Raw genomic sequence first — 57671 nt, forward strand, 5'->3', positions numbered from 1 at the left:
GTGATCTTGACCGGGGTGCCGTGGTCGAGCGCGGGCTGCGCCGCGGCGATCAGGCGACGGTCGAGAACCTTGTCGATCGGATGGTTCTGGCTTTCGGTGTGGGTGATCCCCACGCCTTCCGGCGCGAACGGCTTGTGGAAGAGCTTCGAAAAATCGAGCCCCTTGGCCTTCCAGTGGTCGATGGCCTCGGTCTTGTCGAGCATCTGCATCTGCCCGACCATTTCCTCGAACCGGGTGTAGCCCATCTCGGCCATCAGCTCGCGCACTTCCTCGGCGACGAAGAACAGGTAGTTGATGACGTGCTCGGGCTTGCCGGTGAAGCGGGCGCGCAGCACTGGATCCTGGGTGGCGACGCCAACCGGGCAGGTGTTGAGATGGCACTTGCGCATCATCACGCAGCCGGCCGCGATCAGCGGTGCGGTGGCGAGACCGAACTCGTCGGCGCCGAGCAGGGCGCCGATCACCACGTCACGGCCGGTCCGCACGCCGCCATCGACCTGTACCGCGATGCGGCTGCGCAGCCGATTGCGGACCAGCGTCTGCTGGGTCTCGGCGAGGCCGATTTCCCACGGCGAGCCGGCATGCTTCAGCGAGGTCAACGGCGAAGCGCCGGTGCCACCCTCGTAGCCGGAGATGGTGACATGGTCGGCGCGCGCCTTGGCGACGCCGGCGGCAACCGTGCCGACGCCGACTTCCGAGACGAGCTTCACCGAGACCTGGCCGGTCGGGTTGACGTTCTTCAAATCGAAGATCAGCTGCGCCAGATCCTCGATCGAGTAGATGTCGTGGTGCGGCGGCGGCGAGATCAGGCCGACGCCCGGAGTCGAGTGCCGGACCTTGGCGATGGTCTCGTTCACCTTGTCGCCGGGCAGTTGGCCGCCTTCGCCGGGCTTGGCGCCCTGGGCCATCTTGATCTGCATCATGTCGGAGTTGACCAGGTATTCCGTGGTCACGCCGAAGCGGCCCGAGGCCACCTGCTTGATGGCCGAGCGCTTGCTGTCGCCGTTCGGCATCGGCTTGAAGCGATCGACTTCCTCGCCGCCCTCGCCGGTGTTCGACTTGCCGCCGATCCGGTTCATGGCGATGGCGAGTGTGGTGTGGGCTTCGAGCGAGATCGAGCCATAGCTCATGGCGCCGGTGGAGAAGCGCTTGACGATCTCGACCGCCGGCTCGACCTGATCGAGCTCGACGGGCGCCCGGCCCTCCTCATCCGCCTTCCTGATGCGGAACAGCGAACGGATGGTGACGTACTTGTCCTCGACCTCGTTCACGAGCTTCGAGAACTCGCGGTACTTGTCGCGGGCATTGCCACGGGCGGCATGCTGCAGGCTGGCGACCGTCTCCGAGCGCCAGACATGCGCCTCGCCGCGCTGACGGAAGGCATAGTCGCCGCCGACATCGAGCACATCCTCGAGTACCGGCGAATTGCCGAAGGCATCCTGGTGCCGCAGCACGGTTTCCTCGGCGATCTCCTTGAGGCCCGCACCCTCGATGGTGGTGGCGGTGCCGGTGAAGTAGGTCGAGACGAAATCGGTCGTGAGGCCCACCGCATCGAAGATCTGCGCGCCGCAATAGGACTGGTAGGTCGAGATGCCCATCTTGGCAGTGACCTTGAGGATGCCCTTACCGATCGCCTTGATGTAGCGGTAGATGATCTCGTCCGCGTCCAGCTCGCCCGGCAGGTCACCCTGCATGGCGGCCAGCGTCTCGAACGCCAGGTAGGGGTTGATCGCCTCGGCGCCATATCCGGCGAGAGCGCAGAAATGGTGGATTTCGCGCGCTTCGCCGGTTTCGACCACGAGGCCCACCGAGGTGCGCAAACCCTTGCGGATCAGGTGGTGATGGATGCCGGCGGTCGCCAGCAGCGCCGGGATCGCCACCCGCTCGCGGTTCATCGAGCGATCGGAGAGGATGATGATGTTGTCGCCCGAGTGGACGGCCATCTCGGCATCCGAGAACAGCTGATCGAGCGCCCGCTTCATCCCCTCTGCGCCTTCGGACACCGGATAGGTGATGTCGAGCGTCTTGGAACGGAACGGGTTGTCTTCCATGCCGCCGATGGCGCGAATCTTTTCCAGATCCTCGTTGGTGAGGATCGGCTGGCGCACTTCGAGCCGCTGCCGGCTGTTGCCGCCGGTCAAATCGAGCACGTTCGGCCGCGGCCCGATGAACGAGACGAGGCTCATCACCAGCTCTTCGCGGATCGAGTCGATCGGCGGGTTGGTCACCTGCGCGAAGTTCTGCTTGAAGTAGGAGTAGAGGAGCTTGGACTTGTTCGAGAGCGCCGAGATCGGGGTGTCGGTGCCCATCGATCCCACAGCTTCCTGGCCGGTGGCGGCCATTGGCGGCAGGATCATCTTCAGATCTTCCTGCGTGTAGCCGAAGGCCTGCTGGCGATCGAGCAGCGGCACATCCGAGGTCTTGGGCTCGAAATGCACCGCCGGCAGTTCCTCGAGCACGATCTGGGTGCGCCCGAGCCACTGCTTATAGGGATGTGCGTTGGCGAGCTCGGCCTTGATCTCCTCGTCGGAGACGATACGGCCCTGCTTCAGGTCGATCAGCAGCATCTTGCCCGGCTGCAGGCGCCACTTCTTCTTGATCTTCGAAGCGGGAATCGGCAGCACGCCGGCTTCCGAGCTCATCACCACTTCATCGTCTTCGGTGACGAGATAGCGCGCCGGGCGCAGGCCGTTGCGGTCGAGCGTCGCGCCGATATGGACGCCATCCGAGAAGCACATGGCGGCGGGGCCGTCCCACGGCTCCATCAGCGCAGCGTGATACTCGTAGAAGGCGCGGCGATCCTCATCCATCAGCGGGTTGCCGGCCCAGGCTTCCGGGATCAGCATCATGGCGGCGTGCGGCAGCGAGTAGCCGCCGCGCAGCAGGAATTCGAGCGCGTTGTCGAAACACGCCGTATCAGACTGACCCGGATAGGAGATCGGCCACAGCTTGTTGATGTCGCCGCCGAACAGCGGCGACGACACCGAAGCCTGGCGGGCCGCCATCCAGTTGACGTTGCCGCGGACCGTGTTGATTTCGCCGTTGTGGCAGACGAACCGGTAGGGGTGCGCCAGTCGCCAGGACGGGAAGGTGTTGGTGGAAAAACGCTGGTGGACCAGCGCCAGTGCCGACTCGAAGTCGGGATCGTGCAGATCCCGATAATAGGCGCCGAGCTGGGCGGCGAGGAACATGCCCTTGTAGACCAGGGTGCGGCAGCTCATCGACACGATGTAGAAATCGTTCGGCTTGCCTTCGAAGGCCGAGAAGATCTTGGCCGACATCACCTTGCGGATGACGTAGAGCTTGCGCTCGAACTCTTCCTCGTCGGCAATGCCGTCGCCGCGGCCGATGATCACCTGCCGATGGCAGGGCTCGGTGGCGACGATCTCGGGGTCCTTGCTGAGCGAGGCGTTGTCGGACGGCACGTCGCGCCAGCCGATGACCGTCTGGCCCTCGTCCTCGATCACCTTGCTGACGACGCGCTCCATCTTGGCGCGCAGCTCCGCATCCTGCGGCATGAAGATGAAGCCGACGGCGTACTTGCCCTGCTCGGGCAGGTGGAAGCCGAGCCGGGCGCTCTCCTTGACGAAGAACTTGTGCGGGATCTGCACCATGATGCCGGCGCCGTCGCCCATCAATGGGTCGGCGCCCACGGCGCCGCGATGCTCGAGGTTCTCGAGGATGGCGAGACCGTTCTGCACGATCTTCTGGCTGGGCTGGTTCTTCAGGTTGACGATGAAGCCCACGCCGCAGGCGTCGACCTCGCGTGAGGGATCATAGAGACCCTCGGCCTGAGGCCGCATCACGCCTACAGGCAGATCTGTTCGATAGCCGCCATTTTTGCGAATGGCGGTTTCCGTGACGGGATGTGACATCGATCCGTTCCGTGGTTCAGCCATTTGCAAAGTCCTCTGTTTTTGCAGTCGTCTTCGAGACCAGGGCGAGTGCCCTGGTGTTCAAGTTCCTTTCGACGCGCCTTCGGCCCCCAGTCGTACCTCAGTGTACGGCTCGAATCCGAGTGCGCAATCCTTTAGTGGGGAGCGGCTCTGCATCCAAATGGCCGCTCGTACGGGCTCGATAAGGCCCCACCCCTCCGTTTCCGCTATCGACAAGCGGTCCAGCCGGATCGGCGTGTGAAACGCATCCGGGGAGACCGGCCGCTCACGAAATTGGACAGACGTGCTGTCCTATCGAGGATACATTTGCATAATTCCAAACTACGAGCAAGCGCCTGAGGACACTTTTTTGCCGTGTTGTGACTGAGCCGGCGTAGGAGATCGCAGGGAGGGAATAGGAAAACAGTAGGAGTTGACGGCCATGCGCCGCCTGAGAAAGCCGCATTTCCAGCGTTTTGGCCCTGCTGCAGCTATAGGAAATCGAACGGATGCGAACTCGGCGGTACACCTGGGCCGGAGCTGCCCCATCGACATCCAGCTGTCGGGATGTACATGTTTCACCTCGCGAAATCGCTCCGAGCCACAAATGCCACCGAGACCATCGTTCATCGTCAACATCCGGGATGGCCTCAGGCCGCTCGACCATGGCGGCTTTGCCGACATGGGGGGATTCGGCTATCCGCTCGGGGGGCTGCATGGCCTCACCCATATCGGCATCAACTATGAAGTGGCGCCGCCCGGCAGCCGTTCGTCGTTTCCGCATGCCGAAAGCCAAGAGGAGGAGTTCGTCTTCGTCCTCGGCGGCAAACCCGACGTGTGGATCGACGGCAAGCTCCATCCGCTCGAGGCCGGCGACGCCGTGGCGTTTCCCGGCGGTACTGGAATCGCCCACAGCTTCCTTAATAACAGCGACGAGGACATGCAGCTGATCATCCTCGGCGAGCACGAACTGCCGGGCAACCAGCTCTACTATCCGCTCAACCCCGAGCGCATGGCCGAATTCAGCAGCTGGAACGGCGCCTGGCTCGATGCGCCGAAACGGCCGCTCGGCCCGCATGACGGCAAGGCGCGGGCCGGCAGCCGCGACGATGGCGCAGCCCGTCCCCGTCGCCCCGGCTTTATCGCCCATTACAGCAAGGGCCTCGCGCCGTTCCCCAACCCCAAGCACACCAACCATGGCGGCCAGAGCAGCCGGATGGGGGCGGCGCTGGGAATGAAGCGCATCGGCATCAATTACGACATCGTCGCCCCCGGCAACCGCACCTCGCGTCCGCATGCCGAGAGCGAAGAGGACGAGTTCGTGCTGGTGCTTAAGGGCCGTCCGGATGTGTGGATCGACGGGCACCTGCACGAGCTCGACGAAGGCGATGCGGCGGTATTTCCCGCCGGCACCGGCATTGCCCACTCGTTCCTCAACAACAGCGACGCCGACGTGCACCTGCTGGTGGTCGGCGAGCATGCCCGTGAGGGCAATCAGCTGAACTACCCGCTGAACCCCGAGCGGATGGAGGAGTTCGCAAAAGTGGGACGGGCTTGGCTCGATGCGCCGCAGCGGGAGCTCGGGCCGCACGATGGGATGGCGCGGGCGGCGACGCGGGGGATCAGATAACACTTCGGCTTCTTCAGCCTCGAGTGCCTCGATGTCTTGCCCGAAGCAGAAATGCAACTTATCGATCTGATGATGAGTGACTTGCGTCACTGAGGAGCTAGTCGTGAGACTGTTCGATCATGATTTTGAGTACCTCGACGATGAGCACCTTCAAGACATGGTGTCCCTCCAGCGCGAGGGGGCAATTTACTCGGACCAGTGGGTCGACCACTTGGACGATTTTCGGCACGTGCGCATACCATTTACTAGCGATGAGGTGATTGAGTACGTCCGTAGTATGAAGGCTCTGGACCACTTTCTCAGCAGTGGAAAGGAGTGGGCGAGGGAGGTCCCCGAAATACCTCCCGACATAGCGTCACGGGCCGATGCTTACGGAATCCACACGGTGAACGGCGAGAGCTTTGGGCCTCCGTGGCATTGTCCCGCTGCCTTCATGGGCGTTCACCTTGAGCGCATCGTCTGTGGAATGGATCAGTCCCGACGGCAGGTAATTGAAGAGCAAGGAACGGCACTGTTCCTCAGCACAATACGTCGTGCTGCGGATGCACTAACGCCGGCCATTAGGTGCTTCGCTAACCGGGAACGAGGCCTTCAGTCGTGGCCGGTAACGCGAGAGGACGACATCCGCGACCTCCTGTATGCGATGCTCAGGGCTTCGATCTCTGACATCAGGCGCGAAGAGCCAGTACCCTCCAGAGTGGGAGCTTCAAGGGTGGCCGACCTGCACAGCGGCCTGGCCAAGACCCTCATTGAGATCAAGTGGATTGGCGCCAAGGGGAGATGGCGGCGCGTACTAGACGAGATGCTCGTAGATATCCAAACCTACGGGCGGCATCCGGACTGCGACCACCTTGTCTTTATCGTCGTTGACAGCGTGCGTGGCGTTCCAGATCCATATCTCGTCGAGTCTGACCTAACCGGTGAGCAGATCATTGATGGGAAGCCGGTTCGCGTAATCACTTATGTTAGGGGAACCTAAAGGCCATCGACCACAAAGGCTCAGCTAAAGTGGCTAGTCGGCTCGTACCCACCCGTCGTCATCTCACGCGGAAGCAGGGGATCCAACGAAGCCCTTACCGGCGGATGCACGCAGGCGCTACGCTATGGTCGCGTTGAGCCCCCAACCCACCGGCTGTCATCCCTGCGGAAGCAGGGACCCATCTATCTAACTGCGCGGGCTGTGAGTTGGGTCCCTGCTTCCGCAGGGATGACACCGAGTTTGGGGTGTCGTCCGGGGGCAAGCTCACCGATAGCGCCGCATCAGAAGTGATGAGTATCCCTTAACTTTGCGCCTATCGGCAGATGCATGGGGCTCAGCTTTCGCTGGGATCGCATCAAGGGGGACAACTCTGTGTGGCGTTCACCTACTCCAAGTGGCTCTTCAGAAACCACAGGTTCTTGTCGAGACTGCGCGAGAAGGCGGTGAAGATATCCGCCGTGTCGGCATCGCCCGCTTCGTCCGCCGCATCGATCCCCTCGCGGGTGGATTTGCTCAGCGCCGCGTAGCGTTCGACCAAGGCGGCGACGTGGTCGGGGACCTTCCTGATATCGGTGGGGTAGGGGGCGAGCTTGCTGGCTTTGCCCACTGTCTGCAGCGTGCCCAGGGCGATGCCGTCGAGCTGGGCGACGCGCTCGGCGATGATGTCGACATGCTCATCGACGTCGTCGCGCAACTGGTCGAGCAGCTCATGTACGGCGATGAAGGTGGGGCCTTTGAGGTTCCAGTGCGCCTGCTTGGTGACCAGCGCCAGATCGATGGCGTCGGCGAGGCGGGCATTCAACAGGTCGATCATTTCGGCCTTGGTGTTGGACTTGAGGCCGATTTCGGGGGATTTCATCTTGGGGAACCTGTGACGCGTTGCAGGGACGCCGTGAGAACGGCGTGGGTGCGTCGGAGGTTCCTCAAAGCCAGCGTGGATGTCTTGAACGAAGCGCGCGCGATCAGTCGGGGCTGGGCAGTGATTTGTCGGCCTTGCAGACGCTGAGTGGCTTGATCTCGCCCGAGAAGACCCGGGTGATGCGCTCCTCCGCCTTGTCGACGGTGACGCTCATGCAGGCGCAGCCATAGCCGTAGCCGCTGCCCGGGTTGTTGGTCTCGACGAACTGCTTGTCATCGAAATCCGGGGTGTTCTCGACGCCCTCGGCATCGGGGCCGGTCGCCTCTGCCTGCGAGGTAATGGTCCAGGTGGCGTCCTTATCCATCAGCCAGAGGTTGCCCGGCGTGGGGTTCATGTACCAGCCGCAGCGGGTTTCGGCGGCGAGAGCTGGTGAGGCAGCAATCAAGAACACAGCAACGATGATGGCCAGGCGATGCATGGTGACGCTCCTCGAGAAGATGAGGCCGAACACCATCAGTTCTGTTGCCCGCGGGCAAGGCCTCGTTGCTGGCAAAAGTGTGTATTGTACAAACAACAAGGGCGCAGTTCTTCACGAACCACGCCCTCATTTCCATTCACCTGGCGAACAGACCGCCTGGTTGTGCCAGGTCGTTCGTGACCGGATCAGACCGGATTAGTTGACCGTCTGGTCCTCGATGGTCTTGGTCGAGGCGCTGATCGGAATCTGGCGAGCCTTCTTGCTCTCCGGAATCTCGCGCTTCAGCTCGATATGGAGCAGGCCGTTCTCGAGGTTGGCGCCGGCGACTTCAACGTAGTCGGCGAGCTGGAATCTGAGCTCGAAAGCGCGCTCGGCAATGCCGCGGTGCAGGAACTCGCGAGACTTGTCCTCGCTCTCCTGGGCCTTGGCGCCCTTTACGACCAGGTTGTTCTCCTTGCTCTCAATGGCGATGTCGCCATCGGCAAAGCCGGCGACAGCAATCGAGATGCGGTAGGCGTTCTCGCCGGTCTTCTCGATATTGTAGGGAGGATAGGATTTCGCCTCCTGACCCACGAGGGCATCGAGACGATTGAAGACGCGGTCGAAACCGACGGTCGAACGGTAGAAGGGGGAAAAATCGTAGCTAGCCATGATCACATTCTCCTTTGAGCAACGTGGCTTGTGTTCGGGTGTCCCACGCGCGCTCCCCAATTGGGCAAGCAGGCATTCCCGGGTTCCCGATCCCCGGGAGTTCCCGGCGGACAGCATTGATTTAGGGAGCATCGGCCAGGGTTCAAGACCCCGGTTCAGGTCGATGAACCGAAGATGAATGTGGCGATCAAAGGCGGTTCAGGCAGCGGCTCCTATAAGCGGGACTGTGCTTACTGTCTGCTGCAGGGCACACCGAATGAGCCGCCTTCACCCGCCCCCCGCAAGGCGGCCATCACAGGAAAGCCAGTGTCTCAACCGAGGCGCTGGCTTTTCGGTTTTCCGGGCTTGGGCATCACCCATCATTCCCGCCGGCCCGGGAATCCAGTATGCACAGGGTTATCGTCCGGAGCAGCGCATGAACGCCATCGTCGACCCCAATGGGCCAACCCTTGCGGTGGTGCCGTCCAACCCGGTGCCGGAGGGCGCGCGGGTCGGCTACTTCACTACGCCCGACAAGGTACAGCTGCGCTATGCCACCTTCCCCAAGGGGCAGGGCGCGGCCAAGGGCACGATCTGCCTGGTCCAGGGGCGCACCGAGTTCATCGAGAAATATTTCGAGACCATCGCCGACTTCCAGTCGCGCGGTTTCGCCGTCGCCACCTTCGATTGGCGCGGGCAGGGTGGCAGCCAGCGGCTGATCGGCAACAAGCGGCTCGGCTATGTCAGGCGCTTCGACGATTACTGGGAAGACCTCAAGGCCTTCCATGGCTCGATCCTGTTGCCCGATTGCCCCGCGCCCTATTACCTCGTCGGCCATTCGATGGGTGGGCTCGCCTCGCTCTATGCCGGTATCCGAGACCGCATGATGTTCGAGCGGATCTTTGTGTCGGCGCCGATGGTGGGGCTCGATCGCCAGCCGCTCAGCATGGCCGGCATGGCGCGGCTTTGCGGCACGCTCTCAAATCTCGGGCTGGCCCGACTGCCGATCGGGCGGCGTGGCGACAAGGCGCAGACCGAACAGAGCTTTGCCGGCAACCCGCTGACCTCCGATCTCGCGCGCTTCAACCGCTCGGTGGAGGTGCTGAAGGCCCGCCCCGAACTGGAGCTCGGCGCCCCGACCTTCCGCTGGGCCGCCTCCGCTTTCGAGGCGATGGCCGGCGCCGCGACCGACCAGTTCCCCGGCGCCGTCCGCATCCCGGTGCTGATGCTGGCGGCGGCGCGCGACGAGATCGTCTCGACCGCGGCCATCGAGACGCTGGGTTTGAGGATGCGCACCGGCCGCCACGTGGTGATCCCCGGGGCCCGGCACGAGATGTTCGTCGAGAACGACGCCATCCGCGCCCAGGTGTTCGCGGCGTTCGACGCGTTTATTACGGAACAGAGCGCCTGACGTCTGGTGGCCACTGCCCACTCCCCCACTCGATGTCATCCCTGCGAAAGCTGGGACCCATCCAACGCTTGGCGCAAGAGGTGAGTTGGGTCCCTGCTTTCGCAGGGATGACAACCGTGGTTGGGGTTAGCTGGAAGGCCCATTACCCCCTGAGCGCTGCCATGGCCGCTGCGTGCAGCTCAGGCGTCGCCGCGGCGACGCAGTTGCCGCCTTGTTCGGCCGGGCCGCCGTCCCAGGTGGTGATGACGCCGCCGGCATTCTCGATCAGCGGGATCAGTGGGCAGATATCGACATTCTTCAACCCGGCCTCGACCACCAGATCGATGTGGCCGGCCGACATCAGGGCATAGCCATAGCAATCGAGCCCGTAGCGGGTGGTCAGCACCTGCGAGCTGATGGCGTCCCATTGCCGCGTAAGGTCCCGTCCCGGACGCAGGAAGAGGTCGGGCGAGGTGGTGGTCAGCTTGGCTTTCGACAGTTCGGTCACCGTGCTGGTTCTAAGCGGCAGATGCTGATCACCGCGATAGTAGCCAGCCTCGCCGGGCAGGCTCAGGTAGATTTCGCCGGTGAACGGCTGCGCCATCAGGCCGGCGACCGCACGTCCTTTTAAGGTGAGCCCGACCAGCGTACCCCATACGGGTACTCCGGTGATAAAGGCGCGGGTGCCGTCAATCGGGTCGATGATCCACGAAAAGGGAGCTGAGCCGGGCTTGTCGTCCCATTCTTCGCCAACGATGGCGTGGTCTGGAAAACGCGCACCGATCAACTCGCGGATGACGCGTTCGGCCTCGCGGTCGGCCTCCGTGACCGGATCGAACCCTACGGCCCACTTGTTGTCCACGGCGATGCCTTGACGGAAGCGGGGCAAGGTGATGCTCGCGGCGATTTCGGCGGCATCGAGCAAGGTGCGGCGCACCAGGTCGGCGGTAAGGCCGCCGAGACGGTCCGCGCCAAGAGATGTATCTTCCATGTCAGCCTTCCCGGCGCGATTTTGTGAGTTGGTCCAGTGTTCTAGCCGCCGATCTCAGTCGACATGCGCGAATAGTTTGTGACGATCGTGATTCATTTTTGCAACAACGGCGCAAGTTTATCTGTTGAAGACTTCCGGCCGCCTTGTGGAGGGGCGCAAATCAGTTCACGCCAGTAACTGCATGATGGATGGGCGGCTCTTGAGCCTCTTGCCTCGACTTAGGCAACGCACTCTGGCCGTCATCGTTTCCTCCCTTGACTGGGCCGCTCCGGCGGCCCGATTTTTTGCTTCGAACGTTCGGGGCCATGCACCAGCCGTACCAAAAACTCGATGTCATCCCAGCGAAAGCTGGGACCTAACGCGCCGCTTGCGCCAGCCTGGCGGACGAGGGCGAAGCCCTCACCGCGGAGATGAATTCCAGCTTTCGCTGGGATGACATCGGGATGGGGCATCCACGTTGCCCACCCTTCACTCCGCCGCGTATTTCTCCTGCACCGGGGTGGGTGGCGCGAGCATGGCGAAATCGAGCCCCACCAGCGTCGCGACCAGCCGATCCACCAGTTGCCGCATGGCGCCGAAGCCGGCGTTTTTCTCGAGCGTCACCTCGTTCATATAGAGGTGGCGGCTGAGCTCGATCTGCAGGGCATGCACGCCGTGCTGCGGTCGGCCGTAGGTGCGGGTACAGAAACCGCCGGCATAGGGGCGGTTGCGCGCCACCCGCAGCCCGGCGCCGGCAAACACCATCTCGGCGAGGTCGGCGAGAATCGGGGCGCAGGTGGTGCCGTAGCGATCGCCCAGCACCACGTCGGGGCCGAGCCGGTCGCCGCTGCGCGACAGCCGCGGCATCGAGTGGCAGTCGATCAGCACTGCCACGCCGAAGGCGCCATAGGCCTCGGTCAGCAGCCGCTGCATGGTGGCGTGGTAAGGCTGGTAGATGCCCTCGATGCGCATGCGCGCGTCGTCGAGCGTCAGCCGCTCCTTATAGATCGGCTTGTTCTCGGCCACGACGCGCGCCAGCGTGCCGAGCCCGGCGGCGACACGCGGGCTGGTGGTGTTGAAGCGTTCGGAGAGCGGCTCGACGAACATGGTGGGGTCGAGTTCCCACGGCTCGCGATTCACATCGAGATAGGCGCGCGGAAAATGCGCCCGGATCAGCGGCGCACCCAGGTGCGGCGCCCGCTGGAACAACTCGTCGACAAAGGCATCCTCGGACTGACGGATCGACAGGTGGTCGAGCCGGGTCATCGCAAGGAAGCGCTCGGGGTAGTCGCGGCCGGAATGTGCGGAATTGAACACCAGTGGCGCCATCACCCGGCGGGGCCGGATGGTTTCGAATGCTGGCCTGTCCCAATAGTCGGACTGCACCGGGTCTCCCTTCAGCGCCGAAGCGCTGCCTTATTGCCGTACTTTGCCGCGCGCGTTGCCGAATGTCCATAAGTCCGAAGGCAGCATGTTCACACTTGCCGCGTATGGGTTCTCGATCGAGAAAACTTGCATTAAACATCACCCATTAGAGTTCCGCGGCAGAACGCCGTCGATGGGGCGCCAAGAGGACATGATGAAGCGCATTCTGCTCGCCGAAGACGATAACGACATGCGCCAGTTTCTCACCCGCGCGTTGAAGACCGCCGGCTACGAGGTGGTCTCGTTCGACAACGGCAGGTCGGCGTACGAGCGACTGCGCGAAGAGCCGTTCTCGCTGCTCTTGAGCGACATCGTGATGCCGGAGATGGACGGGATCGAACTGGCGCGCCGCGCCACCGAGCTCGATCCGGATCTCAAGGTGATGTTCATCACCGGGTTTGCCGCCGTGGCGCTCAACCCCGACTCGGAAGCCCCCAAGGATGCGTCGGTGCTGTCGAAGCCCTTCCACCTCAAGGATCTGGTGCACGAGGTCGAGCGGCTGCTGGCGGCCTGATCCCGCGGCGATGCGTTGCATCGCGTATCGCATCGCGGGCGATGCGCGTTCGAGCGGAAGCGCGGAGCGATTCCACTCACCGCCCCCCGTCTTTCTAACAGTTTCCCCAGCCCGGAATTCACGCTTGACCCGCAAGCGGGTTTTATGGTCTACCGCGCTCGCAACGACGGGCGGTGCCCGACGTGACAAGCGATGTGATGGGTGTATAGCTCAGCGGGAGAGCACTACCTTGACATGGTAGGGGTCACAGGTTCAATCCCTGTTACACCCACCATCCCTCGCTTGAAGGACTCCCGAAGTCCTTGAATATGCCGATGAAATCGGCGCCGCAGTTTGGTCGCGACGGACGACGGTCTTAACAGACCTGAGGTCGCAACCCGAACGGATGGGTGTGTAGCTCAGCGGGAGAGCATCGCCTTCACACGGCGGGGGTCACAGGTTCAATCCCTGTCACACCCACCATCCAACAAGCCCCTGGCGCCGATCGGCTGCCGGGGGTTTTGCTTTTCAGCCTCCCTCCCGGGACGTTCAAGCCTGAATCAGTCGCAAGCCGGAATCAGTCGGTGCCCGGCGATCGTTTGTTGATCGCCGCCGCATGAACAGATTCGGCTCACCGGATAGAGTCGTTGGCGTTTCGAATGCAGTTGTCTTGGCTTTGCCACAAAATTCCGGCGCCCCGCATGGCGGGGTATGCCGCTACGTGGAAATCGGTATATGGCGCTGCTAACATTATGGTATATCAAGAGAAAGTTCTTGCGAGAAGTCACCTGGGAGCCGATGCAAGGCTGCAACACTTGCTTCAAGACTCTCAATTGTCGCCCTTGAGGGGCTCGATTCCTGCCACATTCCGTGTGAGGGTATGTTGGACCTATTGGAGGGCAACCATGAAGCACATCACAACTATTCTGCTGGCCACCGTGGCCGCTGCTGGTCTGATGTCCTCGGCCTACGCCGCGGATCTGATCATTGAAGAGCCGGTTGAAGTCGGCGTCGTGGACGTCAGCGGCAGCTGGGACGGCGCATTTATCGGTGCGTTCATCGGCGCCGGCTGGGGCACTGCGGACCACACTGCGGCTGGTGGCGTCGGCCCCGTGCCGGTTGGCGGCAACGATATTGATCTGAGCGGCTGGCTGCTCGGTGTTGACGCTGGCTTCAACGCCACCGTTGGTTCGGGCCTCGTGATCGGTGTCGTCGGTGACATCGCGTGGGCGGACATCAGCGGTGAAATCGAAGGCGGCGCTTTTGATGGCACCACTCACACGATCGACTGGATGGGCTCGCTGCGTGGCCGTATCGGCTTCGACGGTGGCGCCTTCCTGCCGTACCTCACGGGCGGTCTCGCGGTCGCCCATGCTGAACGCTTCTCGCCACTGTTCGGTGGTATCGAGGCCGACGCGACACACATTGGCTGGACCGTCGGCGCTGGTGTCGAGTTTGCCGTTAGCGAAGAGCTGTCGATCGATCTGCTCTACCGCTATAGCGACTACGGCGCGCAGACCTATGACTTCTCGGCCGGTACCGATCCTGAGATCGATCTGACCGCTCACACCATTCAGGCCGGTCTGCACTGGAACTTCTAAGCCAGTCTGACTGCTGAAAGTTCAGGACCCCGCCCGGCGCGAGCCGCGGCGGGGTCTCTTTTTCCCCGAAAATTCCTCAGTTGTGCCTTGAAATCGCCATGCCGGAAACAGGTGTGGCGCGAATGGCACGACTCTCTTCTGGAGGCGCAGCGCGTGAACAGTTTGTTAGCACGTGAGGTCGCTTTTGCCCGCGACAGGGGCTACGTGAGGGCCCTCTCTCTAGGAGTTGACTAAATGAATCGTTTTGCAATCGCTCTGCTGGCCGGTGTGGCTGGCGTCTCCGTGATGTCCTCGGCCTTCGCCGCTGATCTCATCATCTCCGAGCCCGCTCCGGCGGTCGGCATCGTGTCGACCACCGGCAACTGGGACGGCGTGTTCATCGGCGCCTTCGCCGGCGCTGGCTGGGGCACCGTCACCGACGAGGACAACTATTTCCTCAATGGTATCGACGCCGAGACCGATCTTACGGGCTGGCAGCTGGGCGTGAACGCCGGCGCCAACTTCACCGTTTCGGAAGCCATCGTTGCCGGTATCGTCGGCGACATCGCCTGGACGGACCTCAATGGCGACGTCGATGCGGACAGCTCGTACAGCGTCGACTGGGCCGGTTCTATCCGTGGTCGTCTCGGCTTTGATGGTGGCGCCTTCCTGCCGTACGTGACCGCCGGTGTGGCTTTTGCCAATACCACGGTGACGGACGCCGCGTTTGAAGACACCCAGGTCCACGTCGGTTGGACCGTTGGTGCCGGTGTTGAGTTCGCCGTCGCCGACAACGTGTCGCTCGACCTGCAGTACCGCTACACCGACTATGGTTCGAAGGACTATGATCTGGGCGCCGTCGATCAGTCGTTCGGCCTGACCTCGCATGCGGTCACCGCCGGCGTGAACTTCCGCTTCTGATTTCCGCCTTCGGCCTCGAGCCGAACGGTTATCTAAATCGACCCCGCCCGGCGCAAGCCGCGGCGGGGTTTGATTTTGCGATGATGCGACGTTACCTGGTGCGGTATCGCGCAGCATCGTCCCGCGCCGCCTCATGCGTGGCGTAATTGTGTTAAAATAGAGATTTGCAACGTCATTAAGAACCCAGGCCATACCTGTGTCTTGAGGGTGACACTTTACGGCTAAGCTGTGCGTTGCTGGCGGAGTCGGGTTTTCTTTCCCCAGGACGTGCGTATCTTATAGGCGTTGCTTTTCTGGAGGCCACCCATGAATCGTCTTGCCGTTTCCCTGCTCGCCGGCGTTGCCGCTCTGAGCTTCATCTCCTCGGTCCAGGCGGCCGATCTCATCATCAGCGAACCCGCTCCCCCGGTTGGTGTCATCGACGTCGGTGGCAACTGGGACGGCGTGTATGTCGGCGCCTTTGCCGGCTACGGCTGGGGTACCGTCAATGACGACGATGGGTACTTCGTTGCTCCCGATACCGAGTACGACCTGACCGGTTGGCAGCTCGGCGTCGCGGTCGGCGCCAACTTCACCGTCTCCGAAGCCATCGTCGCCGGTATCGTTGCCGACGTCGCCTGGTCGGATCTTGGCGGCGAGAATACCGTTGATGGTATCGCCTACGACGTGAACTGGCTCGGCAGCATCCGCGGTCGTCTCGGCTTTGACGGCGGCGCCTTCCTGCCGTACCTGACGGCCGGTGTGGCCTTCGCCGGCGCCACCGCCACCGATAACACCGTCGTGCCCGGCGTCGAAGACGATGCGACTCACATCGGCTGGACCGTTGGTGCGGGCGTCGAATTTGCGGTTGCCGACAACATCTCGATCGACCTGCTGTATCGCTACAGCGACTACGGCTCGCAGACCTACACCCTCGATGCGGGCGATACCGACCTGGGCCTCACCGCCCACACCATCTCGGCGGGCGTGAACTTCAAGTTCTGATTTCCGCTTCGGCGTAAGCCGATCCGTACTCAATCGACCCCGCCCGGCGCAGCCGTGGCGGGGTCGATGCATTATGGACGCCCCACATGCGCGTGCCGGCACGTACCGGAGAACGCCGCTCAGCGGCCCGCGGAGCGTGTCCTTGCCGACCTGTCGCGGACCATCCAGGTCGACATGGACGTGCAACTGTGATCGCGGCGAGCGGACGCCGAAAGGGCTGCTTCGGTTCTCAAGGCCAAACGACAGCTGCGCGACGCGAGTTGTCACCGTTCATTCACGTCTGTTGCGCATTTGCCCTTGTCAGATCCGTAAATCGGTCCCACCTTCGCGGTCATGTTCAACCAGCAAAAGGAGGTGGTCCAAGTGTCTCATCAGAAATCGTCGGTTTCGAAGGGTCTTGGAGTCTCCGTTAGTTCGGAGCAGCCTCTGGCCTAATCGAAGGCACCACGCCCTCGGCGCGACTTCTGTCGTGTCTTGAGGGCAATGATTGCTTCGAAAGCCACGAAATCGGAAAGGGTCGCCTCAGGGCGGCCCTTTCTTTTTACCCATCAGCCATCGCGCCGTGGTGGGCAGGGGCAGGTCCAGAGCTATCTCGGGCGGGACTCGGCCTCGCAGATGTTTAAGCCCCGAAAGGCGCAGTCGGGACTCCCTTGCTCTCCCGCTTGCGGGCAGGGCTATCGCATATGACGGCGCTGGGCGCCTCTTGCCTTCTCCCACAAGGGGAGAAGGCCATCCAACTACTGTCAGCGCCCCAAATGCGATAGCCCTGCGCTTGAGGGGGAGGGGGGACCAGCCGAAAGGCTGGTGGGAGGGGGGCCACAAACTCTGTCCTGCGCCAAGTCCGCCCACATTCAGTGCGTGGGGCACCTCCCTCCCACCACGCTTTCGCGTGGTCTCCCCCTCCCCCGCAAGCGGGAGAGGGAGTCCCAACTGCGCGTTCCACGATGGGTGCAGTCGGGGCTCCGCTCAAACCATTCGTTAACCAAGTCCTGACGGTTACCGCGGCGTAAAGGAATTGTTTGCAACTTGGAGTCGATTCATGCGGGCACGTAATCCGTTCCCTTCGTGTACCTTGGAGGCACATCATGAACCGTTTTTCTCTCTCTCTGCTGGCGGGCGTTGCCGTGCTGTCCATGGCTTCGGCTGCCTCGGCCGCTGACCTCTTGGTCCAGCAGCCGTCCATGCCGGGCTTTGTCGACATGGGCAGCAGCGGCGCCTGGGATGGCGCCTATATCGGGGGCTTCGTCGGTTATGGCTGGGGTTCGGCCAATGACGATTCGGGCCTGTTCATCCTTGGCAATGACATGGACCTGTCGGGCTGGACCGCTGGTGCTACCCTCGGTGCGAACTTCACCGTCGCCCAGGGCTTCGTGCTCGGCGCCGCCGGCGATATCGCCTGGGCCGGCATCGGTGGCTTCGAGGCGCCGTCGCAGGACGTCGACATCAACTGGACTGGTTCGCTCCGCGGCAAGGCCGGTTTCGACGCCGGTGCGTTCATGCCCTACCTGACCGCGGGTCTTGCCTTTGCCGGCGCAACCGCCAGCAACGGCCCGACCGACAGCACCCAGATGCACTTCGGCTGGACCGCCGGCGCGGGTGTCGAAGTTGCCGTTGCCGACCAGATCTCGCTCGATCTGCAGTACCGCTACTCGGACTATGGCACCGCCACCTACGACCTGCCGACCAATCCGGAACTGGATATCAGCACCCATGCCGTCACGGCGGGTGTGAACTTCAAGTTCTAAGCCGCACCGGCATATCGCTTCGGAAAGGGCCGCTTCGTGCGGCCCTTTCTTATTGTGCGCCAATAGGTTCCGATGCCGCATGTGTGGCGGCAAGGTGACACCCGTGCGTCTTCCGTGGGGACGAACTCCTAATTCCTATCGCCTTGATCGAGATTTGGAGGTATCCGCCTCCGGACTTCTAGGAGACTCAGATGAATCGCTTTGTAATTGCTCTGCTTTCCGGTGTTGCCGGTCTTGCTCTCGTGTCGGGCGCCCAGGCGGCTGACCTGATCATCGACGAGCCCGCAGCTGGCGTGGTCGAAGTTGCCAGCGGCAACTGGGACGGCCTCTATGTCGGTGCGTTTGTCGGCGGCCTCGGCGGCACCTTCGAGAACACCGTCGGTACCGAGTGGGATATCAGCGGCTGGCTGGCCGGCGTGAACCTCGGCGCCAACTTCACCGTCGCCGATGGCATCGTGCTTGGCGTGGTGGGCGACGTTGCCTGGACCAACGCCGAGAACGACGGCAACCCGCTCGCCGTTGACTGGACCGCTTCGCTGCGTGGCCGTCTCGGCTTCGATGCCGGCTCGTTCCTGCCGTACCTGACCGCTGGTCTGGCGGTTGCCGGTGGCGAGATCGGTGGCGTGAACGAGACCCATGTCGGCTGGACCGCCGGCGCCGGCGTCGAGTTCGCCGTGGCCGACAACATCTCGGTCGACCTGCTGTATCGTTACTCGGACTACGGCACCGCCGAGTACCCGGGCGAGTTCGGCCTGACCTCGCACGCCGTCACCGTTGGCCTGAACTTCAAGTTCTAAGCCTCGCGTATCGGCAGAATTCTGAACGGCCGCCCTTCGGGGCGGCCGTTCTCTTTTTGCATTCGGGGCACAACCCGACTATGTAGCGGCCTTCCGAACTTCGAGCCCGTCGATGAACGCCCTGACCGCCACGGCGCCTGCCGCAAACCTGCTGCCCTACCAGTCGCGCCGGACTTTCGCGATCATCTCGCACCCGGACGCCGGCAAGACTACGCTGACCGAAAAGCTGCTGGCCTCGTCGGGCGCCATTCAGCAGGCGGGGCAGGTGCGGCACCGCGCCAACCAGCGCGCCACTCGCTCGGACTGGATGGAGATCGAGCGGCAGCGCGGCATCTCGATCACCTCCTCGGTGATGACCTTCGAGCACCTGGGGCTGACCTTCAACCTGCTCGATACCCCCGGTCACTCAGACTTCTCCGAGGATACCTACCGCACCCTCACCGCGGTCGACGCCGCCATCATGGTGATCGACGTCGCCAAGGGCATCGAAGCGCAGACGTTGAAGCTGTTCGAGGTCTGCCGGCTGCGCGACATCCCGATCATCACCTTTGCCAACAAGGTCGACCGCGAAGGCAAGGATCCGGTGGAGATTCTCGACGAGATCGCCTCGACCCTGGCGCTCGACGTCTCGCCGGTGGTCTGGCCGCTGGGTGGTGGCGTCGACTTCAAGGGCATTGTCGATCTCACGGCTGGCGTGGTGAAGCGGCCGAATGGCGAGGTCTGGAAGACCTTCACCAATGTCGAGGAGCTCGCGCGCGACAACGAGTTCGCCACGGATCCGGTGATCATGGCCAGCCTCGAGAATCTCGAGCTGGCCCGCGCCGGCTTTCCGGCCTTCGATCATGAGATCTACCTCGCCGGCCACCTGACGCCGGTGATCTTCGGTTCGGCGCTGAAGTCGGTTTCGGTGCCCGAGATGCTGGCGGCGCTTGGCGCCTGGGCGCCCGAGCCGCGGCCGCAGCCGGCCGAACCCAAGCCGATCGAGCCTGACGATCCCAAGGTTTCGGGCTTCGTGTTCAAGGTGCAGGCCAACATGGACGCCAACCACCGCGACCGTATTGCCTTCGTGCGACTGAGCTCGGGCACGTTCAAGCGCGGCATGCGGCTGAAGAACGTGCGCACCGGCAAGGACATGGCGGTATCGAACCCGATGTTCTTTTTCGGACACGATCGCGAACTGGCCGAGGAAGCGGTGGCCGGCGATATCGTCGGCATCCCCAACCATGGCGCGCTGAGCGTCGGCGACACCCTCACCGAGGGCGCCAACATCAAGGTAACGGGCATCCCGAACTTCGCGCCGGAAATCATCCGTCGCGTCCGCCTCACTGATCCGATGAAGGCCAAGCAACTGGCCAAGGCGCTGAGCGATCTCGCCGAAGAGGGGGTGGCGCAGATCTTCCGCCGCATGGTCGGCGCCGACTACATCGTCGGCGTGGTGGGGCAGCTGCAGCTCGAAGTGCTGCAGAGCCGCATCAACTCCGAATACAACGTGCCGATCAGCTTCGAGTCGATCAACTTCGAGCTGGCGCGCTGGATCGTCTCCGAGGACAAGGCCGAGCTCGCCCGCTTCATCTCCACCAACAAGCTGGAGATGGCCGAGGACAAGTATGGCGACCCGGTCTATCTCGCCCAATCCACCTGGTGGCTCGGCCGCGCCGAGCGGGATTACCCCAAGGTGCAGTTCCTGACCACGAAGGAACGGCATTAGGCGCGTCCGCCGATAGGGCCTGCACCGGCCGGTGGTTGGGCCCGATCCTAGACCCCACCCACCGACTGTCATCCCAGCGAAAGCTGGGACCCAACTCGCCCCCTGCGCCAGCTGATGGATGGGTCCCAGCTTTCGCTGGGATGACACCTGGTGTGTTGGGAAACCCCGTGCCCTCCATCATCCCTCGCAGGCTCCAGCCAAACCCTTCCACCGCCTTGTGATCTCCATGATCGAACCCTATCTCCGCCGGGCGAGCGGGGAGGGGCTGATGGCGGGCGAGTGGGCACTGATAGCGGCGCCGGTGCGCGCCATCTACGGCCGGTTCTGGCGGGAATCCCGGTTGGCGCTGGGCGGCATCACGCTGATGGTGCTGCTCGCGGCGCTCGGCCAGGTGGCAACGCCATACCTGTTTTCCCGGTTGATCGACCAGCTGAATGCCAACCTGGTGCCCGCGGGCATCGTCATGGCGTTCGTCGTCTATGCGATCCTGCGCGGCGCTTCGAGCGCGGTGTCGCAGGCCACGCAATACATGGCCTGGGGCGTGGCGCAGGGGCTCAACTTCATCGTCGGCACCAGCTTTTTCGAGCGCATCCTCAACAAGCGGGTGGCGTTCTTCATCGAGCACAATCCGGTGGAGATCCAGAAGGCGCGCTCCGAGGGCGAGCGTTCGCTGTTCATCTTCGTGCAGCTGGGGATCATCGTCTTCCTGCCGGCGCTGCTCGGCATCGTGCTCGGCGTCGGCGTCTTGGGAGCAGTGATCAATCTCGAGATCGTCGCCATCGTCCTCGTTTATGGCGCGGCCTTCATCACCTTCACCTATTTCGCCAACCGCTGGACGCGGCCGTTTCTCGATAAGGCCATCGAGGCCGACCAGGAGAATGCAGCCTTTGTCGGCAACGCCATCAACGCCATGGAAACGCTGCGCTATTTCAACGGCGACAAGTGGATCGGCGATAATTTCGCGCGGAAAGCCGGCGAAGTGCGCGGCGCCTGGCGGCAATGGACCGTCCGGCACCTGAGCTATGCCTTCGGCTTTGGCGCGGCGCTGGCGGTGCAACTGGCGGTGACCTTCCTGCTGCTCATTCCGCGCTACGAGGCCGGCCAGCTCAGCGTCGGCGATATCGTGCTGATCAATACGCTGATGATCCAGCTCAACCAGCCGTTCGAGATGATCGGCTCGGCCATCGACGATATCGTGCGCGCCTATTCCGGCTTTCTGCCGTTCGCCCGGATGTGGGCTGAACCGGAGGACCAGGACGCTGCAGGCCGCCTGGCGGTCGGGTCGGGCCGGCTGGAGTTCGCCCATGTCGGCCATCGCTATGGCGAGACGCCGGTGGTCGAGGACGTCAGCTTTGTCGCCGAGCGCGGACGGCTGACCTTCATCACCGGCCCGACCGGGGCCGGCAAGTCGACGCTGTTCAAGCTGGCGCTGAAAGCGCTGGAGCCGGAGCAGGGGACGATCACGGTCGACGGCACTGATCTCAGCACCGTCGGCCGCGCCAGCTGGTATGCGGCGATCGGTGTGGTGCCGCAGGAGGTGATGCTGCTCAACGATACGCTCGCGGCCAACATCGTCCTCGGCCGCGAGCGCGATGCTGCAAAGCTCGAGCGCGCCACTCGGCTGGCCTCGATCCACAAGTTCATCACCGGCCTGCCGGAAGGCTTCGAAACCACTGTGGGCGAGCGCGGGCTGAAGCTCTCGGGTGGCGAGCGGCAGCGCATCGCCATCGCCCGCGCGCTCTACGACAGCCCGGAGTTCCTGTTTCTCGACGAGGCCAGCTCCGCCCTCGACGAGGCGACCGAGGCGGCGATCATGGCGGAGCTGCGCACGCTCAGCGCCGACACCACCATCATCGCCATCACCCACCGCAAGTCGGTGATCACTGACGCCGATACAGTCGTCCGCCTAAAGGCGAGGAAGCCGAGAGGCGAAAGCGCTTTGCAGGGCACTATCGGCCCGGCTATCTGAGGTACGTGAACAGGGGAGTGAATGGATGAACAGGCGCAAACTCGGCAAGACCGGCTACGAGGTCTCGGAGATCGGGCTTGGCACCTGGCAACTGGGCGAGAGCTTCGGTTCGCTCAACGACGAGACCGCGGCTGAAATCCTGAAGACGGCGCGCAATGTCGAGGTGAATTTCTGGGATACCGCCGACGTCTATGGCGGCGGGCAGTCGGAGCGGCGGATCGGCGAGTTCAAGGACAAGAAGGGCGTGTTCGTTGCCACCAAGCTCGGGCGCAACGGCGAGATCTTCCCCAACAAGACCGGCTACAACAAGAAGAACATCAAGGAGAGCCTAGCCGGCTCCCTGAAGCGGCTCGGCGTCGAGACGCTCGACCTGGCGCAGCTTCACACCATCCCCACCGACGTGCTGCGTGACGGCGAAGTCTTCACCATCATGGACGACCTGCGCGATGCCGGGATGATGCGGAACTGGGGCGCCAGCGTCGAGAATGTCGAGGAGGCGCTGCTGGCGATGAAGTCGGATGGCTGCACGACGCTGCAGATCATCTTCAACCTGTTCCGGCAGGACTATATCACCGAGGTGTTCCCGACTGCCACCAAGCGCAATGTCGGCATCATCGTCCGGCTGCCGCTGGCCTCGGGCCTGCTCTCGGGCAAGTGGAACAAGGACACCAAGTTCGCCGATAGCGACCACCGCAACTTCAACGCCAACGGCGAGAAGTTCAACGTCGGCGAGACCTTCTCAGGCCTGCCGTTCGACAAGGGCGTCGGCTTTGCCGAACAGCTCAAGCAGATGGTGCCTTCGGGTATCCCGCTCAGCCAGTTCGCGCTGCGCTGGATCCTCGACCAGCCGGCAGTATCGACGATCATCGCCGGCGTGACGCGGCCGGACCAGTTGCGCGCCAATGTCGACGCGACCAAGCGCGAGCCGGTGGAACCGGCTTTGGCCGAGGAACTGGCGGGCTGGTACCAGGACAAGGTGCGACCGGAGATCCGTGGGCGGATCTAGGACGCGTTGCCAGGGGGGCTGTGCCGGTGGCTGTGGACCCCCACCCCTGTCCCCTCCCCGCAAGGGGGAGGGAGACGCCTACACCGGCCTCAGTGTTTTGGTCACCCTCCCCCTTGCGGGGAGGGGACAGGGGTGGGGGCAGCCCACACCGGTGTCTGCGCGAGCCTCCCACCTCCCCATCCGCCTAGCCCCCCTTCCATCCAGTGCCGCCGCTGCCTAAGTTAGCCGCACCCTCCCACCACCTTGAGTACCCCATGTCCGAACATCCCGCCTTCGAACTCGTCCGCGAGCAGCAGATCGGGGAGATCAGTTCGCTGGCCAAGCTCTATCGGCACAAGCGGACCGGGGCGGAGGTGCTGAGCCTCATCAATGACGATGAGAACAAGGTGTTCGGCGTGACGCTGAAGACCCCGCCGGAGGATTCGACCGGCGTCGCACATATTCTCGAGCATTCGGTGCTGTGCGGTTCCCGCAAGTACCCGGTGAAGAAGCCGTTCGTGGAGCTGCTGAAGGGCTCGCTCCACACCTTCCTCAACGCCATGACCTTCTCCGACAAGACCGCCTATCCGGTGGCGTCGCAGAACCTCAAGGATTTCTACAACCTGGTCGATGTCTATCTCGACGCGGTGTACTTCCCGCTGATCAGCGAGGACACGTTCCGGCAGGAAGGCTGGCACTACGAGCTCGATTCCACCCAGGGGCCGATGGTCTACAAGGGTGTGGTGTTCAACGAGATGAAGGGCGCCTATTCCTCCGCTGCCGCGGTGCTGGGCAAGGTCAGCCAGCTGTCGCTCTACCCCGACACCACCTACGGGGTGAATTCGGGCGGCGACCCCAAGGCCATCCCCGACCTCACCTACGAATATTTCAAGAACTTCCATTCGAAGTACTATCACCCGTCCAACTCGCGCGTCGTATTCTACGGCGATGACGATCCGGCGCAGCGCCTCGCCATCCTCGAGGAGTATTTCAGCCAGTTCGAGCGCATCGACCCCAAGGCCGAAATCGCTATCCAGCCACGCTGGAGCGCGCCGCGCTCGCTGCACGAGACCTATGCCGCGAGCGAAGCCGAGGCCGGCAAGAAGACCGCCATGGTATCGGTCAACTGGATGCTCGACGAGATCACCGACCCTGAACTGGCACTGTCGCTCAACGTGCTCGAGTCCGTGCTGGTCGGCACCTCCGCTGCACCGCTGCGGAAGGCGATGATCGATTCCGGGCTCGGCGAAGGCCTGACCGGCTCGGGCCTCGCCGATGGTATCCGCCAACCCTATTTCACCTTCGGGCTCAAGGGCATCGAGGACGATGCCGGCGATAAGGTCGAGCAGCTGATCATCTCGACGCTCGAGCAGCTCAGCGCCGAGGGGATCGACCCCAAGACCATCGAAGCGGCCATGAACACCACCGAGTTCGGGCTCAGGGAGAACAATACCGGTTCGTTCCCGCGCGGCATCGCGCTGATGTTCCGCGCCATGGGCACCTGGCTCTATGGCGGCGACCCGCTGGAGCCGCTGAGCTTCGAGGTGCCGCTCGCCGCGATCAAGGCCAGGCTCGCCGCCGGCGAGCGCGTCTTCGAGACGCTGATCAAGACCCACATCCTCGACAACAAGCACCGCTCGACCGTGCTGCTCACCGCCGACCCCAACAAGGCGGCAGCGGAAGCCGCCGAGGAGCGGGCGCGGCTCGACAGGGCGCAGCAGTCGCTCGATGCCGCCGGCATCGCTGAGGTGGCCGAGCAGACCCGCCACCTCAAGGAATTGCAGAACGAGGTCGATGCGCCGGAGGCGCTGGCCAGGATCCCGACGCTGACACTCGAGGACCTGCCGCGCGCCAACAAGGCGATCCCGATCGCCAAGGAAGAGCTCGAAGGCGTCACGCTGTTCAGCCACGACCTGCCGACCAATGGCGTGGTCTATCTCGATCTCGGCTTCAACCTCACGGCGCTGCCGGGGCGGCTGTTGCCCTACCTGCCGCTGTTCACCCGGGCGCTGACCCAGACCGGCACCGGCAGCGAAGATTTCGTCTCTCTGACCCAGCGCATCGGTCGCACCACCGGCGGCGTCGGCGCCAGCCGCTGGAACTCGACCCGTCGGGACGGGGTGGGCACCGCGGCCTGGATGTTCGTCCGCGGCAAGGCGACGCCGGATCATGTCGGCGACATGCTGTCGATCATGCGCGACGTGCTGACCGACGCGCGGCTCGACAACCGCGAGCGCATCCGCCAGATGGTGCTGGAGTCGAAGGCTGGCTTCGAAAGCTCGCTGGCCGGCATGGGCAACGGCATCGTGTCGATGCGGGTGCGCGCCGGGTTCAGCGAGGCCGACTGGCTCAACGAGAAGCTCGGCGGCGTCAGCCACTATTTCTTCCTCAAGGATCTGGCGGCACAGATCGACGGCAACTGGCCGGCGGTGCAGGCGGCGCTCGAGGAGATCCGTACGCTGCTGATCGGCCGTACCGGGATGATCGTCAACGTCACCGCCGACAGTTTTGCCATCGCGGCGCTGAAGCCGGAACTGGCGACGTTCATCGCGGCTTTGCCGGCTGGTGCTGGCCCCTCGACTGAAGGTTGGGGATTCGTCGCCGGTCCGCAATCGGAAGGCCTGACCTTCCCCGGCCAGGTCAATTACGTGGCCAAGGGCGCCAACCTCAAGGCGCTCGGGTTCGAGCCCACCGGCGGCACCGCAGTCGCCATCAAGCACCTCAACACCACATATCTGTGGGACAAGGTGCGGGTGCAGGGCGGCGCCTATGGCGGCTCGTCCGGGCTCGATCCATTCGCCGGCACCTTCGCCTTCACTTCGTATCGCGATCCGAACCTCGTCGACACCATCGATGTCTACGACAAGGCCTCGACCTTCCTCAAAGGCGGGGTAGGGGAGCAGGATCTGGTGCGCTCGGTGATCGGCGTCATCGGCTCAGTCGACACCTACCGGCTGCCCGACGCCAAAGGCTTCACCGCGCTGGTCTGGGAACTCACCGGCGACAGTGAAGACGCCCGCCAGAAGCGCCGCGAGGAAATCCTCGGCGCCTCCAGCCGAGACTTCAAGGCGCTTGGCGAGGCGCTGGATCAGGTTGCCCGCAGCGGCCAGGTGGTGGTGCTCGGGTCGGAGAAGGCGATCAAGGCGGCCAACGACGAGCGCGGGAATTTCCTCAAGGTGACGAAGGTTCTGTAGTTCGTTTGGGAGGAAGATTCGCTCCCACCCTCGATGTCATCCCAGCGAAAGCTGGGACCCAACTCGCAGCCCGCGCCAGCGGAAGAATGGGTCCCAGCTTTCGCTGGGATGACATCTGTGGGTTGGTGACATCGCGGCCTCTACGAGGCCTTCAGTCCTTGTACGCCCCGCCGGTGTCGTCAGTGCCGAACATGTCGGTGCGGGCGATAGTCCTGTAGGTGTTGTCGTCGGCCTGCAGGTGCAGGGCGGAGAGGATCTTGCCGAGCATGTTCTGCTCGGCCTTGCCGCTATGCTGCCGGCTCAGCTCCACAAGGTAGGCGGAGGTGGCATCGAGCCGGCTCGCCATCAGCCAGGCGAGGCGGAAGGTCATCGCCTGGTCCTGCTCGAGGTACTTGCGGGCATCCATGATGACGCGGACGGTGGCGTTGCCGTCGGCCCGCACCGTCGCGCTGTTGGGCGTACCGAGCACCACCGACATCTCACCGACCACCGAGTTCGGCGACGAGATGCTGGCGATGGTAACGCCGTCGCGTTCGACCAGCAGTTGTCCGCTTTCGAGCACAAATAGATCACCGCCCTCACGGCCCTGCGCGATCAGTATTTCGCCCGGCGCCAATGCGCGCGTCGGCTGGGCTGCGGCCAGTTCGAGCAGGCTCTCCATTATCGGCTCCGTTGATTGTCAGCGCAGCCTATTCGGTGAAATGCAACCGGGATAGGGTTCCGCCGTTGATTTTCCTGCGTCGTTCCGGATTGGAGGAAGTACTTTAGTCCAGATGGCTTCCCCGTTCCTCGATCGCGACCTCTACGTCCGCCCCATCGACGCCTATATCGATCCCCCGGTGCCCCGGGCCCGGGCGATCATCACCCATGGCCATGCCGATCACGCCCGCTCGGGTCACGGTGCAGTGCTGGCGACGCCCGATACCATCGCCATCATGAAAGCTCGCTATGGCGAAGACTCGGCCCAACAGTTCCAGCCACTCGAGTTCGATACGCCGTTGCAGGTCGACGACGTCACCATCACGCTGAAGCCGGCCGGCCACATCCTCGGCTCGGCGCAGGTGCTGATGCAGCACCAGGGCCAGCGCATCGTCGTCACCGGCGACTATAAGCGGCTGCCCGATCGGACGGCGCAGCCGTTCGAGCTGGTCGAATGCGACCTGCTGGTCACCGAGGCGACGTTCGGCCTGCCGGTGTTCCAGCACCCCGATCCGCTCGACGAGATCGGCCGGCTGCTGCGCTCGGCTGCCGCCTTTCCGGATCGCGCTCATGTCATCGGCTGCTACGCGCTGGGCAAGGCACAGCGCGTGATCTCGCTGCTGCGCGACGCCGGCTACGACGCGCCGATCTACCTGCACGGGGCGATGATCCGGCTCTGCGAACTCTACATCGCCCGCGGTATCCTGCTCGGCGAACTGAAGCCAACGCTCGGCACCAGCAAGGCCGAGCTCGCCGGGCAGATCGTCATCGCGCCGCCCTCCGCCATCAAGGATCGCTGGAGCCGGCGATTGCCCGATCCGGTGCTGGCCGTCGCCTCGGGCTGGATGAGCGTCAAGCAACGGGCCCGGCAATCCGGCGTCGAGCTGCCGCTGGTGATCTCCGACCATGCCGACTGGAACGAGCTGCGCCAGACCATTGCCGAAACCAAAGCCGGCAAGGTCTGGGTGACGCATGGGCGCGAGGATGCGCTGGTCTATCATTGCCGGCAGCAGGGGCTCGAGGCCGAGCCGCTCAACATCCAGGCGTTCGAGGAGGGCGAAGAGGGCGAACCGGACGCGCGGGGAGAGCTCGAAGAGTGAGGCGCTTTGCTCAACTGATGGAGCTTCTGGCGCTCACCCCGTCGCGCAACCGCAAGCTCGAGGCGCTGACCCAGTATTTTGCCGAGACGCCGGACCCAGACCGCGGTTTCGCGCTCGCCATCCTCACCGGCGCGCTGAGCTTCAAGAACGTCAAACCGGCGATCCTGCGCGATGTCGTCCTCGCCGAGGTCGACCCGCATCTGTTCGCGCTCAGCTACGACTATGTCGGCGATCTCGGCGAAACCATCGCGCTGATCTGGCCGCATCATGGTGGGACCGAGCCGCTGCCCTCGCTCTCGGACCTGGTCGAACTGTTCAACATGACCAGCAAGTCCGAACTGCCGCGGCTGATCGGTTCGCTGCTCACCCGCGCTTCCATCAACGAGCGCTGGGCGCTGGTGAAGTTCGCCACCGGCGCGCTGCGCATCGGCGTCAATGCACGGTTGGCCAAGACCGCATTGGCCGAAATGAGCGGCAAGGACCTGCAGGAGATCGAGGAGGTGTGGAACGGCCTCACCGTGCCCTACACCGACCTGTTCGACTGGCTCAGCGGCAAGGCCGAGCGGCCGGATATTGATCATACCGCGCGCTTCCACCCGCTGATGCTCAGTAACCCGATCGACGAGGGCAAGGACCTCGAAAAGCTCGACCCGGCCGACTTCGTCGCCGAGTGGAAATGGGACGGGATCCGGGTGCAGCTGATTGCGTCGAAGGGCAGGGTCTCGCTGTTCTCGCGTACCGGCGACGATATCGCCGCCGCCTTCCCCGACGTGACCGAGAGCGTCTTCGGCGACGCCGTGCTCGATGGCGAGCTGCTGGTCGGGGCGGGTTTCGAACCGTTGCCGTTCAACGACCTGCAGCAGCGGCTCAATCGCAAGGTGGCTACGGCCAAGCACCTCGCCGACTACCCGGGTTTCATCCGCGTCTACGACATGCTGTTCGACGGCAACGAGGATATTCGCGCCCTCGCGTGGAGCGAGCGGCGGCAACGTCTCGAAGCGTGGTTTCAAAACAACCCGCAGACCCGCCTCGATCTCTCGCCGGTGCTGAGTTACCGCGACTGGGAAGATCTGGCCGAGATCCGACGTCGCGGCGCGGCGGAGCAGGGGCATGAAGGGGTGATGGTGAAGCTTCGCGCCGCACCCTACCTGCCTGGCCGCCCCAAGGGTTTTTGGTACAAGTGGAAGCGCGACCCGAACGTGGTCGACGCGATCCTGATGTACGCGCAGCGCGGCCACGGCAAGCGCTCGTCGTTCTACTCGGACTACACATTCGGGGTGTGGAAGGGCAACGAGATCGTGCCGATCGGCAAAGCCTATTTCGGCTTCACCGACGAGGAGCTGAAGCAGCTCGACAAATGGGTGCGTAACAACACCGTCGCCAGCTTCGGCCCGGTGCGCGAGGTGTCGAAGGAGCTGGTGTTCGAGGTGGCGTTCGACAGTGCCCAGCAATCGGGCCGGCACAAATCCGGCATCGCGCTTCGCTTCCCCCGTATCAACCGGATAAGGTGGGACAAGCCGGCCAGCGAGGCCGCAACGCTCGACGAAATGCAGATTTTCCTAGAGCCTTTCAATTGAAGGGCTCTAGGTTATTGTTTTGACGCGCTTTCGAACCGGAAAAGTCTGCAACTTTTCCTGAAAGCGCTTTGCTCGCCAGCTGAGGCCGGACATGTCGCTCGCCGCCATCGAGAGAAAGATCATCGCGCTCGAAGGCGAAATGCTCGCCGCCGTTACCCGCGAGGATTTCGAGAAGGCGGCGCGGCTGCGCGACGAGATCGCGGCGCTCAAAGGCGGCGCGGTGCGCCAGCCGCCACCGGGCGAAATGGGTTTGGGCACGCAAGTCCCGGTGGTCGAGCCACCCCAAGGCTGGAAGCGGCCGAAAAAGCCGGACCTGATGACCAATGTGAAGCCGCGGAAGCGGTAGATTCTTCACCTCTCCCTTGGGGGCTTACGTGGGCGGTGGTCGAGCCGACGCGCTGCGATCACCCCACCTACGATGTCATCCCAGCGAAAGCTGGGACCCATCTATCCGCTGGCACAAGTGGCGAGTTGGGTCCCAGCTTTCGCTGGGATGACAGCCGGTGGGTAGGCAAAAAACGAGGCCAGCTGCTGCGGCCGAGCCGTGAAATGGCTTAGGCCCCGACCCGCTCCCCCGCCAGCTTGCGGATCTCCCTGAGTTCGCCAATCGTCGTCTCAAGATCGGCCTTCTGCCGTTCGAGCAGATGCAGCCGCTCGTCCACCTTGGCGACCAGGAGCTTGGTCTGGGCGGTCTGCGATTGCGCGTCGTAAAGGCTCAGATAGTCCGAGATGTCGCGCAGCGAGAAGCCCAGTCGCTTGCCGCGCAGGATCAGGATCAGCCGGGCGCGGTCGCGGCGGCGGAACACGCGGGTGCCGCCGACCCGTTCGGGGTTGAGCAGACCCTTGGCCTCGTAGAAGCGGATGGCGCGGGTCGAGATGCCGAACTCCTGGCTGAGGTCGGCGATGGCGAACAGATCGCGGTTTTCGGATTCAGGCCGGTTCATGCTTGTTCTTGCGCTGGGCGTATTCCTCGCGCAGCTCCTTCTTGCTCAGCTTGCCGATCAGCGTCTTGGGCAGCTGGTCCTTGAAGATGATTTCCTTGGGCATCTCGATCTTGTTGAGCGTTTCGGCAAGGAATTTCTTGAGTTCGGCTTCGCTGGCCTGCTGGTCCGGCTTCAGCTTGACGAAGGCGACCGGTGCTTCGCCGCGATACTCGTCGGGCACGCCGATGACGTTGACCTCGTCCACCGCCGGGTGGTGCAGCATCGCTTCTTCGATAGTGCGCGGATAGACGTTGAAGCCGGAGCAGATGATCAGGTCCTTGATACGGTCGACGAGGAAGACGTAGCCATCGCTGTCGACATAGCCGACGTCGCCGGTGCGCAGCCACCCGTCCATGAAGGCATCTTTGGTTGCCTCGGGGTTGTTGTAATAGCCGAGCATCACCTGCGGGCCCTTCACCTGCAGCTCGCCGCGCTCACCCAGCGGCACCGTCTCGCCGGTTTCGATGTTGACGAAACGGATGTCGGTGCCGGGCAGCGGCTGACCGATCGACAGGGGCTTGGACGGCACGCGGAGCGCCGCGCAGCACACCACCGGCGAGGCTTCGGTCAGCCCGTAACCTTCGGCGAGCAGGGAGTTCGACACCTTGCTCCAGTTGTGGCGCACTTCGTCCGACAGCGGCGCGCCGCCCGAAACGGTCACCTCGACCGAGACCAGGTGCGGCTTGGCCTTGTCGCCGGCTTTGGAGAGCGCCTGCACCAGCGTCGGTACGGCCACCAGAATGTTGGCGCCGGTGCGGCTCATCAGGTCGAGAAAGGCCTTGAGCTCGAAGCGTGGCAGCATCACCACCTGGCCACCCGCCGCCAGCGGCGTGTTGAGGCAGGCGGTCATCGAGAAGATGTGGAAGAACGGCAGCACCGCGACGGTGCGCGATGGCGCCCTGAACAAGCCCAGTGCCCAATGGTCGATCTGGCTGAGATTGGCCGCAATGTTGGCATGACTGAGCATGGCGCCCTTGGGCAGCCCGGTGGTGCCACCGGTATATTGCTGCACCGCCACGTCCTTTGCCGCATCGATCGGCACCGGCGACGGGCTCAGCTTGCGGTCGATGAGCTTGTCGAAATGCACCACCTTGGCGGCGATCCGGCTCTTGTCCGGCTTGCTCATGTCCCTGGCCTTGGCGAGGCTGTAGAGCAGCTTCTTCACGCCCGGCAGGGCATCGGGGAAATGGCAGACGATGAGTTTTTTGACGTGGCCGGCGTCGACCAGCTCCTCGGCCTTGTCGAACAAGAGCTTCAGGTCGAGCGTTACCATCAGTTCGGCGCCGGAATTGCCGACGATGTGGCTCAGTTCCTTGACCGTATAGAGCGGGTTGCAGTTGACCACGATGCCGCCGATCCGCAGCACGGCGTAATAGGCGATGACGTAGAACGGCGTGTTGGGCAAGAGCAGCGCGACGCGGGTGCCCTTCTTGACCCCCAGTTCGCTCTGCAGCGCGCCGGCAAAAGCGTTGATCAGACGAGCGAGCTCGCCGAAGCGGGTTTTCTTGCCGAGGAAATCCAGCGCATCGGCATCCGGGGTGCGGGCGCAGGTGGCGAGAATCGTCTCGTGCACCGGGGTGGTGTCGATCGGCACATCCCAGGAAATGCCCGGGGGATAGTGCTCGGTCCACGGGCGCGTGGCGCCCGCCTTGGTGTTGGCCATCTTCTTCCTCCTCAGGCTTTTGGCGCCCGTTATTGGGAAATATCCCACCAATTGACGTTAGCGTCAAACCAACGACGTAGCTCGACGAGCAATCCAGTTGAGGCGGGCAGGGAAACGTGATGGCTGTTGCGCCATACACCTAAGGTCCATTGGTTGACGTATACGTCACCCGTTGCTATTTTATGGTGATGGCGCCTGCCCGGGCGGTACAATCGGCAACAAGAATCGGACCGGGTGCGTTGTTGAGCGGGGGCTCATCTCGCTTATCGACGATGCGCCACGACTTAGAGCACTTCCCGAAGTGCTCCAGGTGTTTGACTTTTCACGCTTTCGAACCGGAAAAGTCTGCAACTTTTCCTGAAAGCGCCTAGGTCGAGGAGAGACGTGCATGGTCTGGGCTCTGCTGATCCTGTCGATTGCCCTTTTCGCGGTGCTGGCAATGCGCCGTGCGCCGCTTTGGCAATGGGCGGTGGCGACGCTGCTGATCGGGGCGCTGACCCGCATCTCGACCGATAATGGTCTCTGGTTGATGACGGACGTGCTGGGCTGGGTCTTCGCCCTGCTGCCGGCGGCGATCCTCGGTCTGTTGTCCCTCGTGCCCATCCGCAAGGCGGTGCTCTCCGGCCCGGCCTACGGCCTCGTCAAATCCATCCTGCCGCGCGTCAGCCGTACCGAGCAGGAGGCACTCGATGCCGGCACCGTCGGCTGGGACGCCGAGCTGTTCTCGGGCCGGCCGGACTGGAGCAAGCTGCTCGGGGTGCGAAAGCCCACCCTATCGACCGAAGAACAAGCCTTCCTCGATGGGCCGTGCGAAAAAGTCTGCGCCATGATCGACGACTGGGACACGCGCAACAACCGCGCCGACATGTCCCCGGCGGTCTGGACCTATCTCAAGGAACAGGGCTTTCTCGGCATGCTGATCGGCCGCGAACATGGCGGCCTCGGCTTTTCGGCGCAGGCGCAGAGCCAGGTGGTCAGTAAGATCGCCTCGCGCTCGATCGCTGCAGGGATCACCGTGATGGTGCCCAACTCGCTGGGGCCGGGCGAACTGCTCGAGAAATACGGCACCGAGGAACAGAAGAAGAAGTACCTCACCCGCCTCGCGAAGGGGCAGGAAGTGCCGTGCTTCGCGCTCACCGGCCCGCATGCGGGCTCCGACGCGGCGGGCATGCGCGATGTCGGCGTCGTCTGCTACGACATGTATGAGGGCAAGAAAACGCTCGGGGTGAAGCTCAGCTGGGACAAGCGCTACATCACGCTGGCGCCGGTCGCGACGCTGCTCGGCCTCGCCTTTCATCTCCATGACCCCGACCACCTGCTCGGTGAAGTCGACAATATCGGCATCACGCTGGCGCTGGTCCCCGCCAAGCACAAAGGCGTCAAGATCGGCCGCCGGCATTATCCGGCACGCTCCGCTTTCATGAACGGCCCGACCCAGGGCCGCAACGTCTTCATCCCGATGGATTTCCTGATCGGCGGTACCGAATATGCTGGGCAGGGCTGGCGCATGCTGATGGAGTGCCTCGCCACCGGCCGCGCCATCTCGCTGCCGGCCATCGGCACCGTCTCGATCAAGCACGCGCTGCGCGTCACCTCGGCCTATGCCCGAATCCGCCGGCAGTTCGGCATCCCGGTGGGCCTGATGGAGGGCGTCGCCGAGCCGCTGAGCCGCATGGTGCGCTTCGCCTATACCTACGAAGCGTCGCGCGGCCTCACCGCCTCGATGGTTGACGAGGGCCAGCGCCCCTCGGTGCTGTCGGCGCTGCTCAAGTACCGCACCACCGAAGCGATGCGGCTTGCCTTCAACGACGCCATGGACATCCATGGCGGCCGCGCCGTGCAGGATGGCCCGACCAACTACCTGTTCTCGGGCTACATGACGACGCCGGTGGCGATCACCGTCGAAGGCGCCAACATCCTGACCCGCACGCTGATCACCTTCGCCCAGGGGGCGCTCAGGGCGCACCCATACCTCTATGCCGAAATCTCGGCGGCGCAGTACAAGGACAGGAAGGCCGGCATCGCCGCCTTCGACACCGCCTTCGCCGGCCATGTCAGCTTCATGCTGCGCAACATGGTGGGCAGCTTCCTCCATGCCGTCAGCTTCGGCGCCTTCGCCTCGACCCCGGTCGATCACGAGATGGCGCGCTGGTACAAGCAGCTCAGCCGCTACAGCCAGAGCTTTGCGCTCTGCGGCGACTGGACCGTGGCGTTTCTCGGCGGTGACTTGAAGCGCAAACAGCGCCTCTCGGGCCGCATGGCCGATATCCTCTCCGACCTATACCTGCTCTCCTCGGTGCTCCGCCGCTATGAGGATGACGGGCGGCTCGCCGAAGACCGGCCGGTGGTCGAGGCGGTCGCTCGCGACCTCTGCTATTCGCTGGAGCAGAGCTTTGCCGCGGTGTTCGCCAACTTCCCGAACTTCGCGCTCAGGAACCTGATGCGGGTTCTGGTGTTCCCCCTCGGTCGCCACGCCAAGCCCGCCTCCGACCGCGAGACCTATCGGCTGGCGCGCTCGGTGATGGTGCCCGGCGCTTTCCGCGACCGGTTGACCAAAGGAACTTATGTCTCGATGGACCCCAAGGACCCGACCGGCGTCCTTGAAGACGCGCTGCTCAAGGTCACCGGCGCCGCCGAGATCGAAACCAAGTTCGTGCGGGCGATCAAAAAGGGCGTGGTCGAGCGCCGGCTCGATCGCGACGCGATCAGCGATGCGGTGGAGGCGGGTGTCCTGACCGAAGCCGAGGCCGCAACGCTCAGGCTCGCCGACCAGGCGACCGACCGGGTGATCAAGGTCGACGATTTCGATTTCGATGAACTCGGCTCCAAGCAGTTGCGCCGCGAGCCGGCCGCCATCGACGCCGCCGCCGAGTAGAGACCCCGAGCGTTTCGGGAAAAGTCGCAGACTTTTCCGGTTCGAAAGCGCTCTAGAGAACGAGGAGCCGGAAATGGCCCATCCGCAAATGCCGTCAAGTCGTGCCTGGAGCTTCGAGCTCGATTTCGAGGGCATCGGCTGGCTCACCATCAACACGCCGGACTCGCCGGTGAACATGCTGAGCCGGGAGGCCTTGGCAGAGTTGGTCCCCATCGTCTCGGCGATCGAAGAGTTGGTGAACAGTGGCGAGCTGAAGGGCGTGGTGCTGTTATCCGGCAAGGACTCCGGCTTCATCGCCGGCGCAGACGTCACCGAGTTCGACGACATGTCCGATCCGGGCGTCCTTAACGCGGCGCTGGTGCGCACGCATGCCCTGTTCGACCGCATCGAAGCCCTGAAAGTACCGGTGGTCGCCGGCATCCACGGCTTCTGCCTCGGCGGCGGGCTCGAGCTGGCGCTGGCCTGCCGCTACCGGATCGCTGTCAACGACGACAAGACGCGGATCGGCTTCCCCGAGGTCAATCTCGGCCTCTTCCCCGGCTTTGGCGGGGCCGGGCGCTCGATCCGGCAGGCCGGACCGGTCGATGCGATGCAGATCATGCTCACTGGCAAGCTGCTGCGCGCCGGGCAGGCCCGGCGCATGGGGCTGGTCGACAAGCTGGTCCGCCACCGCGACACGCTGCGCTGGGAAGCCCGCAAGGCGATACTGCAGAACAAAAAGAGCAGCGAGGCGCCGCTTGCCAAGCGGGCCGCCGCGTTCGGGCCGGTGCGCGGCTATATCGCCAACAAGATGCGCGAAGAGGCAAACAAGAAAGCCAACCCGGCGCATTTCCCGGCGCCCTATGCGCTGATCGACCTGTTCGAAGAGCACGGCAATGACTGGCGGGCCATGAAGCAGGGCGAGATCGCCCGTTTCGTGCCGCTGATGGATACGCCGACCTCGAAGAACCTCCGCCGGGTGTTCTTCCTCTCCGAGAGCCTGAAGAAGCAGGGTGTGCGCGGCAAGGACAAGCCGGTGTTCCGGCGGGTCCACGTGGTTGGCGCCGGCGTCATGGGCGGCGACATCGCCGCGTGGTGTGCGCTGCGCGGCATGGGCGTGACGCTGCAGGATCTCGACATGGAGCGCATCAAGCCGGCGCTCGAGCGGGCGAAGAAGCTGTTCAGCAAGCGGCTTCGTTCGAAGACCGAGATCGATAATGCTGTCGCCCGGCTCGAGGCCGATGTGACCGGCAAGGGTATCGCCCGGGCCGATGTGATCATCGAGGCGGTGGTCGAAAAGCTCGAGATCAAACACAAGGTGTTCATCGACGCCGAGCTCAAGGCCAAGCCCGGAGCGATCCTTGCCACCAACACATCCTCGATCGAGCTCGAACGCATCGCCGAAGGGCTGACCAATCCGAGCCGGTTGATCGGGCTGCATTTCTTCAACCCGGTGGCGCAGCTGCCGCTGGTCGAGGTGATCCGCTCGAGCTTCAACTCCGATGACGACATCGCCCGCGGCGCCAGCTTCGCGCTCGCCATCGGCAAATCGCCGGTGGTGGTGAAATCGGCGCGCGGCTTCCTCGTCAACCGGGTGCTGATGCCCTACATGCTCGCCGCCGTGCAGCGGGTCGAGGGTGGGGCCAGCAAGGAGCAGATCGACGCTGCGGCCGTGGCCTTCGGCATGCCGATGGGCCCGATCGAGCTGATGGACACAGTCGGGCTCGATGTCGGCAAGTTCGTCGCCGAGGAACTGGGCAGTCCGGTGTCTCCGGCCAGCGATTTCGCCCGGCTGGTCGCCGAGAACAAGCTGGGCCGCAAGACCGGGCAGGGGTTCTATACCTGGACCAACGGCAAGGCGGTGAAGGGCGAGGCGCCACCGCACCCGGACCTTGCCGGGCTCGGGCGCGAGCTGGTGCAACCGCTGGTCGATGCCACCGAGATTGCCGTGGCCGAGGGCGTCGTCGCCTCGGCCGACCTCGCCGATATCGGCGTCATCTATGGGACCGGTTTTGCGCCGTTCCTCGGAGGGCCGATGCAGGCCCGCAAAGACGGGAGAGCCTGAGATGGCCGAACTGCGTAAAGTCGCCATCGTGGGCTCGGCCCGCATTCCCTTCGCACGCGCCTATACCGGCTATGCCGAGGAGGGGAACCTCTCGATGCTCGGCGCGGCGCTGGGCGGGCTCGTCGACAAGTACAACTTGAAGGGCGAGGCGATCGGCGAAGTCATGGCTGGCGCCGTGCTGAGCCACAGCCGCGACTTCAACCTCGCCCGTGAGGCGAGCCTCGATGCGGGCCTCTCCCCCCGCACCCCCGGCACCAATGTGCAGATCGCCTGCGGTACCTCGCTGCAGGCAGCGCTCAGCCTCGGCGCCAAGATCGCCACGGGCGAGATCGACAGCGCCATCGCCGCCGGCTCCGACACGGTTTCGGATAGCCCGGTGGTGTTCGGCGACAAGTTCCAGCACCGGATGATCGAGCTCAGCCGGGCCCGCACCACCGGCGAGAAGTTCAAGGTGTTCAGAGGCTTCAATCTCGGCGAGCTGACGCCGATCGCGCCTTCGACGCAGGAGCCGCGTACCGGGTTGTCGATGGGCCAGCATTGCGAGCTGATGGCCCGGCAATGGGGGATCACCCGCGAGGAGCAGGACGCGCTGGCGCTCAAGAGCCATCAGAACGCCGCCCGCGCCTATGACGAGGGTTTCCACGATGACCTGATCGTGCCGTTCGCCGGCGTGCTGAAGGACAATAATGTCCGCGCCGATACCAGCCTCGAGAAGATGGCGACGATGAAGCCGGCCTTCGACAAGAGCTCGGGCAAGGGGACGCTCACCGCCGCCAACTCCACGCCGCTGACCGATGGCGCCGCTTCGGTGCTGCTGGCCAGCGAGGAGTGGGCCAAAGCGCGTGGCCTGCCGGTGCTCGCTTACCTTACGCTCGGCCAGGTGGCGGCCAACGATTTCGCCCACGGCGAGGGCCTGCTGATGGCGCCGACCATTGCCGCGTCGGAAATGCTGCGCCGCTCCAACCTGACGTTCGATGATATCGACCTGTTCGAAATCCATGAGGCGTTTGCCGCGCAGGTGCTGGCGACGCTCAAGGCCTGGCGCGACCCCGACTACAACCGGAACGTCCTTGGCCGCGAAACTCCGCTGGGCGAGATCGACCCGGAGAAGATCAACCAGAAGGGCTCGAGCCTCGCCTATGGCCACCCGTTCGCCGCCACCGGCGCCCGCATCCTCGGCCTCACCGCCAAGCTGCTCAACAGCACCGAAAAGCAGCGCGCCCTGATCTCGGTCTGCACGGCCGGCGGCATGGGCGTGACGGCGCTGGTCGAGCGCGCGGCATGAGAACTATCCACAGCCAAGTATAGTTTCCCACGGCTCGTGTAACACTTGACGCTTACGTCAATGTCCCGCTTGTCAGCGAAAACCTGATGCCATAGGGTCCGTACCCAATCCGGCGGTTCCGACCAGTCGGCACAAAAAGAGGCATGGCATGCTAATCGCCGTGCCCGTCAGGAAATGTCTTTCATGGAGATGGGACAAGAATGAAAATAACACAGGTCCTCAAAGCGGTGACGACCGCCGGCGCGTTAGCGCTGATGATGTCGAGCGCGGCTCTCGCCGTGACGCTCAACCTGGGCAATGGCGGCGAGCCCGGCTCGCTCGACCCGCACAAGGTTTCGGGCGACTGGGAGAATCGTATCGTTTCCGAGTATCTCGAAGGCCTCGTGACCGAGGACGCCCAGGCCAAGGCAGTCGCCGGCCAGGCGGAATCGTGGACCATCTCCGACGATGGCCTCGTCTACACTTTCAAGATCCGCGGCGATGCCGTGTGGTCCGATGCCGTGCCGGTGACGGCGCAGAACTGGGTCGACGCCTTCCAGCGCCTGTTCGACCCCAAGACCGCGTCCGAGTACGCGTATCTACAGTACCCGATCAAGAACTCGTCCAAGATCGCGGCCGGTGAGATCACCGATTTCAGCCAGCTCGGTGTGAAGGCCGTCGACGACAAGACCCTCGAGATCACGCTCGAAGCGGCGACGCCGTTCTTCCTCGACGCGCTCACGCACTACACTGCCTTCCCGATCCGCAAGGATATCATCGAGAAGTTCGGCGACCAGTGGACGCAGCCGGAGAACATCGTCGGCAACGGCCCCTACAAGATCGTCGAGTGGGTGCCGGGTTCGTACCTGCGTGGCGTCAAGTCCGACAGCTATTACGGCAAGGACACCCTGAAGATCGACGAGATCCGCTGGGACAACACCGAGGACCTGACCGCGGCGCTGAACCGCTATCGCGCCGGCGAGCTCGATATCCTCACCGACTTTCCCGCCGACCAGTACAAGTTCCTGCAGGACAACTACCCGGGCCAGGCCCACGTGGCGCCGTTCCTGGGCATCTACTACTACGTGCTGAACCAGGAAAAGCCGCCGCTGGACAACATCAACATCCGCAAGGCCCTCTCGATCTCGGTGCTGCGTGATGTGATCGGTCCGGACGTGCTGGGCACCGGCGAACTGCCGGCCTATGGCTGGGTCCCGCCGGGCACCGGCAACTACGAAGGCACCCCCTATGCGCCGGATTGGGCCGAGATGCCCTATGACCAGCGCGTCGAGGAAGCCAAGAAGCTGATGGCTGAGGCCGGTTACTCGCCGGAGAAGCCGCTGAAGCTGCAGCTGCGCTACAACACCAATGAGAACCACCAGCGCATCGCCGTGGCCATCTCCGACATGTGGAAGCAGATCGGCGTCGAAGTCGAACTGTTCAACGCCGAAACCGCCGTGCACTACGATGCGCTGCGCGCCGGTGACTACAATGTCGGCCGCGCCGGCTGGCTGCTCGACTATGATGATCCGTCCAACACCCTTGACCTGCTGAAGACCGGCACCAAGGGCAGCGACGGCACCATCAACTGGGGCAACAACTACGGCCGCTATTCGGACGCCAAGTTCGATGAGCTGATGACCGCAGCCTCCAGCGAGCTGGACCTGGTCAAGCGCGCCGGCCAGATGCACGAAGCCGAAAAGATCGCCATGGACGCCTTTGCGGCCATCCCGATCTACTGGTACGTGTCCAAGAACGTCGTCTCGCCCAAGGTTACGGGCTTCGAAGACAACGCCAAGGACATTCACCGTGTCCGCTGGATGACTAAGTCGGAATAACCGGCTCAACAGGGACCGCGGGGCTGACCCCCGCGGTCCCAGATTGCATTTTGCCGCCGGCTTACGGCGTTGCCCCGCGGGCTGGCGGGAAAGGTCACACACAACATGTTCGGTTATGCGCTCAGGCGCGTGCTTACGGCTATTCCGATCGTGCTCATCACGATTACGGTCTGCTTCTTCATTTTGCGGCTGGCGCCCGGCGGTCCCTTCGATGGTGAACGCGCGCTGCCACCCGATCAGCTGAAGAACCTGCGCGCTTACTACCATCTCGACGAACCGCTGATCATGCAGTTCTTCGGCTATATCGGCGGGGTGCTGCGCGGCGATTTCGGCCCCTCGATGGTGATGAAGGATTTCAACGTCTCGCGCCTCATCGGTATCGGGCTGCCCTTCACCCTGACGCTCGGCTTTTCCGCCTTCATCGTCGGCACCATCGGCGGCATGATCGCCGGTGCGGTCGCCGCGGTGAACCAGAACAAGTGGCCCGATTACCTCCTGGTCGCCATTGTGCTGGTCGGCATCATCATCCCGAACTTCCTGATGGCGAACCTGGTGCAGCTGTTCTTCGGGGTGTACCTGAAGTGGCTGCCGGTGGGTGGCTACCAGCCCGGCTCACTGATCCACCTGGTGCTGCCCGTCTTCATCCTGGCGCTGCCGCATGGCGGGCGCGTCGCCCGACTGGTGCGTGGCTCGATGATCGAGGTGCTGGGCACCAATTATGTGCGCACTGCCAGGTCCAAGGGCCTCGGCACCAGGCTGATCCTGGCTCGGCACGCGCTGAAGCCGGCGCTGCTGCCGGTGGTCTCCTATCTGGGGCCCGGCCTCTCCTACCTCCTCACCGGTTCGCTGGTGGTGGAGCAGGTGTTTTCGCTGCCGGGGATCGGCAAGTACTTCATTACCGCCGCGCTGAACCGTGATTACGGGCTCGTGCTCGGCACCACCATTCTCTACGTTTTCATCATCCTGGCGCTGAACCTGCTCGTCGACATCCTCTACGCCTGGCTGGATCCCAAGGTGAGGTACCGCTGATGGCCGGGATTACTGGCAAGGACGCGGCGCTGACCGCCTACGCCAACGCACTGGCGGCCGAGGCGCCCAAGGGGCGCTCGCTGACCCAGGATGCGCTGAGGCGCCTGTTCAACAACAAGGCCGCCCTGGTCTCGATCTTCGTCCTGATCGCCATCGTGCTGTTCGCACTGATCGGGCCGTACTTCCTGCCCTGGGCCTATGACAAGATCGACTGGGCCGGCATCCGCAAGCCGCCGGACTGGGCCAAGGGCCACTATTTCGGCACCGACCAGAACGGCCGCGACATGCTGGCCCGCACCCTGCAGGGCACGCAGATGTCGCTGCTGGTGGCGGCCGTCGCTACCTTCGTGTCGGTGGCGATCGGCATCCTCTATGGCGCCATTGCCGGCTATTTCGGCGGCAAGGTCGACGCCATCATGATGCGCTTCGTCGATATCATGTACGCGCTGCCCTACATCCTGTTCGTCATCATCCTGGTGGTGATCTTCGGGCGCTCGCCGGTGCTGCTGTTCGTGGGCATCGGTTGCCTCGAGTGGCTGACCATGGCGCGTATCGTGCGCGGGCAGACGCTGTCGATCAAGCAGCGCGAGTTCATCGAGGCGGCGAAGGCCGGTGGAGCAGGGCCCTTCACCATCATCTTCCGCCACATCGTGCCCAACCTCACCGGTCCGGTGGTGATCTATGCGACGCTCACCATTCCCGAGATCATCATCACCGAGAGCTTCCTGAGCTATCTCGGCCTCGGCGTACAGGAACCGCAGACCTCGCTCGGCACGCTGATCTCGTTCGGCGCGCCGGTTGCCGAGTCGCTGCCCTGGATGCTGTTCACGCCCGCCGCCATCCTCGTCGTCACGCTGCTCTGCCTGTCCTACCTGGGCGACGGCCTGCGTGACGCACTCGACCCCAAGGACCGATAGACATGGCCGATGTGCTTGTCGTCGACAATCTCGACGTAACTTTCGCGCTGCACCAATCCGAGGTGAAGGCAGTTTCCGACCTCGATTTCACCCTCGCCGAGGGTGAAACGCTCGCCGTGGTGGGTGAGAGCGGCTCCGGCAAGAGCCAGGCCTTCCTCTCCATCATGGGGCTGCTCGCCCGCAACGGCAAAGCCTCAGGCCGCGCCATGCTCGGCGATGTGAACCTCATCGGCATGTCACCCGACCGGCTGGACCGTTATCGCGGCAAGGACATCGCGATGATCTTCCAGGATCCGATGACCTCGCTGAACCCGACGCTCAAGGTCAAGACGCAGCTGGCCGAGGTGCTGGTGCGCCATCAGGGCTACACCGCCGAGAAGGCCAACCGCGCCGTGATCGAGATGCTGGAGCGGGTCGGCATCCCCGAACCGGTGAAGCGGGCCAATGCCTATCCGCACGAGCTCTCGGGCGGCATGCGGCAGCGTGTGATGATCGCCATGGCGCTGCTCTGCAAACCCAAGGTGCTGATCGCGGACGAGCCGACCACCGCGCTCGACGTGACCGTGCAGGCGCAGATGCTCGACCTGTTCAAGAACCTCACTAATGATTTCGGCACCGCGCTGGTGCTGATCACCCATGATCTGGGCGTGGTCGCCGGCGTCGCCGATCGGATGATGGTGATGTATGGCGGCCGCTGCATCGAGAAGGGACCGACCGACACGCTGTTCTACGACCCGCGCCATCCCTATACGCTGGGGCTGCTGCACTCGACGCCGCATGTGGCCAAGCGCGCCAAGCGCCTCGACCCGATCCAGGGTCTGCCGCCCAGCCTCGAGCACCTGCCCAAAGGCTGCGCCTTCCACCCACGCTGCGCTTTCCGCTTCGAGCGCTGCTTCGAAGAACGACCGCCGCTGCTGCCGGTGGAGGACGTGCGCGAAAAGGCCTGCTGGTACCAGGGCGAACTCAAGTATGAGGCGGTCGCATAATGCTTGATCGTACCGAAGACTTGCTGAAGATCGAGAACCTCTCGAAGAACTTCTCCATCTCCGCCGGCCTGTTCGCCAAGCCCTTCCAGCTGCGCGCCCTGCAGGACATCAGCTTCACCGTGAAGCGGGGCGAAACGCTTGGTATCGTGGGGGAAAGCGGTTGCGGCAAATCAACCCTCGGGCGCTGCATCCTGCAGCTGCTGGCCCCCGACGAGGGGCGCGTGTTGTGGCTGGGGCAGGACATCACCAAGCTGCCGGCCGAACAGATGCGGCAGAAGCGTCGCGACTTGCAGATCATCTTCCAGGATCCGCTGGCCTCGCTCAACCCGCGGATGACCGTGGGCGAGATCATTGCCGATCCGCTCAGGACGCTGATGCCCGAGATCGACGCCAAGGGCCGGCGCGAGCGGGTGCTGCGGACCATGGAGGCGGTCGGCCTCCTGCCGGAAATGATCAACCGCTACCCGCACGAGTTCTCGGGCGGGCAGGCGCAGCGCATCGGCATCGCCCGGGCGTTGATCAGCGAGCCCAAGCTGATCGTCTGCGACGAACCGGTGTCGGCGCTCGATGTCTCGATCCAGGCCCAAATTCTCAATCTGCTCAGCGATCTCAAAGATGAGTTCGGGCTGACGCTGATCTTCATCTCGCACAATCTGAGCGTGGTGCGGCACGTTTCCGACCGCATTCTCGTGCTCTATCTCGGCCGCATCGTCGAACTCGCCGATGGCGACGACCTCTATGACGATCCCAAGCACCCCTATACCAGGGCGCTGCTGACGGCGGTGCCGATCCCCGATCCGAAACGGGCGCGACAACGCACCATCGAGGGGCTGGTGGGCGAAATTCCGTCGCCGATCAACCAGCCCTCGGGCTGCACGTTCCGGACGCGATGCCGCTATGCGGAGGAACGTTGCGCCCAGGTCAGGCCGCCGCTCGAAACGCTCGCCAATGGGCGACGCGTCGCCTGCATCCGCTGGCAGGAGCTCGACCTCAAGCCAGGCGGTTGAGCTACTGCCCCTCAGGGGAGAAGGGCAGGAACCTAGCCTCTCGAACGGCGCTCGCCGCCCTTGTGGTCGGCGCGCTTGCGCCGGCGGTCCGGGCCGACAAAGGCCTTGGCTTCGATGAAGGCGCGGGGCGCCGCGAGGATGGCGACCAGCCGAGTTTCGATGTGCTGGGTGGCGAATGGCTTGCGCAGGAACTCGGTGACGCCGGCATCGCGCGCGGTGGCGATCTCGGCGGCATCGGGAGCGGCCGACATCATGATCACCGGGGTGTCGCGGTTCAGCCCCTCGGACGCGGCGCGCAGCGCCTTCACCACGGCGACGCCACTCATCGGCGCCAGCACGTCGTTCATCATGATGGCGCCGAAGCGGTGGGTCTGCAGCAGCATGGCTGCGCCGTCGGAGCTTTGCACCTCATCGATGCGGCGCACCTTGAGGTGGCGCAGCATCTGGCCGATCAGCGCTCCCATGTGCGGCGAGGGATCGACCACGAGCACATCGAGCTTGGAAAAGCTGGGTTTCTGCATTCGGCGAGTGTCGCACTGGCGCCTTGCCGCCCGGTTAACCGCCATAGCCCGGAAAACCGGCGGAAGGGCGTTGACAGCAAGGGTTTTTGCCCTTAATCACGGCCCCAATTCGAGGGCGCGCGGCGCCTGTTTTTATTTCAGTTCCGAGGTTCGGCATGAAAGTCACCAATTCGCTCAAGGCTCTGATGGGTCGCCATCGCGCCAACAAGCTCGTGCGCCGCCGCGGCCGCGTGTACATCATCAACAAGGTGGACAAGCGCTACAAGGCCCGCCAGGGCTGAGCTGCTGCTCACGACTGCACGTAGTTTGAAAGGCCCGCGCAAGCGGGCCTTTGTTTTTGGGTGCAGACTGAAGCAGACGGCCCCCTCCTTTGCCATTCGAGCGTAGCTCTCATGGCCTTCTCGCCTCAAATCGCTCCACTGGAGCGATTTGCCCTGCGGGACGGTTCGAAGTCCCCCATAAAGGGGGAGGTGCCCCGCCGGTGCATTCGGCACGATCGAAGACGGGCCTCGACTCTTCACCTCCCCCTTTATGGGGAGGCCGGGAGGGGGGCGTCTCTATCAGTCGGCGTGCGTCTACTCCGCAAATCCCGCGATGATGCGCAGCCAGGAGCGGATGCCCTTGTGGAAGCTCGTGAGGTTGTACTTCTCGTTGGGCGAGTGGATGCGGTCGTCGTCGAGCGCGAAGCCGATCAGCAGCGTATCGAGCCCGAGAGTCTTCTTGAATTCGCCGGCTACGGGGATCGAGCCACCTGAGCCGATCAAAGCTGCCTCATTGCCCCACTCATCCTTCAGCGCCGCCGCGGCCTTGGCGACGAACGGGCCGTCGGTCGGCACCGACACGGCCGGTGCGCCGCCATGCTCATGGAAGCTCGCAGTGGCGTCGGGCGGTAGCCGGTCGGTGACGTGCTTGCGGAACGCCGCGCGGATTTTCTTCGGATCCATGCCGGACACCAGCCGGAACGAGATCTTGGCGCTGGCCTTGGCCGGGATCACCGTCTTGAAGCCGTCGCCGGTATAGCCGCCGGTGATGCCGTTGATCTCGCAGGTCGGGCGGGCGCGGGTCTGCTCGAGCACCGAGCGCCCCTGTTCGCCAGCCGGCGTGGTCAGCCCGGCGCCGCGCATGAAGGCTGCCTCGTCGTAGGGCAGGCGCTTCCACTGCGCCGCGATCTCGGGCGGCAGTTCGGCGACATCATCGTAAAAGCCCTCCAGCGCCACGCTGCCATCGGGATTGCGCAGCGAGGCGATGATGTCGGCCAGCACCTGGATCGGGTTGCGGGCGGCATTGCCGTACATGCCGGAATGGAGGTCATGGCTGGCGCAGGTGATCACCACCTCTTCGCCAACCAGGCCGCGCAGCGAGGTGACGATGGCCGGGGTGTCGCGGTTCCACAGGTCGGTGTCGCAGACCAGTGCGATATCGGCGCCACCGAGCTCGGCCTTGTTGGCCTCGAGGAAGCCCGGCAGGCTCTTACCGCCCGACTCTTCCTCGCCCTCGAAGAACAGCGTCACCTTGATCGGCAGCGGGCCGTTGACCGCCTTCCAGGCGCGGCAGGCCTCGACGAAGGTCAGGAGCTGCCCCTTGTCGTCGGAGGTGCCGCGCCCGACGATGCGGGTCTCGCCGTCCTCGCCCTTCGTCAGCGTCGCGGTGAACGGGTCGGTGGCCCAGAGGTTCAGCGGATCGACCGGCTGCACATCGTAGTGGGCATAGAACAGCACGTGCGGTCCGTCAGCTGACTGATCATGCGCCACCACCATCGGGTGTCCCGGGGTCGGGCGCACCGAAGCATCAAAGCCCAGCGCGTCGAGATCGGCCGCCAGCCAGTTCGCGGCTTTATGCACCTCGCCGGTATAGGCCGGGTCGGTGGAAATCGACTTGATGGCCACCAGCGTCTGCAGCCGCGCGACGCTGTCGTCGAGATGGGCGTCGGCATGGGCAAGGGCGGCGTCGAGGGCGGTGGACATCAGGGCAATCCATTACTGAAAGCGAAAATCCCTCCCCCAGGGTAGGGGACGCTATCGCGTCTCCTAGGGGGGAGGGATCGAGAAGGTACAGCCTGGGCAGACAGGATCAAGAGGATCCGGCGCCATCCTGGCGGACGAAGGCAATGCGCAGCATGTTGGTCGCCCCGGGCGTTCCAAGCGGGATGCCGGCGGTGATGGCGATGCGGTCGCCGGGGCGGGCGAGGCCCTCGTTGTAGGCGATGACGCAGGCGCGATCGACCATGTCCTCGAGGTTCACCGCATCGGGCGATTCCACGCAGTGGATGCCCCACACCACCGAGAGGCGGCGGACTGTGCGGAGGTTCGGCGACAGCGCCAGGATCGGCTTTGAAGGCCGCTCGCGGGCCGCGCGGATGGCGGTCGAGCCGGACGAGGTGTAGGTGACGATGGCCGCCAGATCGAGCGTCTCGGCCACCTGACGGGTCGCCGCTGAGATGGCATCGGCAGCAGTCGCCTCGGGCTCGGCGGCCTGGGCGCGGATGATGCCGCGATAGTTCGGATCGCCTTCGACCGCCACGGCAACCTTGTTCATCATCGCCACGGCTTCGACCGGGTACTGGCCCGAGGCGCTTTCGGCCGAGAGCATGACGGCGTCAGCGCCTTCGAACACGGCAATCGACACGTCCGAGACTTCGGCGCGGGTCGGCACCGGCGAGGTGATCATCGATTCCAGCATCTGGGTCGCCACCACCACGGGCTTGCCGTAGCGGCGGGCGATACGGATCATGCGCTTCTGCAGGCCCGGGACCTGCTCGAGCGGCATTTCCACGCCGAGATCGCCGCGCGCCACCATGAAGGCGTCGCAGAGCTTGATGATCTCCTCGAGCCGTTCCACCGCCTGCGGCTTCTCGATCTTGGCCATGACGCCGGCGCGGCCCTGGACGATCTTCCTGATATCGATGATGTCTTCGGGCCGCTGCACGAAGCTGACGGCGATCCAGTCGGCTTCCGCCTCGAGGCCCTTCAACAGGTCGGCGTGGTCCTTCTCGGTCAGCGCGCCCATCGGCAACAGCGTATCGGGCAGGCTCACGCCCTTCTTGTCGCTCAGCTTGCCGCCATAAATCACCTCGGTCTCGACCTGCCCGCCGCCGACTTTGGTGGCGCGGAGCTGGAGCTTGCCGTCATCGAGCAGCAGGCGATCGCCCACCGAGACGGACTCGAGGATTTCCGGGTGCGGCAGGAACACGCGCTCGGCAGTGCCTGGAGCTTCCGAGCTGTCGAGGGTGAATTTGCCACCGGCGACCAGTTGCACCGCGCCTTCGGCGAAACGGCCGACACGCAGCTTCGGGCCCTGCAGGTCGACCAGGATACCGATCGGGTGGTGCAGCCGCGCCTCGACATTGCGGATATAGCCGACGGTCTGCTTCAGCAGCTCATGGCTGGCGTGGCTCATGTTGATGCGGAAGACGTCCGCACCGGCACGCGCCAGCTTCTCGATCGTGGCTTCGTCGTTGGACGCGGGGCCCAGGGTCGCGACGATCTTCACGCGTCTCAAGCGTTTCATTCGGAATCTGCACCTTCATCAGTAGGAGTGTCGTCGGCCGGCTGGTCGCCGCCGTCGGTAGGCAGGTCGCCCTCGAGTGGAACGGTTTCGCCGGAGGCGTCGGTGTCGCCGCTCACGACCTCGCCATCGGTCAGCTGCAACGTCCAGTCGCTGCGATTGTTGGTATCGACTTCGAAGAAGCCGGTGCGTTCGTAGCCGCGCGCCAGGCAATCCTCAACACCGAAGATGGTGAAGGTCTCGTCGCGGGTGCACATGAACACGCTGCCGTCCCAGGCGCCGCCGCTGACATCGTCGGCGGCATACACATAGTAGTAGCGGCGGGCTTCGAGGTTGCCGCGATAGATGGTGACGCAGTTATCGGGTTCGGCCACCCACCAGCCTTCCGATTGCCAGCCCTTCTCGGCGCGGTAGCCGAAGGCGACGGAGACCTTGTTGCCGGTCTCGTTGCAGACGCGGAAGCTGCCTTCGCCGGTTTCGGCGTTCTGGTCAGCCGCGGTTGCAGACTGGGCCTGCTGCGCTTGCGCCGAAGCAGCACTGAGCGGCGCGTCGGCACGCGGCAGGAAAATCCAGATGGTGATGGCTACGAACGCGGCGGCGAGCACACCAGCGATGGCCAGGATGTAGCGCAATGGACCGTCCGGGTTGGATTGCCTGAAATCGTTTGCAGCGCGCGAGGTGTTTGTGCTCAGCGCTCCGCTCGCTGTCAACCGGTAAACGCGGCTTTTGTCGGAATTACGAACCTCATCACCACGCGATGTGGATTGATGTCGAATGGGCTTGAACGAGCGTCGACGAACGGGTTGAACGGGGGCCGAAACGAAGAGGAATTCGACTATGGCAACCGTCTCCCCCGATAGCGTCGCCCAGGACCAGATCAAGGCCTTCATCGAACGCATCGAGCGGCTCGAGGAAGAGAAGGCCGCAATCGCCGGTGACATCAAGGAAGTCTATGCCGAAGCCAAGGGCAACGGCTTCGACACCAAGGTGCTGCGCAAGATCGTGTCGATCCGCAAGCAGGACCATGCCGAGCGCATGGAGCAGGAAGCGCTGCTCGAGCTCTACCTCACCGCGCTGGGCATGGCGGCCGCGCCGAGCGACGACGAGTAAGCGTCGCGCTGGGCGACGACGAGTAAGCGCCGCCGCACGAGACGGAACGAGGGCCGCCCATCGGGCGGCCTTTGTTTTGCGGAAGCGCCCTAGCTGGCCTTGCGGGTCTGCAGGCCGACGTAAGTAGCGATTGGCGCGGGGTGGCCGAACAGAAAGCCCTGTGCAGTGGCGCAGCCTTCCGCCCGAAGGAAGGCCAGCTCTTCCTGCCGCTCGACGCCTTCGGCGACCACCGGGGTGCCGAGATAGCGCCCGAGCTCGACGACGGCGTGGACGATTGCTGCCGATTGCGGGTTGCGGTCGAAGGTCCTGACGAACGACTGGTCGAGCTTGATGCGCGAGAACGGGAACGCGCTGAGGTGGGTCAGCGACGAGTGGCCGGTGCCGAAATCGTCGATGGCGACGCGCACCCCGAGCGCCCGTACCTGCCGCAGCGTCGTCACCGCCCGCACCAGGTCGCGCACCAGCGCGGTTTCGGTTACCTCGATCTCCAGCCGCGCCGGAGAGAGGCCGGTTTCGATCAGCACTTCGTGGATCAGCCGGGCGAAGGCCGGATTGTGGATCTGCGCTGCCGAAACGTTCACCGAGATGCCGAGCGGTACCCGCCAGCCGGCCGCCTCCGCGCAGGCGGTCCGCAGCACCCATTCGCCGATCCCAAGGATCAGCCCGTTCTCCTCGGCAATGGGCACAAAGACGCCGGGTGATACGTCACCGCGCTGCGGATGATGCCAGCGGAGCAGCGCCTCGAACCCGGTGACGTCGCCGGATGCGAGATCAACCTGCGGCTGGTATGCGAGGTCGAGCTGTCCCGCGTCGGCAGCATCCGCCAGGTCATTGGCGACCAGCCGGCGGTCCCGCAGTTCGTCGTTCATCGCCGCTTCGAACAGCCGATAGCCGCCGCGCCCCTCCTGCTTGGCCCGGTAAAGCGCCATGTCGGCGGCCGACATCAGCTGCTCGGCGCTCTCGGCGTCGCCGGGGAAGGAGGCGATGCCGATCGAAGCGGAGATCACGGCGTCGTCTGCGGTCTCGGCGACATCGTGGGCAAACGCCTGCAGTAAACGCTGCGCTACGCGGTTGGCGGCATCGAGGTTCTCGGTGGCGTTGAGGACCACGGCGAACTCGTCGCCGCTCAGTCGCGCCGGATAGCCGATCTCCGTCACCTCGCGCTGCAGGATCAACCCGACCCGGCGCAACAGCGCATCACCGGCCGCGTGGCCGTAGAGGTCGTTTACTTCCTTGAACTTGTCGAGGTCGAGGCACAGCACGCTGCAGCTCTGGCCGTCACTGCGGGCCCGGTCGATGGTTTCGTTCAGCCGCCGGCCGAAGCTCACCCGGTTGGGCAGCCCGGTCAGCGCATCGTGGTGGGCGAGGAAGCGGATGTGGTCTTCGGCCTGCTTGCGGACCGACACATCGCGGATGGCGATGGCCCGCTGCCGCACGCCCTGAAATTCGATCTCATGCGCCACCGCCTCGACCGGGACATCGCCGCCGGCGACTTTCAGCGCGGCGTCGATGGTGGCGTTGGCAGTGCGATCGAGCGCCTCGCAAGCAGTGGCGTCGAGAAAATCGAGCAGCGGCCGACCGCTGGCATCGGCCTCGGAGCCCACCAATTGCCTGAAACTGCGATTGGTGGCGCTGATCGTGCCTTGCCGCACAATGACGATGCCTTCGACCGCGGCGTCCGCCAGTTCGCGCATCCGCACGCTTTCAGCGCTGTGACGCCGGTCCCTGAGGTCGAGCAGGGTGCCGCCCATGGCGAGGCCCAGGATGACGGTCGAGGCGAGCGACAGCACCAGCCAGAGCCAGGTCGGGGTGCCCTCAGCGACGATCGAGTAGCAGTCGGCGAAGCCGGCGGCGCCCATGGCGGTGAAATGCATGGCGCAGATGGCGAGGGTGAGCAGAACCGGCGCGCCGACGCGGCCGCGCAGCGTCGAGGCGCGCGCCAGCCACAGCGCTGCAGCGCCCAGCGCCATGCCGGTCAGGATTGAAAACGCGACGAGATTGCCGTCCCAGAGGATGCCGCCGCCGACGATTACCGCCGCCATGCCGGTATAGTGCATGGCGGAAATGCCGAGCCCGACCACCGCGCCGGCGAGGACAGAGTCGCCGGCTGACGTGCCGACGGCGGCAAACCACAGTCCGCCGCCGACAATGGCGATGGCCAGCGACAGCGAGGCCAATGTCGTCGGCAGGTCGTAGCCGACCGCAACGCCGGGGTGAAACGCCAGCATGGCGACGAAGTGGGTGGCCCAGATGCCGAAGCCGACGGAAACCGCCGCGACGCCCAGCCACACCAGCTGCATCCCGCCGGCGGTCCGCCGGGCGTGGTGCAGCAGCGATATTCCGGCGAACGACGAGAGCGCGCATAACAACGCCGCCACGACGACCAGCGCCATGTCATGGTTGTTCAGTAGTGTGTTGACGACGGCCTGCAACAGGCGCCCCCGGATACTTCGATGCCGGCGATAGTTCGCATCGCGAGTGAACAGACGATTACCCGCTCCTCCGAACCGCCATCGGTTTGTCGCATGGGTGAATCAGCCGTCTGGAGCACTGCAGGTATAACTGCGTAGGTGTTTGGCCGGACGGCAGCAGGCGGGGCTGAGACGCCCCCAGGCCCTTGATTCGTCTCGCTTTCCAACCGGAAAAGTCCGCAACTGCACCTGAAAAGCCTGCAGTGGCGATGGAACGAGAAGCCGGCCGGCAAGTTTTGCTGCGGGGCTTTCAGGAGCAGTTATGACGCAGCGCACGTTTGGGCCGGAGAAGCGCGACGGCCGATGGTATTTCTACGCCTATCTCGACGGACAACAGGTCGAGTGGGGTCCGTATTCGAGCGAGGAATTCGCCAAAGGGGCCAAAGACGCGATCGAGCGCCGGCTTGGTGAGGAGGATCAGGCGAGCGCTCCGCAACCGGCGGCCGCGCCGGCAGGCGACGAGCCGGCAGAGCAGGGCGCCCCAGCCGAAGGCGAGTAGCCCACAACCGGTGGTTGGCCGACCCCACCCCTGTCCCGTCCCCTGAGAAGGGGGAGGGAGACCAAAACACCAGCGTCTCAGCATGCGTCTCCCTCCCCTTCTTTAGGGGGAGGGGACAGGGGTGGGGGCAGCCCGCGCCGCCGTTGAGGCCTACCCAGCCGCCGGGGTCGGTTCGCCCAGCGATAGCATCAGCCGGTTGGCCCAGTTGAAGAACGCGGCGCTCTGGATCAGGTCGGCGATGGCGAGGTCGTCGAGCCCAGCCTCTTTGAGGTCGGCGATCTGTTCGCCGCCAAAGGCCGAGGGCGTCTCGGTCAGGGCGACGGAGGCGGCGACCAAGGTATTCCAGCGATCGCCGAGATCGACGTCTACGCCACCGTCGAGCAGCCGCTGCACATCCTCGCCGCGCTTCGAATAGGTCGAGGCGAAGCGGGCATGCACCGAGGCGCAGAAGATGCAGCCATTGGAGCGCGAGGTCGCCGCGGCAGAGAGCTCGCGCTCGGCGCGGGGCAGGCCGGCGTCGGGGTTGTAGAAGATATCCTTGTCGGTGCGGGTACGTGCGCCGAGGATATCGGGATCACGGGCCAGCAGCATGAAATAGGGCGATTTGGCGCGCGACGCCTCGGTCAGCCCTTCCCAGTGCCGGTCGGTGAGTTCGGACTCGTCGAGCGGCTGCAGCCACGGGGCCCAGCCGATCTGCTCCTGGGTGAAGACCACCGGGCGGTCGGCGAGGTCGTAGGTGATGGCTTTATCGGTCATTTCGGGCCTCAGGCTGCAGCGACGGGGCTGATCGGGGTGGTGGCGTAGGCGACGCTCGCGGCCTGCTGCGAAGCGGCGAGGGCCCTGAGCCCGATCACCACGCGGATCTGGAAGGCGAGGAACGCCACCAGCTGGCTCAGGGTCACGATGTCGGTGGTCGACCAGCCGGCGTTGAGGAGCTTCTGCAGCTTGTCGGGGCTGGCGTCGCGCGGCCGGAAAACCAGGAAGTGGGCGTGGGCCAGCGCCGCGCCGAGGCGCCCGAGCACCTCGCGGTTTGCCGGGTCGGGCTGATACTCGAGGCCCGGCTTGTCTTCGGCGCTGAGCGGACCGGCGGGGTAGTGGCCATAGGGGCCGACCGTCTCGCCACGACGGATCTCAGCACTGATGGCGCCGATCAGGCCATTGCGGTCGTGGTGACCCAGCTGCTCCTTGTAGAACGCGGCGATCGCTTCGTCCTTGTGCAGCGCGGCGACGAAGTAGGCGATGGCAAACCGCTCTTCGAGCAGCACCGTGCCGGCATCAGCGGGCGCGAACAGCGCCTCAAAACTCTTCTGCGCATTGTCGCGGGCAGTCGGGCGCCCATTGCGCACCGCATCCAGTGCGCTGCCGGGGAGCACGCCCACCAACTGGTCGATGACGTCCTTGCTCTTGTCGCTCATGGGGATGTTCCTTTCGAGAGCTTGGTCTTTGGTTTGGTCAGCGCACCACGCTCAGGCGTGGCGAATGCGGCTTGTCGGCCTTGGACCAGCCGAGGGAAGGGGCGACTTTCTCGGCGATCAGTTCGATCGAGCGGAGCACCAGCTCGTGCGGCGGATCGACCGAATGCACCTGGAAGACGATGTCGGTGACGCGCGGCAGCGTGGTGTCGCGATGGAGGCTCTCCAGCACGTCGTCGACGGTGCCGACATGCGTGTCGGTGGCAGCGATCAGATCATCGAGATCGTCGCTTTCGAAGCGGTGGCCGCCCTTGGCGAGGCCGATAGCAGCCTTCTTCAAGCCAACCGCGGCGAAGCGGCGGGCTTCCTCGCGGTTGTCGGCGACGAACAGGGTACGCGAGGCGACGATACGCGGCGCGATCTCGCGCGGCAGGTGCGCGAAATAGCCATCGATGATCGGGTGCTGCAGGTCGGGCAGGCTCGCCTTGGGATTGTCGGCCGGACGCGGCTGGGTGCGCGACAGCATCAGCCCGTCGCCGGCCTTGCCGGCCCGAATGCCGCCAGCCACCGAGAAGGTGGCCTGCCAGAAGCGCTCGAGCAGGTGCGGCGCCGCCGGGTAGAGCTTGACGTCGCCGACGATCGGCGAGCCGGAGAGCGCGGTGCGGAAAGTCGCGAGGTGCCGCTCATAGATGGCGGCCTTGTCCTTCACGTCGTAACCAAAGGCGGTGAACGAATCCGGGGTGCCGCCCGAGCCGGTGCCGAGCTCCAGCCGGCCTCCCGACAACAGGTCGAGCACCGCCGCATCCTCGGCGGCGCGGATGGCGTTTTCGAGCGGCAGGGTGATGATGCCGGTGCCGAGCCGGATGCGGGTGGTGCGCGACGCCACATAGGAGAGGAACACCAGTGGGGAGGGCAGCCCGCCCTCATCGCGGTGGAAATGGTGCTGCGCCACCCAGGCGCTGTCGAAGCCATTGGCTTCGGCGTGGACGATCTGTGTCGCGGCATTGTGATAGCGCTCGCCGGCGCTGGTGTCGTCGAGCAGCCGGGTGAAGAAGCCGAGGCGCTTAGGCAGTGTTGGGTCAGACATTGGCGTGGCTCCGTTGGCCGGGAATGGCGTCGATCAGTTCGCGCGTGTAGGGGCTTTGCGGGTTGCGGAAGACCTCGGCGACTGGCCCGGTTTCCACCTGCCTGCCGTTCTGCAGTACCGACACGGTGTCGGAGATCTGCCGCACCACGGCGAGGTCGTGCGAGACGAAGAGGTAGGTAAGGCCGCGCTCGCGCTGCAGCTCGTCGAGCAGCTTCAGGATCTGCGCCTGCACCGTCACGTCGAGGGCCGACACCGCCTCGTCGAGCACCACCACCTCGGGGTCGAGCACCAGGGCCCGGGCGATGGCGACACGCTGCCGCTGTCCGCCGGAGAGAGCTCGTGGCCGGCGCTGGCGCAAAGCTTCGGGCAGCCCGACCCGTTCCAGCAGCGCGTTGACCTTGTCGGCGCGCGCCGCGGCATCGAGGCGGCCGAAATTGCGCAAGGGTTCCTCGACGATCGAAAACACCGTCTGGCGCGGATCGAGCGACGAGAAGGGGTTCTGGTAGACCAGCTGGATCTTCTGGCGGAACTGGCGCAGCGCATCGCCCTTCAGTGAGGCGATATCGGTGCCGGCAATGCTGATCCGGCCCGAGGTCGGGCGACCGAAACCGACGACGTCGCGTACCGTAGTGGTCTTGCCGGAGCCGGACTCGCCGACAATGGCGTGGGTGGTGCCACGGCGCACCGCGAACGAGATGTCGTCGACGGCGCGGAAATTCTTCCTGCCATCAATCTGGAAGTCGTGGACGAGGTTTTCGACCAGGATTGCATCCTCACTGGCAGGGATGACAGCCGCTGGGTAAGGAGATCTCGCGGCTCTGGTACCAGCCGACAGCGAGGGCGCATCGGCGAGCAGTTGCCGGGCATAGGCGCTTTGCGGCGCCGCCAGCAGCTGGCGCGCCGCGCCGGTTTCCTGGATGCGGCCGCCCTGCAGCACGACGATGCGGTCGGCCCGGTCGGCGGCGACCCCGAGATCGTGGGTGACCAGCAGCACGGCGGTGCCGGTATCGCGGCGCAACTCGTCGATCAAATCGAGGATGCGGCGCTGCACGGTGACGTCGAGCGCGCTGGTCGGCTCGTCGGCAATGATCAGTTGCGGCTTCAGCGCAATGGCAATGGCGATCAGCACGCGCTGCTTCATGCCGCCCGAGAGTTCGTGCGGATATTGCCGGGCCCGGAGCTCGGGGTCGGACAAGCCGACGCGGGCCAGGAGTTCAATCACCCGCGCGGCGATCGCCTTGCCGTCGCGCTCGCCATGGATGCGGAGGATTTCGCCGACCTGCGCGCCGATGGTTTTCACCGGGTTCAGCGAACTGGTGGGATCCTGCGGGATCAGGCTGATCTGGCGGCCGCGGATGGCGTCGAAGCGCTTGCCGGTCCAGTGGGCGATATCCTCGCCGTTGAGCCGGATGGCGCCATGCTCGATGCGGCCATTCTCGGGCAACAGCCCGATCACCGCCTGGGCGGTAGTGGTCTTGCCCGAGCCGGACTCGCCGACCAGCGCCACGACTTCGCCCGGCTCGACGCTGAAGCTCACGTCGTGGGTGACGCGGGCATAGCGTTCGGCTTCCTTGTAGGCGACCGAGAGGTTCTCGACCGAGAGGAGGGGAGTGCTCATCGTCCGACCTTCCCCAGCGCCTGGCTGATGCGATTGGCCGACAGCACCACCAGCACCACGACGAGGCCTGGAGCGGTGGTCAGCCACCAGGCGGTCGAGATGTAGTTGCGTCCCTCGGCGATCAGGAGGCCCCATTCCGGCGTCGGCGGTGGCGCGCCATAGCCGAGGAAGCCGAGTGTCGAGATGGCGAGGATGGCGCCGCCGAACTGCAATGCGGCGAGGGCCAGCACCGAGGTCAGCGAGTTGGGCAGCACATGTCGCCACAGCACCGAAAGAAAGGTGCCGCCGCTGCCGAACGCCGCCTCGACATATTCCGAGCGCCGCACCCGCACCACTTCGGAGCGCGACAGGCGGGCGAAGCCGGCGACCGAGGTGATGCCCACGGCGATGGCGGCATTCACCGTGCCGAAACCGAGCAGGATAATGATCGAGAGCATCAGCAGCAGGCCGGGAATCGACAGCAGCACGTCGACGACGCGCATCACTGCCTCTTCGACCAAGCCGCCGACGGCGCCGGCGAACAGCCCGAGCGTGGTGCCGACGACGAGGCCAACCAGCACCGCGACGAAGGCGCCGGTCAGCGAGTGCACCGCGCCATAGACGATGCGGGCGAAGAGATCGCGGCCCAGCGCGTCGGTGCCGAGGATGTGGATGAGGCTCGGCGCCTTGAGTTTTTCCGCCGGTACGCCCTGCACCGGGTTGAAGCTGGTGAACAGCGAGGGCGCGACGGCGAACAGCACCACCAGGGCAATGATGCCCCAGGCCAGCACCAGGCTGGGCGAGACGCCGCGCAAGCGCTGCAGCAGCGGGTTACCCGCGGCGTTGCGCGGCTTACTGACGAGGATGTCGGTGGAT

General features: G+C 64.4%; 46 protein-coding genes and 2 tRNA genes (2 of these 48 running past the window's edge). 29 read left to right on the forward strand and 19 right to left on the reverse strand.

Annotated features, from left to right (window positions below; all coding sequences use genetic code 11):
* Positions 1-3803: the 5' portion of a glutamate synthase large subunit gene (gene gltB / locus ASC89_RS15795; RefSeq protein ID WP_244488489.1), read on the reverse strand. The gene continues 838 nt to the left of window position 1, outside the view; 3803 of the gene's 4641 nt are visible here — the first part of the coding sequence; its start codon is at positions 3801-3803; its stop codon lies off the left edge, out of view.
* A 679-nt stretch (positions 3804-4482) separates the two neighbouring features.
* Here gltB and ASC89_RS28975 point away from each other — a divergent pair.
* Positions 4483-5505: a cupin domain-containing protein gene (locus ASC89_RS28975; RefSeq protein WP_244488476.1), complete on the forward strand. Its 1023-nt coding sequence runs from the start codon at positions 4483-4485 to the stop codon at positions 5503-5505.
* 103 nt (positions 5506-5608) lie between these two features.
* Positions 5609-6484 carry a hypothetical protein gene (locus ASC89_RS15810; RefSeq protein ID WP_055999472.1) on the forward strand — a complete coding sequence of 292 codons (876 nt, stop codon included), beginning with the start codon at positions 5609-5611 and terminating at the stop codon, positions 6482-6484.
* Positions 6485-6869: 385 nt separating this feature from the next.
* Here ASC89_RS15810 and dps read toward each other — a convergent pair whose 3' ends face one another.
* From dps to ASC89_RS15825, 3 genes are all read right to left on the reverse strand, one after another.
* On the reverse strand, positions 6870-7343 hold the full coding sequence (gene dps, locus ASC89_RS15815) for a DNA starvation/stationary phase protection protein Dps (RefSeq protein ID WP_055882962.1): 474 nt from the start codon (positions 7341-7343) through the stop codon (positions 6870-6872).
* Between the two features lie 103 nt (positions 7344-7446).
* Positions 7447-7821 carry a DUF4087 domain-containing protein gene (locus ASC89_RS15820; protein ID WP_056000013.1) on the reverse strand — a complete coding sequence of 125 codons (375 nt, stop codon included), beginning with the start codon at positions 7819-7821 and terminating at the stop codon, positions 7447-7449.
* A gap of 195 nt (positions 7822-8016) precedes the next feature.
* Positions 8017-8472, reverse strand: a complete 456-nt coding sequence (locus ASC89_RS15825; RefSeq protein WP_055882966.1) for an Hsp20 family protein — start codon at positions 8470-8472, stop codon at positions 8017-8019.
* Between the two features lie 415 nt (positions 8473-8887).
* Between ASC89_RS15825 and ASC89_RS15830 the strand changes: the two genes are divergently transcribed.
* Positions 8888-9862 (forward strand): alpha/beta fold hydrolase, encoded by a 975-nt coding sequence (locus ASC89_RS15830; protein ID WP_055882968.1) that lies wholly within the window; start codon positions 8888-8890, stop codon positions 9860-9862.
* 142 nt (positions 9863-10004) lie between these two features.
* Here ASC89_RS15830 and hisN read toward each other — a convergent pair whose 3' ends face one another.
* Both hisN and ASC89_RS15840 read right to left on the reverse strand, forming a co-directional pair.
* The gene (gene hisN, locus ASC89_RS15835) at positions 10005-10832 is read right to left on the reverse strand and encodes a histidinol-phosphatase (RefSeq protein WP_055882969.1); all 828 of its coding nucleotides are present in this window, start codon (positions 10830-10832) and stop codon (positions 10005-10007) included.
* A 468-nt stretch (positions 10833-11300) separates the two neighbouring features.
* A complete protein-coding gene (locus ASC89_RS15840; protein WP_244488477.1) occupies positions 11301-12197 on the reverse strand; it encodes an N-formylglutamate amidohydrolase in 897 nt (298 codons plus the stop codon).
* A 190-nt stretch (positions 12198-12387) separates the two neighbouring features.
* Between ASC89_RS15840 and cpdR the strand changes: the two genes are divergently transcribed.
* The 12 genes from cpdR (at position 12388) to ASC89_RS15900 (ending at position 26612) form a co-directional block, all read left to right on the forward strand.
* The gene (cpdR, locus tag ASC89_RS15845; protein ID WP_211200049.1) at positions 12388-12750 is read left to right on the forward strand and encodes a cell cycle two-component system response regulator CpdR; all 363 of its coding nucleotides are present in this window, start codon (positions 12388-12390) and stop codon (positions 12748-12750) included.
* 199 nt (positions 12751-12949) lie between these two features.
* Positions 12950-13024, forward strand: a tRNA-Val gene (locus tag ASC89_RS15850).
* Positions 13025-13137: 113 nt separating this feature from the next.
* Positions 13138-13212: transfer RNA gene (locus ASC89_RS15855), tRNA-Val, on the forward strand.
* A gap of 422 nt (positions 13213-13634) precedes the next feature.
* Complete coding sequence (locus ASC89_RS15860) at positions 13635-14330, forward strand: outer membrane protein (protein WP_055999479.1); 696 nt, start codon at positions 13635-13637, stop codon at positions 14328-14330.
* A 234-nt stretch (positions 14331-14564) separates the two neighbouring features.
* Positions 14565-15230 (forward strand): outer membrane protein, encoded by a 666-nt coding sequence (locus tag ASC89_RS15865; protein ID WP_055999482.1) that lies wholly within the window; start codon positions 14565-14567, stop codon positions 15228-15230.
* Between the two features lie 306 nt (positions 15231-15536).
* Positions 15537-16214: an outer membrane protein gene (locus tag ASC89_RS15870; protein WP_055999485.1), complete on the forward strand. Its 678-nt coding sequence runs from the start codon at positions 15537-15539 to the stop codon at positions 16212-16214.
* Between the two features lie 1085 nt (positions 16215-17299).
* Positions 17300-17959 carry an outer membrane protein gene (locus ASC89_RS15875; RefSeq protein ID WP_055999492.1) on the forward strand — a complete coding sequence of 220 codons (660 nt, stop codon included), beginning with the start codon at positions 17300-17302 and terminating at the stop codon, positions 17957-17959.
* Between the two features lie 191 nt (positions 17960-18150).
* Positions 18151-18756 (forward strand): outer membrane protein, encoded by a 606-nt coding sequence (locus tag ASC89_RS15880; protein ID WP_055999495.1) that lies wholly within the window; start codon positions 18151-18153, stop codon positions 18754-18756.
* Between the two features lie 112 nt (positions 18757-18868).
* A complete protein-coding gene (locus ASC89_RS15885; protein ID WP_055999498.1) occupies positions 18869-20464 on the forward strand; it encodes a peptide chain release factor 3 in 1596 nt (531 codons plus the stop codon).
* 226 nt (positions 20465-20690) lie between these two features.
* Positions 20691-22433 carry an ABC transporter ATP-binding protein gene (locus tag ASC89_RS15890; protein ID WP_162247950.1) on the forward strand — a complete coding sequence of 581 codons (1743 nt, stop codon included), beginning with the start codon at positions 20691-20693 and terminating at the stop codon, positions 22431-22433.
* A gap of 25 nt (positions 22434-22458) precedes the next feature.
* The gene (locus ASC89_RS15895; RefSeq protein ID WP_055999504.1) at positions 22459-23439 is read left to right on the forward strand and encodes an aldo/keto reductase; all 981 of its coding nucleotides are present in this window, start codon (positions 22459-22461) and stop codon (positions 23437-23439) included.
* A 254-nt stretch (positions 23440-23693) separates the two neighbouring features.
* Positions 23694-26612, forward strand: coding sequence for an insulinase family protein (locus tag ASC89_RS15900; RefSeq protein ID WP_055999507.1), 2919 nt, complete (start codon positions 23694-23696; stop codon positions 26610-26612).
* 151 nt (positions 26613-26763) lie between these two features.
* Here the strand turns inward: ASC89_RS15900 and ASC89_RS15905 are convergent, their stop codons facing one another.
* On the reverse strand, positions 26764-27273 hold the full coding sequence (locus ASC89_RS15905; protein ID WP_055882988.1) for a Crp/Fnr family transcriptional regulator: 510 nt from the start codon (positions 27271-27273) through the stop codon (positions 26764-26766).
* Positions 27274-27385: 112 nt separating this feature from the next.
* Here ASC89_RS15905 and ASC89_RS15910 point away from each other — a divergent pair, with 112 nt between their 5' ends.
* From ASC89_RS15910 to ASC89_RS15920, 3 genes are all read left to right on the forward strand, one after another.
* On the forward strand, positions 27386-28411 hold the full coding sequence (locus ASC89_RS15910) for a ligase-associated DNA damage response exonuclease (RefSeq protein WP_055999510.1): 1026 nt from the start codon (positions 27386-27388) through the stop codon (positions 28409-28411).
* Complete coding sequence (locus tag ASC89_RS15915) at positions 28408-29988, forward strand: cisplatin damage response ATP-dependent DNA ligase (RefSeq protein ID WP_055999513.1); 1581 nt, start codon at positions 28408-28410, stop codon at positions 29986-29988. The genes ASC89_RS15910 and ASC89_RS15915 overlap by 4 nt, the downstream gene beginning before the upstream one ends.
* Positions 29989-30079: 91 nt before the next feature.
* On the forward strand, positions 30080-30334 hold the full coding sequence (locus ASC89_RS15920; RefSeq protein ID WP_082533409.1) for a UvrB/UvrC motif-containing protein: 255 nt from the start codon (positions 30080-30082) through the stop codon (positions 30332-30334).
* A 208-nt stretch (positions 30335-30542) separates the two neighbouring features.
* On the opposite strand, the gene ASC89_RS15925 is transcribed toward ASC89_RS15920, so the two are convergent.
* Positions 30543-30932, reverse strand: a complete 390-nt coding sequence (locus tag ASC89_RS15925; RefSeq protein WP_055882993.1) for a MerR family transcriptional regulator — start codon at positions 30930-30932, stop codon at positions 30543-30545.
* Positions 30919-32634 carry a long-chain fatty acid--CoA ligase gene (locus ASC89_RS15930; RefSeq protein WP_082533410.1) on the reverse strand — a complete coding sequence of 572 codons (1716 nt, stop codon included), beginning with the start codon at positions 32632-32634 and terminating at the stop codon, positions 30919-30921. The genes ASC89_RS15925 and ASC89_RS15930 overlap by 14 nt, the downstream gene beginning before the upstream one ends.
* A 388-nt stretch (positions 32635-33022) precedes the next feature.
* Here ASC89_RS15930 and ASC89_RS15935 point away from each other — a divergent pair, with 388 nt between their 5' ends.
* The 8 genes from ASC89_RS15935 (at position 33023) to ASC89_RS15970 (ending at position 44594) form a co-directional block, all read left to right on the forward strand.
* Entirely contained in the window at positions 33023-35509 is a 2487-nt protein-coding gene (locus tag ASC89_RS15935; protein ID WP_055999516.1) for an acyl-CoA dehydrogenase, read from the forward strand.
* A 73-nt stretch (positions 35510-35582) separates the two neighbouring features.
* Positions 35583-37553: a 3-hydroxyacyl-CoA dehydrogenase NAD-binding domain-containing protein gene (locus ASC89_RS15940; RefSeq protein WP_055882996.1), complete on the forward strand. Its 1971-nt coding sequence runs from the start codon at positions 35583-35585 to the stop codon at positions 37551-37553.
* Between the two features lies 1 nt (position 37554).
* Positions 37555-38838, forward strand: coding sequence for an acetyl-CoA C-acetyltransferase (locus ASC89_RS15945; protein WP_055882998.1), 1284 nt, complete (start codon positions 37555-37557; stop codon positions 38836-38838).
* Between the two features lie 206 nt (positions 38839-39044).
* Entirely contained in the window at positions 39045-40655 is a 1611-nt protein-coding gene (locus tag ASC89_RS15950; protein ID WP_407065072.1) for a peptide ABC transporter substrate-binding protein, read from the forward strand.
* Positions 40656-40760: 105 nt separating this feature from the next.
* The gene (locus ASC89_RS15955; protein ID WP_055883000.1) at positions 40761-41684 is read left to right on the forward strand and encodes an ABC transporter permease; all 924 of its coding nucleotides are present in this window, start codon (positions 40761-40763) and stop codon (positions 41682-41684) included.
* Positions 41684-42601 carry an ABC transporter permease gene (locus tag ASC89_RS15960; RefSeq protein WP_082528306.1) on the forward strand — a complete coding sequence of 306 codons (918 nt, stop codon included), beginning with the start codon at positions 41684-41686 and terminating at the stop codon, positions 42599-42601. Before ASC89_RS15955 ends, ASC89_RS15960 begins: the two co-directional genes overlap by 1 nt.
* A gap of 2 nt (positions 42602-42603) precedes the next feature.
* Positions 42604-43587, forward strand: a complete 984-nt coding sequence (locus ASC89_RS15965; protein ID WP_055883002.1) for an ABC transporter ATP-binding protein — start codon at positions 42604-42606, stop codon at positions 43585-43587.
* Positions 43587-44594 (forward strand): ABC transporter ATP-binding protein, encoded by a 1008-nt coding sequence (locus ASC89_RS15970; RefSeq protein ID WP_055883004.1) that lies wholly within the window; start codon positions 43587-43589, stop codon positions 44592-44594. The genes ASC89_RS15965 and ASC89_RS15970 overlap by 1 nt, the downstream gene beginning before the upstream one ends.
* 32 nt (positions 44595-44626) lie before the next feature.
* Here ASC89_RS15970 and ASC89_RS15975 read toward each other — a convergent pair whose 3' ends face one another.
* On the reverse strand, positions 44627-45115 hold the full coding sequence (locus tag ASC89_RS15975; protein WP_055883005.1) for a response regulator: 489 nt from the start codon (positions 45113-45115) through the stop codon (positions 44627-44629).
* Between the two features lie 155 nt (positions 45116-45270).
* Here ASC89_RS15975 and ykgO point away from each other — a divergent pair, with 155 nt between their 5' ends.
* Positions 45271-45396 carry a type B 50S ribosomal protein L36 gene (ykgO, locus tag ASC89_RS15980; protein ID WP_055046235.1) on the forward strand — a complete coding sequence of 42 codons (126 nt, stop codon included), beginning with the start codon at positions 45271-45273 and terminating at the stop codon, positions 45394-45396.
* Positions 45397-45690: 294 nt separating this feature from the next.
* Here the strand turns inward: ykgO and ASC89_RS15985 are convergent, their stop codons facing one another.
* The 3 genes from ASC89_RS15985 to ASC89_RS28185 all read right to left on the reverse strand — a co-directional run bounded on the left by ASC89_RS15985 (position 45691) and on the right by ASC89_RS28185 (position 49251).
* Positions 45691-47079, reverse strand: coding sequence for a M20/M25/M40 family metallo-hydrolase (locus tag ASC89_RS15985; protein WP_055883006.1), 1389 nt, complete (start codon positions 47077-47079; stop codon positions 45691-45693).
* Between the two features lie 106 nt (positions 47080-47185).
* On the reverse strand, positions 47186-48622 hold the full coding sequence (pyk, locus tag ASC89_RS15990; RefSeq protein WP_055883008.1) for a pyruvate kinase: 1437 nt from the start codon (positions 48620-48622) through the stop codon (positions 47186-47188).
* Positions 48619-49251: a DUF1036 domain-containing protein gene (locus ASC89_RS28185; protein ID WP_244488479.1), complete on the reverse strand. Its 633-nt coding sequence runs from the start codon at positions 49249-49251 to the stop codon at positions 48619-48621. Before ASC89_RS28185 ends, pyk begins: the two co-directional genes overlap by 4 nt.
* A 205-nt stretch (positions 49252-49456) precedes the next feature.
* On the opposite strand from ASC89_RS28185, the gene ASC89_RS16000 reads away from it, so the two are divergent.
* Complete coding sequence (locus ASC89_RS16000; protein WP_055883009.1) at positions 49457-49729, forward strand: DUF2312 domain-containing protein; 273 nt, start codon at positions 49457-49459, stop codon at positions 49727-49729.
* Positions 49730-49818: 89 nt separating this feature from the next.
* Here ASC89_RS16000 and ASC89_RS16005 read toward each other — a convergent pair whose 3' ends face one another.
* A complete protein-coding gene (locus ASC89_RS16005; protein ID WP_156384645.1) occupies positions 49819-52161 on the reverse strand; it encodes an EAL domain-containing protein in 2343 nt (780 codons plus the stop codon).
* A gap of 301 nt (positions 52162-52462) precedes the next feature.
* On the opposite strand from ASC89_RS16005, the gene ASC89_RS16010 reads away from it, so the two are divergent.
* The gene (locus ASC89_RS16010) at positions 52463-52699 is read left to right on the forward strand and encodes a hypothetical protein (protein ID WP_055999524.1); all 237 of its coding nucleotides are present in this window, start codon (positions 52463-52465) and stop codon (positions 52697-52699) included.
* 150 nt (positions 52700-52849) lie between these two features.
* On the opposite strand, the gene ASC89_RS16015 is transcribed toward ASC89_RS16010, so the two are convergent.
* The 5 genes in view from ASC89_RS16015 to ASC89_RS16035 are tightly spaced (at most 37 nt apart) and all read right to left on the reverse strand, a layout consistent with a single transcriptional unit that may run on beyond the window.
* Positions 52850-53455: an alkylhydroperoxidase domain protein gene (locus ASC89_RS16015; protein WP_055999527.1), complete on the reverse strand. Its 606-nt coding sequence runs from the start codon at positions 53453-53455 to the stop codon at positions 52850-52852.
* A gap of 8 nt (positions 53456-53463) precedes the next feature.
* A complete protein-coding gene (locus ASC89_RS16020) occupies positions 53464-54114 on the reverse strand; it encodes a CMD domain protein (RefSeq protein ID WP_055999530.1) in 651 nt (216 codons plus the stop codon).
* A gap of 37 nt (positions 54115-54151) precedes the next feature.
* Entirely contained in the window at positions 54152-55198 is a 1047-nt protein-coding gene (locus ASC89_RS16025) for a putative FMN-dependent luciferase-like monooxygenase (RefSeq protein ID WP_055999533.1), read from the reverse strand.
* Positions 55191-56816 (reverse strand): ABC transporter ATP-binding protein, encoded by a 1626-nt coding sequence (locus ASC89_RS16030; RefSeq protein ID WP_055999536.1) that lies wholly within the window; start codon positions 56814-56816, stop codon positions 55191-55193. The genes ASC89_RS16025 and ASC89_RS16030 overlap by 8 nt, the downstream gene beginning before the upstream one ends.
* A protein-coding gene (locus ASC89_RS16035; protein WP_055999539.1) for an ABC transporter permease crosses the window boundary here: on the reverse strand, positions 56813-57671 show its 3' portion. The gene runs 14 nt beyond the window's last position; 859 of the gene's 873 nt are visible here — the last part of the coding sequence; its start codon lies beyond the right edge, outside the window; it ends in the stop codon at positions 56813-56815. The genes ASC89_RS16030 and ASC89_RS16035 overlap by 4 nt, the downstream gene beginning before the upstream one ends.

This window comes from Devosia sp. Root413D1 (assembly GCF_001425235.1).
Taxonomy (GTDB): domain Bacteria; phylum Pseudomonadota; class Alphaproteobacteria; order Rhizobiales; family Devosiaceae; genus Devosia_A.

Excerpts from the sequence above, each read along its gene's own strand:
- ASC89_RS28975 (WP_244488476.1), top strand. The coding sequence starts at position 4,483 with ATGCCACCGAGACCATCGTTCATCGTCAACATCCGGGATGGCCTCAGG.
- dps (WP_055882962.1), bottom strand. The coding sequence starts at position 7,343 with ATGAAATCCCCCGAAATCGGCCTCAAGTCCAACACCAAGGCCGAAATG.
- ASC89_RS15820 (WP_056000013.1), bottom strand. The coding sequence starts at position 7,821 with ATGCATCGCCTGGCCATCATCGTTGCTGTGTTCTTGATTGCTGCCTCA.
- ASC89_RS15825 (WP_055882966.1), bottom strand. The coding sequence starts at position 8,472 with ATGGCTAGCTACGATTTTTCCCCCTTCTACCGTTCGACCGTCGGTTTC.
- ASC89_RS15830 (WP_055882968.1), top strand. The coding sequence starts at position 8,888 with ATGAACGCCATCGTCGACCCCAATGGGCCAACCCTTGCGGTGGTGCCG.
- hisN (WP_055882969.1), bottom strand. The coding sequence starts at position 10,832 with ATGGAAGATACATCTCTTGGCGCGGACCGTCTCGGCGGCCTTACCGCC.
- cpdR (WP_211200049.1), top strand. The coding sequence starts at position 12,388 with ATGATGAAGCGCATTCTGCTCGCCGAAGACGATAACGACATGCGCCAG.
- ASC89_RS15860 (WP_055999479.1), top strand. The coding sequence starts at position 13,635 with ATGAAGCACATCACAACTATTCTGCTGGCCACCGTGGCCGCTGCTGGT.
- ASC89_RS15865 (WP_055999482.1), top strand. The coding sequence starts at position 14,565 with ATGAATCGTTTTGCAATCGCTCTGCTGGCCGGTGTGGCTGGCGTCTCC.
- ASC89_RS15870 (WP_055999485.1), top strand. The coding sequence starts at position 15,537 with ATGAATCGTCTTGCCGTTTCCCTGCTCGCCGGCGTTGCCGCTCTGAGC.
- ASC89_RS15875 (WP_055999492.1), top strand. The coding sequence starts at position 17,300 with ATGAACCGTTTTTCTCTCTCTCTGCTGGCGGGCGTTGCCGTGCTGTCC.
- ASC89_RS15880 (WP_055999495.1), top strand. The coding sequence starts at position 18,151 with ATGAATCGCTTTGTAATTGCTCTGCTTTCCGGTGTTGCCGGTCTTGCT.
- ASC89_RS15885 (WP_055999498.1), top strand. The coding sequence starts at position 18,869 with ATGAACGCCCTGACCGCCACGGCGCCTGCCGCAAACCTGCTGCCCTAC.
- ASC89_RS15890 (WP_162247950.1), top strand. The coding sequence starts at position 20,691 with ATGATCGAACCCTATCTCCGCCGGGCGAGCGGGGAGGGGCTGATGGCG.
- ASC89_RS15895 (WP_055999504.1), top strand. The coding sequence starts at position 22,459 with ATGAACAGGCGCAAACTCGGCAAGACCGGCTACGAGGTCTCGGAGATC.
- ASC89_RS15900 (WP_055999507.1), top strand. The coding sequence starts at position 23,694 with ATGTCCGAACATCCCGCCTTCGAACTCGTCCGCGAGCAGCAGATCGGG.
- ASC89_RS15905 (WP_055882988.1), bottom strand. The coding sequence starts at position 27,273 with ATGGAGAGCCTGCTCGAACTGGCCGCAGCCCAGCCGACGCGCGCATTG.
- ASC89_RS15910 (WP_055999510.1), top strand. The coding sequence starts at position 27,386 with ATGGCTTCCCCGTTCCTCGATCGCGACCTCTACGTCCGCCCCATCGAC.
- ASC89_RS15920 (WP_082533409.1), top strand. The coding sequence starts at position 30,080 with ATGTCGCTCGCCGCCATCGAGAGAAAGATCATCGCGCTCGAAGGCGAA.
- ASC89_RS15925 (WP_055882993.1), bottom strand. The coding sequence starts at position 30,932 with ATGAACCGGCCTGAATCCGAAAACCGCGATCTGTTCGCCATCGCCGAC.
- ASC89_RS15930 (WP_082533410.1), bottom strand. The coding sequence starts at position 32,634 with ATGGCCAACACCAAGGCGGGCGCCACGCGCCCGTGGACCGAGCACTAT.
- ASC89_RS15935 (WP_055999516.1), top strand. The coding sequence starts at position 33,023 with ATGGTCTGGGCTCTGCTGATCCTGTCGATTGCCCTTTTCGCGGTGCTG.
- ASC89_RS15940 (WP_055882996.1), top strand. The coding sequence starts at position 35,583 with ATGGCCCATCCGCAAATGCCGTCAAGTCGTGCCTGGAGCTTCGAGCTC.
- ASC89_RS15945 (WP_055882998.1), top strand. The coding sequence starts at position 37,555 with ATGGCCGAACTGCGTAAAGTCGCCATCGTGGGCTCGGCCCGCATTCCC.
- ASC89_RS15955 (WP_055883000.1), top strand. The coding sequence starts at position 40,761 with ATGTTCGGTTATGCGCTCAGGCGCGTGCTTACGGCTATTCCGATCGTG.
- ASC89_RS15960 (WP_082528306.1), top strand. The coding sequence starts at position 41,684 with ATGGCCGGGATTACTGGCAAGGACGCGGCGCTGACCGCCTACGCCAAC.
- ASC89_RS15965 (WP_055883002.1), top strand. The coding sequence starts at position 42,604 with ATGGCCGATGTGCTTGTCGTCGACAATCTCGACGTAACTTTCGCGCTG.
- ASC89_RS15970 (WP_055883004.1), top strand. The coding sequence starts at position 43,587 with ATGCTTGATCGTACCGAAGACTTGCTGAAGATCGAGAACCTCTCGAAG.
- ASC89_RS15975 (WP_055883005.1), bottom strand. The coding sequence starts at position 45,115 with ATGCAGAAACCCAGCTTTTCCAAGCTCGATGTGCTCGTGGTCGATCCC.
- ykgO (WP_055046235.1), top strand. The coding sequence starts at position 45,271 with ATGAAAGTCACCAATTCGCTCAAGGCTCTGATGGGTCGCCATCGCGCC.
- ASC89_RS15985 (WP_055883006.1), bottom strand. The coding sequence starts at position 47,079 with ATGTCCACCGCCCTCGACGCCGCCCTTGCCCATGCCGACGCCCATCTC.
- pyk (WP_055883008.1), bottom strand. The coding sequence starts at position 48,622 with ATGAAACGCTTGAGACGCGTGAAGATCGTCGCGACCCTGGGCCCCGCG.
- ASC89_RS16000 (WP_055883009.1), top strand. The coding sequence starts at position 49,457 with ATGGCAACCGTCTCCCCCGATAGCGTCGCCCAGGACCAGATCAAGGCC.
- ASC89_RS16010 (WP_055999524.1), top strand. The coding sequence starts at position 52,463 with ATGACGCAGCGCACGTTTGGGCCGGAGAAGCGCGACGGCCGATGGTAT.
- ASC89_RS16015 (WP_055999527.1), bottom strand. The coding sequence starts at position 53,455 with ATGACCGATAAAGCCATCACCTACGACCTCGCCGACCGCCCGGTGGTC.
- ASC89_RS16020 (WP_055999530.1), bottom strand. The coding sequence starts at position 54,114 with ATGAGCGACAAGAGCAAGGACGTCATCGACCAGTTGGTGGGCGTGCTC.
- ASC89_RS16025 (WP_055999533.1), bottom strand. The coding sequence starts at position 55,198 with ATGTCTGACCCAACACTGCCTAAGCGCCTCGGCTTCTTCACCCGGCTG.
- ASC89_RS16030 (WP_055999536.1), bottom strand. The coding sequence starts at position 56,816 with ATGAGCACTCCCCTCCTCTCGGTCGAGAACCTCTCGGTCGCCTACAAG.